The following is a 56,186-nucleotide window of genomic DNA, read 5'->3' on the forward strand; positions in this document are numbered from 1 at the left end:
GAGATGCTACCTCATCGCGCCAATCCTGAACCATGGATCACACAGCTCTTCTCGTCTCAATCCGCCCAGCGCGGAGCAGTGGTACGCCGCTCAATCACATGGGTCGAGCGAGAAGTAGGTCATGACCGTTTCAAGTACGAAGTCAGACGGCGCGGCTTTCATCTGATCCGCACCGCAAACCAATACATCATTATTTGCCATGGCGGCCCGATCGACATCCTGTTCTGAGAAAATTCGACGAATTTTCTCCATCAAGATTTTTCGCAGAAAAATCTCTCACTCCGCCGCTTTCGCCATCGGATTGTTCGGATGCGTTGTCCAGTTGGCATAGTCCGGCTGCACTTCCAAACCGGTGCGGGGGTCTATCGCGCCTGCCGCCATTGGCTCCATCGAAATACACCCATCCACCGGGCACACATCGACGCAGAGATTACAGGCAACACATTCATCGTCCATCACTTCGAACACGCGGTCGGCAGACATGGAGATGGCCTGATGGCTCGTATCCTCGCACGCGGCATAACAACGACCGCACTTGATGCACTGATCCTGATCGATCTTGGCCTTGGCCACATAGTTCAGGTTCAGATATTGCCAGTCCGTCACGTTGGGAACCGCCAAACCAACAATGTCTGACACGTTTTCATAGCCCTTCTCATCCATCCATTCTGACAAACCGGCAGTCAGTTCGTCGATGATCTTGAACCCATAGGTCATCGCAGCTGTACACACCTGCACCGTGCCGCAGCCCAGAGCCATGAATTCCGCCGCATCGCGCCACGTAGTTACCCCGCCAATGCCCGAAATCGGCAATCCATGCGTTGCCTGCGCCCGTGCAATCTCGGACACCATGGACAGCGCAATTGGCTTCACCGCCGGACCGCAATAGCCACCGTGGCTGCCCTTGCCGTCAATCGAAGGCTCGGGGCTGAAGGTGTCCAGGTTCACGCTGGTGATCGAATTGATGGTGTTGATCAAAGATACCGCATCCGCACCGCCATTCTTTGCGGCCTCGGCAGGCTTTCGGATATCGGTGATGTTGGGTGTCAGTTTCACGATGACCGGACGGTCATAATGAGTCTTGCACCAGCGCGTGACCATTTCAATATATTCGGGCACCTGACCCACGGCCGAGCCCATCCCCCGCTCGCTCATGCCATGCGGGCATCCGAAGTTCAGTTCGATCCCGTCAGCGCCGGTTTCCTTGACCCGGGACAGAATGGCCTTCCAGGCCTCCTCTTCACATGGCACCATGATAGAGGCGATCAGCGCGCGATCCGGGTAATCCGCCTTTACGCGGGCCATTTCCTCAAGGTTCACCTCCAACGGGCGGTCGGTGATCAGTTCAATGTTGTTCAGACCCAGCAGTCGGCGATCTGCGCCATAAATCGCACCATAACGCGGCCCGTTCACATTCACGACCGGAGGCCCTTCGGACCCCAGCGTTTTCCAAACCACACCGCCCCATCCCGCCTCGAACGCGCGACGTACGTTGTATTCCTTGTCCGTAGGTGGCGCCGACGCCAGCCAATAAGGGTTGGGGCTGGAAATTCCCAGAAAATCTGTGGTCAGGTTGGCCATGGGTACTCCTTCCCGGCGCGTCAGCCGGTTTTCTTGAAAATCATTTCCGTCGGACGGATGCGCCCGGCGTGCAGGTTTCGAACGTAGTTCTGGAATTTCTCGGGCGCGGTCTCACCCATCATCAGATGGATGCCCAAAGGCGCAGGGCCGGTTTCCGCAGTCTTGGCGAAAACTTCTTCAAAAAAAGCCACCGCGAACTCTGTCCGGTCAGTCTCGGCAACCAACTCCAGGCCCGCCGCCGCGGCTGCGCTTTTGTAGACATCCGGGTTGTGCACAAAGGACGTCTCAGACTGCGTCGACCATGGCAGAGGAAAGACCAGCGCCTCGTCAACATCGCCACCCATCACGTCGAACAGAGCAAAGGTGCCGCCCGTTGCCAGAATACGCGAAACCTCTGCAAACAAGCCGGGCTTGTCAGAGATATTCATTCCGACATGCAGCATCACCGCAAGATCAAACCCCGCATCCGCCACCGGCATGTCCAGCGCGCTGCCGACATGAAAGGTCAGCTGATCCGACAACCCCACAAGTTCGCTCAGCGCCGCTGCGGTTTCGACAAATTCCGGGGTCAGATCAACGCCGGTGACCGTCGCATCATAGCGATCGGCGATGTAGCGCGACGTCCCGCCAATACCACACCCGATATCAAGCACGCGGGTTGCATGGGTCGGCGACAATTGCGCAAACAGATGATCGGTTGCCGCAACGCCGCCAGTGTGAAATTCATCCCCGGCCTTGAGATCCGCGACAGTGGCGGCATCCGGATCGATGCCACTGGCTTGCAAGGCAAGGCGAACGCGCTCGGTCAGGGCGCCTGTTGTATAATGCTGGGCGACGGCTTCTTCGATCCGGGACATAACTAGACCTCAGCTGAGATATGTGGGGGTTTGAGACCTCATCCTATCACGAAACCAGTGTCGCGTGGATGTCCATCGCGGCATCTCTGCCCTCGGCCACTGCGGTCACGGTCAAATCCTCACCGCCGGACGCACAATCGCCTCCGGCCCAAACACCTTGCATCGATGTCCGACCAGCCCCGCTGACTGCGATCTTGCTGCCGTCCAGCGTCAACCCCTCGGGCGCGCCGTCCAGCGTTTGCCCAATCGCCTTGAGAACCTGATCTGCAGGCAGCCGGATGGTTTCGCCGGTTCCGCGCAACTGTCCGTCATGGCTGGAGGTGTATTCCAGTTCAATCTCGGCGGCAGCCCCGTTGCCATGCACGGCCACCGGCTGCACGTTAGTCAGGATCCGAACCCCATGCGAGGCCGCAAGATCCTGCTCATACCGGCTGGCCCCCATCGCGTCGCGATCTCGTCGATAGGCAATCGTGACATATTCGGCCCCAAGCAGTCTGGACTTTACCGCCGCATCAACAGCCGTCATACCACCGCCGATGACAACAACGTTGCGCCCGACCGGCAGATGCGCCAGGTCACCGGCCTGCCGGACATCCGAGATGAAATCGACCGCATTGCGCACGCCATCCTTGTCCGCGCCCTGTGCCCGCAGCGCATTGACCCCGGCCAAGCCGATCGACAGAAACACTGCTTCGTAAGACGCCAGCAACCCGTCCAGCGAGATCGTTTCCCCCAGAACCGAGCCCGTCTCAATCGTGATGCCACCGATCTTCAACAGCCAGTCCACCTCGGCCTGAGCAAAATCATTTGTCGATTTATAGGCGGCAATACCGTATTCGTTCAGACCGCCGGGTTTGGGTCTGCTTTCATGAATGACAACGTCATGGCCCAGCATGGCAAGCCGATGCGCGCAGGCCAGACCTGCAGGACCCGCCCCGACAACAGCAACCGTATTGCCCGTGGTCGAAGCGCGCGCGAAAGGATGCACCCCAGAGGTCATGACATCATCAGTGGCGAAACGCTGCAGACGACCGATCTCAACCGGTTTGCCCTCGGCCGCTTCACGCACGCAGGCCTCTTCGCACAAGGTTTCGGTCGGACAGACGCGGGCGCACATGCCGCCCAGAATGTTCTGTTCAAGGATGGTCTGGCCCGCCGCCTTGGGTTGACCGGCCTGTATCTGACGAATGAACAGCGGAATATCGATATCCGTCGGACAGGCCGTCACACATGGCGCGTCATAGCAGAAATAACAGCGGTCTGCGGCCACGGCGGCCTCATGCGGGGCCAAAGGCGGATGCAGATCGGTGAAATTCGAGGTCAGCTCATCGCTGGAAAGCCGCCCTGGGACAATCCCGGGTGCCATCTGGCCCTGTGCCATCACTCTACTCCCTGTAGATATGTTGTTATACGGCCCAGCTTGGCATATTCTGATTTTTTATCAATTGGTAAAATTTGCCAAATGGTCAAAAAATCTAAAATCCGGACAGCAAGGCCCGGATTTCAACACATATCGCCTAATTCTGACGCTATTTCGGTCTCAGATCATCCCGCCAAGATGCCCGGACTTGATCCAGACACGGGCACCGGCATCTCCGGCGGTTGCGGTCGAGCTTGTTCCGGGTGGCAACCGCAGCCAGTCCCATTCACCAAAATGCTCTTGCCCTTCGGTGAACGATCCGCTGATCACAAAGACCTCGATCCCTTTCGAGGCGTCCAGCTCGATACCTTCGCCTGCCGCCCAGTCCTGCACCTGCACGTCCTCATACGTGTCACGGTACAATTGCACATTGCCCGCACCATTTATTGACCGGCGCACCTCTGTCCGGTCATCCGGATCGAACTGGTGCAGTTTGACCAGGATGGTCGCACCTTGGCTGGCTGACGGTGTATGTGAAGACGTCGGAGGGTTTCGCACATAACTACCCACCGGGAAGTCACCGGTTTCATCCTGAAAAACCCCATCAAGAACCAGATATTCCTCGCCACCATCATGGGTGTGGGCCGCAAATGCGCTTCCGGGCGCAAATCGAACGATGGTTGTGGCCCGCGCCACCTCAGCTCCGATCCGGTCCAGCATCTTACGCTCGACCCCGGCTGACGGCGATGCCACCCAATCCGTCTCATTGAAATGAACCGCGACGCGCTGGCTGAAATCTGCATTGACCCGCATATGCACTCTCCTGACCGTTAGCTGAGATATTAGATGGGATGGTCCGTGCATTTTTCAAACCGCAGGTTGTATCCGGTTTTGACGACCATCCCCCGTTCCTGTAGTTCGATGGAAATCAAGCTTAAATCCGGCCCGTCCAGAAAGCACCCGAATGCAGGCACACCCGGCAAAATTCAATATCCTCATCATCGGGCAGAACAACCGGCTGCAGTACGAGGCTTTGCTGTTCGCCGCTTCTTTGCGTCATTCGTCGCCCAAATTCGCTGGTCGGGTCTTTGTCGGGGTCCCGCAGGCCGGTCCCTTGTGGTCGCAAAACCCGGCCATCCAAAACCCGGACGTGTTGACCGCGCTGCACCAGTTGGACGCCGAGATCCTTCCGTTCCAGTCCGAGGTGTTTGGCGAGAGCTACCCGTTCGGCAACAAGATCGAAGCGCTGCGCGCCTTGCCCGAAGGAGAGCCCTTTGTGTTCTTCGACAGCGACACGCTGATCACCGGAGAGCTGGCTGATGTGCCATTTGACTTTGACCGTCCCGGCGCGTCGCTGAAGGTTGAAGGAACATGGCCGCGCCCCACGCTGTATGGACCGGGGTATGACGGCATCTGGCGCGCGCTCTATGACAGGTTCGGGCTGAATTTCGAAAGCTCACTGGACCGCACACAGCCGGAGAACTACTGGCGCAGGTATCTGTATTTCAATGCAGGCTATTTCTTCTACCGCTGCCCGCACGCGTTCGGCGCACGGTTTCTGGACTATGCCCGCACCATCCGCGACGAGGATATTCCGGAACTGACCGGGCAGGTTCTGGACCCGTGGCTGGACCAGATCGCCCTGCCCCTTGCCGTTCACGCGCTTGGCGGCGGGCGCGATGCACTGCCGCCCGGCTTGCTGGACGGCTCGGTCAGTTGTCACTATCGCCTGTTTCCCCTTCTTTATGCGCGCGAAAGCGATCATGTGGTCGATGTGCTGCAAACGGTCACCACGCAAAACAAGGTCAAGAAAGTGCTGAAAGGCTATGACCCGATCAAAAAGCTGGTGATTCAGGGAAAGGGCGCGAAAATCCGGGCTCTGTTTGATCGCGAGAACCTGCCCGGACGCGAACAGGTCATTCGAAAACAGATCAAGGCAAAGGGCCTCTGGCTTCGTTGACGTCCCCGTTGTGCGCGGGCTTTCAATGCCCTAGACATTTTGCAAAACCCATACCAACAGGAGAATTCTTAGATGTCAGACGGCCCAACCTACGGTTTCGACACGCTGCAAATTCACGCAGGCGCCCGCCCCGACCCTGCTACAGGCGCGCGCCAGACGCCGATTTATCAGACCACCGCCTATGTCTTCCGCGATGCCGAACACGCCGCCGCCTTGTTCAACCTGCAGGAAGTGGGTTTCATCTATTCCCGCCTGACCAACCCGACCGTTGCCGTGCTGCAGGAACGTGTGGCGACGCTTGAGGGCGGCGTTGGCGCGGTCTGCTGTTCCTCGGGCCACGCGGCGCAGATCATGGCGCTGTTCCCGCTGATGGGACCGGGATGCAACGTGGTGGCCTCGACCCGTCTGTATGGCGGCACGGTCACGCAGTTCAGCCAGACCATCAAACGCTTTGGCTGGTCGGCCAAGTTTGTCGACACCGATGATCTGGACGCGGTCAAGGACGCCATCGACGAAAACACCCGCGCGGTGTTCTGCGAATCCATCGCCAACCCCGGCGGCTATGTCACCGACATCCGTTCGCTGGCGGATGTGGCCGACGCAGCAGGCATTCCGCTGATCGTCGACAACACCTCGGCCACGCCCTACCTGTGCCGCCCGATCGAACACGGTGCCACTCTTGTTGTGCACTCGACCACCAAATACCTGACCGGCAACGGCACCGTCACCGGCGGCTGCATTGTGGATTCGGGCAAGTTCGACTGGTCGGCGAACGACAAGTTCCCCTCGCTCAGTGAACCGGAACCAGCCTATCACGGCCTGAAATTCCACGAGACCTTCGGCCCGCTGGCTTTCACCTTCCACAGCATCGCCATCGGCCTGCGCGATCTGGGCATGACGATGAACCCGCAGGCCGCGCATTACACGCTGATGGGGATCGAAACCCTGTCGCTGCGGATGGAGCGCCATGTCGAGAACGCCCAGAAGATCGCGGCATGGCTCGAAGCGGATGACCGCGTGGACTACGTGACATATGCGGGCCTGCCCTCGTCGGCCTATCACGACCGTGTCAAGGCGCAGTACAAGAAGGGCGCAGGCGCGCTGTTCACCTTTGCGGTCAAAGGCGGCTATGACGCCTGCGTCAAGCTGGTGAATGCGCTGGAGATTTTCAGCCATGTAGCCAACCTTGGCGATGCGCGGTCGCTGATCATCCACTCGGCTTCGACCACCCACCGTCAGTTGACCCCCGAACAGCAAGAAGCGGCCGGTGCCGGTCCGGGTGTCGTGCGTGTGTCCATCGGGATCGAAGACGCGGACGATCTGATTGCTGATCTGGATCAGGCCCTGTCCAAGGCGACGGCCTGAGGCCATGGCCGGGCATGACACCAACGATCTGGGTCAACCCATCGGACGACCGGTGTCGGGCGAATTCCCACGCCCGACACCGCCCTACACACCGATGGAAGGCCGGTATTGCTCGGTTGTGCCTCTTGACGTGAACCGGCATGCGCCCGGATTGTACCGGGCGTTTGCCAAGGATGCCGAGGGGCGAAACTGGACGTACCTGCCTTACGGACCGTTCAGGCGCGAGCAGGAATTCTTTGACTGGGCGCAGTCCCACTGCATGGATGCGGACCCGATGTTCCACACGGTTCTGGATGCGCAGGACATTCCGGTCGGGATGGCCTCGTACCTTCGGATCGATGCTGCAGCGGGTGCCATCGAGGTCGGGCATATCCACTTTTCGCCCCTGCTGCAGCGCAAGCCGCCCTCGACCGAGACCATGTATCTGATGATGCGACGGGTATTCGACGAGTTGGGATATCGTCGCTATGAATGGAAATGCGACGCACTGAATGCCCCTTCCCGAAGTGCCGCAGAGCGGCTGGGCTTTACCTTCGAGGGCATCTTCCGGCAGGCCACTCATTACAAGGGCCGTAACCGGGACACGGCGTGGTTTTCGATCATCGATAGCGAATGGCCGCGTATCCGGGATGCGTTCGAAGCCTGGCTTGACCCCGCGAACTTCGATGACGCGGGCCAACAACGTCAGTCGTTGCAAGCCCGCGCCCACATCTGATCCTATTCGGCGATTTCGAACACCATCGAGATATTGACCGACACTGAAATTTCGCCCGCCGCGACGGGCACCGCCCCGGCGTCGGCCAGACTCATTTCGCGCATTTGCGCCACCGGGCGCACACCACCCCCCTGATCGTTGATCGACACGATCTGGCCCAAGGTTATCCCCGCGGCTTCTGCCAGTTGCTCGGCCTTGGCCTTGGCGTCTGCCACGGCTTGCGCGCGGGCCTCGGCCTCAAGCGGTTTGGGATCCTGCACGCCAAAGCTCAACCCGCCAAAGGCATTGGCCCCGTCCTGAATGACGGCATCCATGATGGCGCCCAGATCGTCCAGCGCGCGCACGCGCACAAAGACCCGGTTCGAGGCCGTGAACCCGGTGATCTCGGGGGGCTCGTTGTTTTGCCCTGTTCGTCCGGACCAGACCGGAGACAGGGACAGATCGCGGGTCTGAACGTCGCGCGCGTCCAAACCCATCTCATCCAGACGCTGCAGAATCTGCGTCACCGCATCAGACGTGGCCTGCATCGCGACCGAGGCCTGCGCATCCTGATTGGTGACGCCTAGGGTGATCGTTGCCATGTCGGGTGCGGACAGGGCCGTGCCCGCGCCGCTGACGGTAATGCGACGTTCTTCCGCAGCGGCAGGCATCGCTGCGACGGCGGCCGTCATGGCGGCCAGAAAAGCGAGTGTCTTCAAGGTGATCCCTCCTGTTGACTTGCACCATAGATGGGCGTTTGCCGCCCGACATAACAAGAGGGTCACACGGCTTTTTCTTTCCCTCGGCGGGATCCTGCTCTAATCTCGTTGGGCAGGCGCAAGAGCGTTTGCACTGAAGCTGACAATTATGGTTCATCCGGATTATGAAACCCGCCTTTGCGCTGTCATTTTCTGAAAACGGCATTTCCCTGCATCACTGGTCCGATGGTGACTGGTATTGCATCGGCACCGTTGCATTGACCGAAACGGACCTGGCCGCTGATATGCAAGCCCTGCGCGATCAGGGCTTCGCGCTGGAACATGACCTGAGCTGCCGGCTGATCATTCCGCCGGACCAGGTGCGAATTCTGACCGTCGATGTGGCTGAACTGACACCTGAGGCCAGAGAACAAGCCATTCGGGACATATTGGCCGGGGCCACTCCCTATGACTTGGATGATCTGGCTTATACCTTATCAGCGGACGATCAGGCTACGCAGGTTGCTGCGGTCGCCAAATCAACCCTGGTCGAGGCCAGCGAGTTCGCCCGGACATATGGGTTCGTGCCTGAACGGTTCTGCCTATGCGCCACCGAATTGGGGGCATTGACAGACCCGCAGTTTGAACTGACCGCCGAGATGACGCCCTTTGTCACAGAACCGTCGGACGAGCCCCAAGACGCTGTGAAAGACGACGCCGACCAGGATGCCCCTCTGGTGCATCAGATCGCGCAAGCCGCCGATCCTGAGGCGTTTCGCTCGGTCCAGCCGGAAAGCACGCCAACAGGCGTGTTTTCGGGCAAGCGAGGGCGCTTGCTGGTGCCGGTTGTGGCGGCCTCTGTCCTGTTCGGGATGGTGCTGGGGGTCTGGTCGCTGCGTCCGTCTCAGCCTCAGGACAGCGGTGTCCCTGCTGAAAGCACCAATGCGACCGTGACACCTCCTCAGCCACGGGTCGAAGTGGCAGACGCGCCGACGCTTCCCGAGGCCCCTTCCGCCAACCAGGCGAACACGGTGCCACAGACCGAGCCACCCGCGCCCGAAGTCGCGGCGCTGCCCGCCAAACCGCAAGAGCCGACGACCGAGGACTCGCCACCCCTTTCACCCACGGATGAGGCTATTCTGGAGGCGTTAACCAGTGACCCCATTTTCGAAGCGCTGAATGTTGCGCCCAAACCGGTCGAACTTATCTCGCCGGATGTCAGCAACGACCCTGTGTTTCGCGACTTTACCGGCACAGCACCACGTGCCCCGGCAGCGTTGTCCCCACCAGCGGTCAGGGGGTTGGGCGACATCTATCTCAGCTCGGTCGACCGATCGGATTTGTCGCAGGATGCGGTCGCTCTGCCCGGTTTTGACAGCCTGACCACGGATGCACCGGTCGAGGTCGTGGCCCTACCCGGTCAGGCCGGTCAGCGATTTGAACTGGATGAGCGGGGTCTTGTGTCTCCGAGCCGGGACGGAACGCTGAACCCCGACGGCATCATGGTCTACCTCGGACGCCCGTCATCGGTGCCACCAGAACCTCCGGTCCGGTTCGAGGCCGATCCGACCGAAGCCGAATCCGAGGCCGACACCCGATTGGCAGGCTTTCGCCCTCGGCCGCGCCCCGCCAATCTGGTCGATCAATTCGAACGTGACCAACTGGGGGGGCGGTCGCGCGAAGAACTGGCCGTCATCCGCCCCAAGCTGCGCCCCGAGGGTTTGGAAGTGCCGCCCGAAGTGGACCATACCCCAACGGCGCTGGCCGTCGTTCGGGTTCCGCGCCCCAAGCCCAGATCGCCCAACATCGCCGCGCTGGTCGCACAAAAACCGGGTGACGCCAAGGCGCCGCTGGGCTCGACGGCCAATGTCACGGCCAAAAGCGACGAGGCCGGTTCGTTCCAGCCCAAAACGGTCAAACCCAAAATCCCGACAACGGCCTCGGTTGCGCGACAGGCCACGATCGACAATGCGATCAATCTGCGCAAACTCAACCTGATCGGGGTTTATGGCACAACCGCCAATCGCCGGGCATTGGTGCGGTTGCCCAGCGGGCGTTACAGAAAACTGAAAATCGGGGATCGCATCGACGGCGGCAACGTTATCGCCATCGGCGACAGCGAGTTGCGGTACCAAAAAGGCGGCCGCAACGTGACGCTCAAAATACCCAGCGGATAACACCGGGCCACCCTTGGCCCAGTGTCATATTGCCTTGGCTCAGATTATGCGGCGGAGATTTCCCCAGCCTCGATCTGCTCGCGTTCGATGGATTCGAACAGCGCTTTGAAATTTCCTTCGCCGAACCCGTCATCGCCCTTGCGCTGAATGAACTCAAAGAAGATCGGGCCAATAACGGTTTTCGAGAAGATCTGCAGCAAAATCTTGGTTTCGCCGCCGTCCACGACGCCTTCGCCGTCAATCAGGATACCGTGTTTCATCATCCGGTCCTTGGGCTCATCATGGCCGGTCACACGATCATAGGAGAGATCATAATAGGTCTCGTTCGGGCCGGGCATGAACTTCAGACCCTTTTCCGCGATCGCATCTGTCGAAGCGTAGATGTCGTCGCTGCCCACCGCGATGTGCTGGATGCCTTCACCTTTATACTTTTTCAAGTAGGACACGATCTGCCCGGTCTCGCCCCGATCTTCGTTGATCGGAATGCGAATGCGACCACAGGGTGAGGTCAGCGCGCGGCTGTAAAGCCCGGTGAACTTGCCCTGGATATCGAAGAACCGGATTTCGCGGAAATTGAACAGATCACCGTAGAATTTGAACCACTTGTCCATGTTGCCCTTGAACACGTTATGGGTCAGGTGGTCGAGGTAATAGAACCCGTCACCGCCCGGCTTGGATTGTTTCAGCCACTCGAATTCTTCGTTGTAGGGCGATGTGTCGTAATACTGATCAATGAAATAGATCAGCGAACCGCCGATTCCTTTGATGGCAGGCACGCCCATGGTCTTGTCGGCTGCGTCATACGGCTCGGCCCCTTTGGCAATCGCGTGTTCATAGGCCTTTTGCGCATCCACAACGCGCCAGCCCATCGACGGGGCGCAAGGGCCGTGTTCGTCCACGAATTTCGCGGCATAGCTGTCAGGGTCCGCGTTCAGGATGTAGGTGACATCGCCTTGCTGCCACAGTTCGACCGACGGTGTGTTGCGGTGATATCCGACATATTCGAACCCCATGCGGGCAAACAGGTCGCGAAGCTCCTGCGGTTCGGGATGCGCGAATTCGACGAACTCGAATCCATCCGTACCAGCGGGGTTCTCTTCGGTGATGACAGATTTGGGGGCATTGTGCGGGAAAGGACCCATTGCGCGTCTCCGTGGTAAACAGGAAATTTATTGCTGATTCAAAAATAAGCCTTAATCCACGCTGTTTCTGCGCGTTGTTTTCGTGTAAACTAGCGTCAAGCGCGCAAAGACCGCGCAAAAAGGGCAGAATCCGAGGAATAGCCGCACATGCTGGATGCGACAGACACGCGACTGCTGTCAGCTTTGCAGAAAGATGCCCATCTGACAGCGCACCAATTGGGCGAGATGCTGAACCTGTCCGCCAGTCAGGCGGGTCGCCGCCGACAGCGGCTTGAGGCCGAGGGCTATATCACCGGATACACCGCCCGTCTGGACCCGCTGAAGCTAGGGCTGCAAGTGCAGGGGTTCATTCAGGTGCATCTGGGCACTCATGGCCCGGATCAATCCGCCAGCTTTGCCCGCATGGTCAACACCCGCCCCGAAATCAGCAGCGCCTGGACGATGACCGGCGAGGCAGATTATCTGCTTCACGTCTATTGTGACGACTTATCCGCACTCAACAGCTTGCTTCACGAAGTGATCCTGCCGCATCCTGCGGTTGCGCGGGTCCAAAGCCAGATTGTCATGGACCAGCTGAAACGCGATGCGCCATTGCCGACCTAGAGGCTCAGGGAAAAGACAATGAACGAATTCCTTTATCAGGCATCGATTTATCTGGCTGCGGCCGTGATCGCCGTGCCCCTGTCGGCGCGCCTTGGTCTGGGCTCGGTTCTGGGGTATCTGGCAGCCGGTCTTGTGATCGGCCCGATCCTCGGGTTGGTCGGCGCCGAGACCGAGAGCCTGCAGCATGTGGCCGAGTTCGGTGTGGTCATGATGCTGTTCCTGATCGGGCTGGAGCTGGAGCCCCGCGCCCTTTGGGACATGCGCGACAAGCTGCTGGGCTTGGGCGGGTTGCAGGTGGGTGTGTCGACGCTGGTGATTGCAGCGGTAACCTTCTACGCGGGCCATCAGTGGTCCATAGCGCTGGCGGTGGGACTGACACTGTCATTGTCCTCGACAGCGATTGTGCTGCAGACCCTGTCCGAGAAAGGGCTGATGCAGACCAACGGCGGTCGGGCCACGTTTTCCGTTCTGCTGACGCAGGATATCGCGGTCATCCCCATTCTGGCCTTGCTGCCATTGCTGGCTCTTCCGCCGATGGCAACACTTCAGAATGATGGCTCGATCTCCCGTGGCGGCGAGGCGGCGCATGGCGCAGATCATCACCACACCCTGTCCCTTGTCGAAGGGCTTCCCGGGTGGGCGGTGACACTGGTCACCATCGGTGTCATCGCCTTTGTGATACTGGCCGGTATCTACCTGACACGCCCGCTGTTCCGCTTCATCCACGCCACGCGCCTGCGCGAGATGTATACCGCGCTGGCCTTGATGATCGTGGTGGGCATTTCCTTCCTGATGACGCTGGTCGGACTGTCGCCCGCTCTGGGCGCGTTTCTGGCGGGCGTTGTTCTGGCCAGCTCGGAATTCCGGCATGAGATGGAAAGCGACCTTGAGCCGTTCAAGGGGCTGTTGCTGGGTCTGTTCTTCATCACGGTCGGAGCAGGCATCAACGTCGCTTATTTCTTCAACGATCCGTTTGACCTGATTGGGCTGGCGTTGCTGGTGATCCTTGTCAAAGGCATCATTCTGTTTGCGGTCGGGCGCGCCTTCAAACTGCACAAACGCGACCACTGGCTGTTCACGCTTGGCCTTGCGCAGGCCGGTGAATTCGGGTTTGTCCTGCTGGCCTTTTCGACGCAACAGAATGTCATCCCGCCGGACCTGTCGCAAAAGCTGCTGATGATCATCGCCTTGACGATGCTGATCACCCCGCTGTTGTTCATCATCTATGATCTGATCAACCGGTTTCTGGTCGACAGCAATCCGCAGGTCGAACCCGATACGATCGACGAGAAAGGGCCTGTCATCATCGCGGGAATTGGCAGGTTTGGTCAGATCGTCAACCGACTGGTGCGTGCAAGCGGTTTCAAAACCGTGGTTCTGGACCATGATATCGAAACGATCCAGCTGATGCGGCGATTTGGGGTCAAGGGCTTTCTGGGGGATCCCACCCGCCCCGAACTGCTGCGGGCGGCGGGGCTGGAAAAGGCGTCAGTTCTGGTTGCGGCGATGGACGATTATAAACAGGTCACCCGATTGGTCAGCTATGCGCGCCGCCAACGGCCCGACCTGCACATCATCGCCCGTGCGCGCGACCGCAACCACGTTTACGAGCTCTATCAGGCCGGTGCCAATGACATCGTGCGCGAGATGTTCGACGGTTCACTGCGGGCGGGGCGCTATGTGCTGGAGAACATAGGGCTCAGCGAGTACGAGGCGGCGCAGGCCGAGCAGACCTTTTACCACCACGATCGTATGTCTGTCCGGGAACTGGCCGAGCTGTGGATACCCGGCATGGCAACCGCCGAGAACAAGAAATACATCGAACGGTCGCGGCAACTGGACAAAGACCTTGAAACTGCGTTGCTAGAATTGGCCGAAGAACACGAGAAACAGCGGGCCTGACCAAAACCCCACCGTGGTGGTCAGGCCGCCGCGTTACCCGTCGGAAACGCCCGCTTCGGCAAAGGTCGCCATACCCGAATGGCAGGCCACCGCGCTTCTGAGGATATTGATCGCCAACGCGCCGCCTGACCCTTCCCCCAACCGCAGCCCAAGGTTCAGCAACGGCGCCTTTCCCAACCGGGACAGCATCGCACCATGCGCGCCTTCGGCACTTTGATGGCCCGCAACCGCGTGGTCCAGAGCCGTGTCCGATACCCGTGCCAGACAGGCCGCAGCGGCGGTGCAGATAAAGCCATCCAGAATGACCGGAATCCGCAGGACCCGAGCGGCGGCGATTGCACCCGCCATGGCCGCAATTTCGCGCCCGCCCAAGCAGCGCAAGATGTCCAGCCCGTCATCTGTCTGACCATGCAAAGCGACACCTTCGGCCACGACCCGCGTTTTGTTGGCCAACCCGGCATCATCGACACCGGTGCCCCTGCCCGTCCAATCCGACGCGTCGCCTCCGAACAGCGCGCAGGCGATGGCGGCGGCGGGGGTCGTGTTGCCGATGCCCATCTCACCGACCACCAGTACATCCGCGTGCGGGTCCACCGCCTGCCATCCGGTGCGCAGCGCACTCAGCACCTCGGCCTCACTCATTGCAGGGCCTTGAGTGAAATCTGCCGTGGGGTTGTCCAGCTCCAGGGCGTGAACATCCATTTTGGCCCCTGCGGCCTTGGCCAACTGGTTGATTGCCGCACCGCCATGTTCGAAATTCATGACCATCTGCACGGTGACTTCCGGCGGGAACGCCGATACGCCCTGCGCGGTCACCCCGTGATTGCCAGCAAACACAATGACCTGAGGCGCGGTGATCTGCGGTTGCGCGTCACCGCGCCAACCCGCGTACCAGATGGCCAGATCCTCGAGCCTGCCCAACGCGCCCGGCGGTTTGGTCAACTGACCGTTGCGCGCGCGCGCGCCTTGATCGGCGACTTGATCGGGGCCGGGCGCATCCGTCAGCGCCGTACGAAGACTGTTCAGGTCGGTGAGTTCGGGCAGCATTCAAAGCCTCGTTGCATCTGAGTGGTCCTGCGTGTTTAACCAATGCTGCCAAAGCAACAAGACCCGGAAAGGCCTGGGAGTGCACAAAAACGACACCACCCCGTTTTCCCTGTGGGATATCCCGCTTGCGCTGGTCTTGCTGACACGTCTGCCGCTGCCGCGCCTGCAAGAGGCCCTGTTTGCCCGCCAGGCCAAGGCTGCCTGGGCCTTTCCCATTGCAGGTCTGATCGTGGCGGCCCTTGCCTGCGGGATTGGCTGGATCGGGCTATGGCTAGGACTTCCCGTTATAGCTGTCGCCATTGGACTGGTGACCATTCTGATTGTCACCACCGGTGCGATGCACGAAGACGGGCTGGCCGATACGGTCGATGGGCTGTGGGGGGGATTTACACCCGAACGGCGGCTTGAGATCATGAAGGACAGCCATATCGGAACCTATGGGGTTCTGTCGCTGATGTTGTCTCAGGCCCTGAGGATCGCCGCCGTGGTCACTTTGCTGGATGCGCGTCTGCTGACGGGTGTCCTCGCGGCCTCCCTTTTCTCTCGCGCCCTTTTGCCGGGACTTATGCTTACGATGAGAAATGCACGGCAATCCGGGCTAAGCCAAAGCGTCGGCACGCCTCCGGCCCTGTCTGTTTTGACCGGTCTGGGGCTTGCCATCGCTCTGTCGGTTTTGCTGTTGGGGTCGGGTGCGATTTTGCCGATGGTTGTTGCCCTGATTGCCGCCGCACTGGTCGGCTCCATTGCCAAATCGAAAATCGGCGGCCAGACAGGAGATATTCTGGGCGCGGCGCAACAGATCTCCGAGATCGCATTCCTGTTGACCCTGATCGCGCTGATCTAGGACAAGCCGCCGGTTTCAATCCGCAGCGTGCCCCCGCAATGCTTGCAATGAACCGCATCCGGGTCATGCCGATACAGCCCGCAACTGGGGCATTTGTGCCGTACCTTCTGAGGCATGAAAATCGCCTGTGCCAAGCGCACGAACAGCGCCACCCCGACCACCATGATAAAGACCGAGAAAATCTTACCCGCAGGTGTCTGCAGCGTAATATCCCCGAACCCCGTCGTGGTCAGCGTCGCCATAGTGAAATAAAGCGCGTCGATATACGGGGTTTGACTGGTATCCGGGATGAAGAACACCAAGACGGCAGTCGATGTCGCGAAGACGAACACCAACAGGTTCACCGCCGCAATCACAGCGTCCTCGTGGGTTCGGAAAAACGGGCTGTCGCGCCGCAGGTCCCGCAGCAACTGGTAGGAGTGGATCAGACGCAAGGCCCGCAGGATTCGAAGAAACGCCAGATTACCGGTCAGAAACGGGTCGAGCAACAGCGTCACGATCACCACGATATCGGCCAGTGTGTAAATTTTACGTAGCAGTTTCCACCGATCTTTCGCGATCCACATGCGGGCAAGAAAATCCAGCAAGATCAACAGCCCGACACCAAGGCTGGCGGCCGTCAGGCCCGGCCCGTGCGGAATGTTTGCGGTGCCGACAAAAAACACGATCGATGCGGTATCAAACAGGATCAAACCATAGCGGAACCAAACAGATACCGGCCCTCTGCCGATATAGAGCGCTTTGACCGTTTTTTTCATGCCGCCCCCGCATGCCGCGTCACATGACGGAAAACTAACGGAAATTCACCGCCAGACCAAGCAAACCGGCACAAAAAAGGCCGCCCCGACAGGGACGGCCAGAAAACGATATCTCGGCGATCAGGCAGCGCGCGAAGTCAGAACCTCGTCCACCTGCTTTGCGGCAGAGATTTCATCTGCGCCCGAAACGGCGGCAACCTCGCGGGTCAGACGTTCCAGCGCGGCTTCGTACAGCTGGCGCTCGGAATAGCTTTGCTCGCGCTGATCGTCGGTGCGGTGCAGGTCGCGCACAACTTCGGCAATCGAAATCAGATCACCCGAGTTGATTTTCTGCTCATATTCCTGCGCCCGACGCGACCACATGGCCCGTTTGACCTTGGCCTTGCCCTTCAGCGTCTTCATCGCCTGGCTGATCACATCCGGCGAGCTGAGCGACCGCAGACCGGATTCAGTCACCTTATTGGTTGGCACACGCAGGGTCATCTTGTCTTTCTCAAACGAGATCACGAACAGCTCGAGTGAAAATCCGGCGACGTCCTGCTCTTCGATCGAGATGATCTGACCCACGCCGTGTGCGGGGTAGACAACATAATCGTTGGGGCGGAACTCGAGCTTTTTCGACTTGGACATTCAGGTTCTTCCTTGGTTTCAGACCGGGTCACACACAACAAAACACACTGGCCAGAGCAACAATGCGGCTCTGTCAGGTGGGGATTTTGTCAATAATTCAGTACTCCAAAGCGAGCATACTTGTGGAGTGCATCCCAATCACAGTCATCATTCAGGATATGAGTATATCACAAATTTGCGACACTCAAAAGGCCGACACACCCAAATGCAGGTATTCACATTTGATCCCAGCAACTTATACCTGGTCTCACCTGCATATTACCGGGATTTCAGGGGCGAATCGCTCAGCCGCCTTCGCCCGGCGCTTCGGAGAAATATTTCTCCATTTTGCCCTCTTCCCCGTCGCGTTCTTCGGCTTCGGGGAGCGGATCTTTCTTGGTGACGATCACTGGCCACATTTCCGAATATTTGCGATTGAATTCGACCCACGAATCCATGCCCGGCTCGGTATCCGGGCGGATCGCGTCGGCGGGGCACTCCGGTTCACACACACCGCAGTCAATGCATTCATCCGGATGAATGACCAGCGTGTTCTCACCTTCATAGAAACAGTCCACCGGACATACCTCGACACAGTCGGTGTATTTGCAGCCAATGCAGTTTTCAGTGACAACGTAGGTCATCGTGGGTTTCCTATTTGCGCTTTGAGCGACTAGCTAAATCAGTATCGCCCCTTCTTCAAGGGAAGATCAGCCATCTTGCGTACGAGAAAGATCAAGTGCGCGCCGATCTTTCTTGGTGGGACGACCTTTTCCTTCATAGCCCGGGTTTTTCGACGGCTTGTCCTGTTTTTCGGTCAAATCCGTATACAACGTTTGTGCCTCGGACGCAGGACCGCGCCGGTCACCCAGTGCTTCGATCCGGACAACACGGACGATGCGACCTTGTGGAAAGGTCAGAACGTCACCGGGAGCCACAACCTGCGCCGGCTTTAGCACCCGGTTTCCATTCAGCCGGACATGGCCGCCACTGACCTGTTTGGCGGACAGGCTGCGGGTCTTGAAGAACCGCGCCTGCCACAACCATTTGTCGATCCGCAGCTTGGCCTCGGCCATCGGCTTTTAGTTGCCGTCCTTCAGACCCATCAGCGCGGCGGCAAACGGGTTGTCGGGATCGATGGCCTTTTCCTTCTTCGGAGGCCGCGACGAGAAGGATTTGGCCCCCTGAGGCTTGCCACCCTTCTTACCCTGCGGCCTGCCCTGAGGTTTGCCGCGCGGCTTGCCCTTGCCCTGCCCTTGTTCGCGGCGCGGGCCGCGGTTCGGCTGGCGCTGTCGGCCCCATGTGAAGGTATAGAAGACCTCAACCTCGGGTTCGTCTGATGCAGGTTCCACCGGCTGTTCTGCCGCCGGGGCCTCGGCTTCCGCCTCGGTGCTGTTGGTGGCCTCGGCTGACGCCTCGGCGGGTGCACTCGCCTCCTCCGTCGCAACGGCTTCTGCCGGGTTTTCTTCGGGGACAGGTTGCTCAGGCGCTTCTGCGGCAGGCTGTTCGACCGGTGCGGCCTTGACCTTTTCACGCTCGCCACGCTCGGCCTTGTAGCCCAAGCCCTGCATCAGGTCGGCGAACTGTTCCAGCGTCATGCCGGTGATCGAGAGCATGTCGGCCTTGGCCTCGAACCCGCCCCGGCTGTCTTCGGCGCGCAGCATGTCGGCCAGACGTTCCAGCATGTCGATGCGGATCGAACGCTCACCGGCATCGCGGTAGCCACACATGGTGTCATAGCCCTGCGGCGCATCCTTGGCTACGGGCACGGTGACCAGACCCGGAGGCGGCGCTTCGGGGAATTCCTGCAGACCACCCGACAGCGCCCACAGAACCAGACGCAGACGCGTCGGCGCGGGTTTCAGCAGCAGAGGCATGAAGATGGTGAACTGACCAAAGCGGATGCCGTGCTTGCGCAGCGCGCCGCGGGCGTCCTGATCCAGATCCTTGACCTCTTGCGCAACCTGCGCGCGCGGTAGCACGCCCAGCGCCTCAACCATGCGGAAGGCGAAGCCCTTGGCGAGACCGGTCAGTTCCTCGTCGCGTGACAGGTTCAAAAGCGGCTCGAACAGAGCAGCCACTTTGCGGTCGATGAAATGCTGCAGGCGGCGCTGCACTTTCTGTTCGACGTCCGGGCCTGCGGCCTCGTCCACAAACACCTCGACAACCGGTTTCAAGGGCTCTGCCCCGGCAACCAGCTTGCCGACAGCGTATTCGCCCCACATCAGGCCGCCCTGATCGGTGAAATCAATTTCGGTATCGGGCGCGTTGTAGAAGCGGTCGGCACGCAGATGGAATTGCGGTGCGAGTGCTTGCAAAGACGCGGACTTCAAAGCTTTCGCCTCGGTTCCCTGCGCTGCTTTGTCCGGGCTAAACCGGAACCCTTCCAGACGACCGACGAATTCGCCTTCGACGGTCACTTCACCCTTGTCATTTACTTCGGCCAAAAGGGCCTCCTTCTGTTTGAGCCGGCGCAGCAACACGGATGTGCGCCGGTCCACAAATCGTTGGGTCAAACGGTCATGCAGAGCGTCCGACAGCCTGTCTTCTACAGTGCGCGTTTCCGCGCGCCAATGGGATTCGTCACGCACCCAGCCATTTCGCTGCGCAACATATGTCCAGGTGCGAATATATGCCAACCTTTTGGAGAGCGCATCAATATCTCCGTCCGTTCGGTCGATCCGGCGGATTTGCCGCGCCATGAAGTCGTCGGGAATGGACCCGCGTTCGTGCAGGTGGCCATAGATCACCTCAAGCAGGCTGGCATGTTCGGCATGGCTGATGCCGCGAAAATCGGGGATTCGGCAGACATCCCACAGCAACCGGACCGATTGCGGGTCACTGGCGCGGGCGATCACTTCGGTCACTTGCGACAGCGACTTCAGCGCATTCAGGTCATCGGCGGGCCGCGCCTTGACCAGATGTTCGTCGTTCGGGCTGATTTCCAACGAGTCGATCAGCGCCTCGATCGAGCCAAACCGCAAAGCGGCATTCCGCCAGTTCAGCTTTTTCATAGGCGTAAAGCGGCTGTCCATGATCGCCTGAGCCACGCCCTCGTCCAGCGGAGGGGCCTCGCCAGTCACACCAAATGTGCCATCGGACATACCACGCCCGGCGCGCCCCGCGATCTGAGCCAGCTCATTCGGGGCCAAAGCGCGCATCCGCCGCCCGTCGAACTTGGTCAGCGATGAAAACGCCACATGGTCCACATCAAGATTCAGGCCCATGCCGATGGCATCGGTGGCGACCAGATAGTCGACTTCGCCATTTTGGTACAAATCGACCTGTGCGTTCCGGGTACGCGGGCTGAGCGCACCCATGACCACCGCCGCCCCGCCCTTTTGGCGACGTAGAAGTTCGGCAATGGCATAAACGTTATCGACCGAGAAACCGACGATCGCACTGCGCGCGGGCATCCGGCTGATCTTCCTGGAGCCCGAATAGACAAGCTGCGACATACGCTCACGCCGGACGAACTGCGCCTCTGGCACCAGCGCCGCAATAGTACCGCGCATGGTGTCGGACCCCAGAAACAGAGTCTCGTGCGTGCCACGGGACCGCAGCAGACGATCGGTGAACACATGGCCCCGTTCCGGATCGGCGCAAAGCTGGATTTCGTCTATGGCCACGAAATCCGCGCCCATCCCTTCGGGCATCGCCTCGACCGTACAGACCCAGTACTGCGTGCGCGGCGGTACGATGCGCTCTTCGCCCGTCACCAGCGCCACGACCGACGGCCCGCGAATGGCGACGATCTTGTCATAGACCTCACGCGCCAGCAGTCGCAACGGCAGACCGATGACACCCGTCCGGTAGCCCAGCATACGTTCAATCGCGTAATGAGTTTTACCTGTGTTGGTCGGGCCAAGTACGGCCACGATTCGGGATGACCCGCTCACCTTTGCCCCCTGCCCCGGTTGTTAGAGGGACGATCCCTGGACCCGAGGCTTCAATCGATTCACGGCCTTGGTTACTTCTTCGTGATGAGGATGTATAGCCAGTGCCCGCTCATATGCATCCATGGCTTGTTGCGGCTTATCCAGAACCTCGAAGATCAGGCCCAGACCATAGATCGCTTCGTAATTGTTGGGGTTCAGCGTCAGCGCATGTTCCAGGTCCGCAGCCGCCATTCCATACCGGTCGATGCCAAAAAAGGCCGAGGCCCGTACGAACCAGCCTTCGGCAAAGTCCGGGGCGTGGTCCGTCAGCGCCGTCAGATGATCGATGGCCGCTGCCACATCACCATCGTCCAAAGCCTCACGCGCGCGTTCCAGCAGCAAGTCCGCCGAGGCCGATCCGGACTGCGACCACAACGCCTTGAGCTGACGGTCCAACCCGGCGGCCTGTTCGGGCGAGGCCTGCGCCAGCTTACCCAGCAGTTCGGATTCGTCACGGGAATCGGCCTGCTGCGCCAAAGAATTGGTGGAATACGTGACTAGCAACACTGTTGCCGCAACGATACCTTTGAGTTTGGTGCTTGCAATGCTCATAACATTGGTCACTGTAGCGCAGCGCCTCAGGATGTCCATTCTCGGCGCACAATTCAAAGTGAGGAAAAGTATGAGCGATACTCTGGAAAAGGCCGCAGCCGCACTGAATGAAAAACTGGCGGATGGCGGCTTCAGCGCGTCGGCAAAATTTGACATCGCAGACCTCGGCTCGATCGTACTGGATGCCAGTGGCGCGCGCGTCAGCGACGAAGATGCCGAAGTGACCATGAGCGCAGATGCCGAGACGTTCGAACAGATCCTTAGCGGCGAATTGAACCCCACGGGCGCGTTCATGTCGGGCAAGCTGACCGTGGATGGCGACATGGGTGTTGCGATGCAACTGGCATCGGCGTTAGCCTGATGACAGCAACGCCGGCCCCCTTTTTCGAAGACGTGGCCGGCCGTCCTGCCGGTGGCACCGCGCATTGGGTGACCACTGCCGACGGGAAACGCATTCGTGTCGGTCATTGGCTGCCCGAGGGTGCGGCAGTCGGCACCGTTATGCTGTTCCCGGGCCGCACCGAATATATCGAGAAATACGGCGATACCGCCCGTGAATTCGTGGATCGCGGCTTTGCTACGCTCGCGATTGACTGGCGCGGACAGGGGCTGGCTGACCGCCTGCTGGATGACCCTCGCGTCGGACATGTGGACGTGTTTACCGACTATCAGCATGACGTTGCCGCCACGCTGGAGTTGGCGGTCGAACTGAATCTTCCAAAACCGTGGTACGTGATCGGGCATTCCATGGGCGGCGCAATCGGCCTGCGAACCGTTCTTGAGAACGACCAATTCACCGCCTGCGCCTTTACCGGCCCGATGTGGGGGATCTTTTTCACTCCGCTGATGAAGCCGCTCAGCCGGTTGACGGCCTATTGGGGACCCAAGATAGGTCTGGGCGAGAAAACGCCGCCCACGACGTCGCTGGAAAGCTATGTGTCCTCGCAGCCATTCGACGGCAACGTTCTGACCCGCGATCCTGCGATGTACCAGATGATGAAAGACCAGCTGACGGCTCATCCCGAGCTTGCTCTGGGCGCGCCATCCACCATCTGGCTGCGCGAGGCACTGGATGAATGTGCATGGCTGATGGATCAGAACGCCCCGGAAATACCCGCACTGACTTTTCTGGGCAGCCACGAACAGATCGTCGATCGCAAGGCGATCCGCGCACGCATGGCAGACTGGCCCAGCGGCACTCTGGTCGAGATTCCGGACGGCGAACACGAAGTTCTGATGGAAGGCCCCGATGTGCGCGGGCCGGTGTTCGAACAATTGGCAACGCACTTTACCAGCGCCGGAGCAAACGCCTCGTCCTCAATGATCCTGTCCAAGTAAGTCACTCTGTGATCAAAGGCCGCTTGTGATCCCCGCCCCTCGGGCCTAGATGTTTGCCAAAGCAGATTTATCGAGGTGATCCATGCGCGACCTTCCCTTTCCAGTCCGTGACGCAAACGCAGTTGGAGGGGCCGACAACCTTGGCAACCTGCCGGAATGGAATCTCAGCGATCTATATACCTCGGAAGACGCGCCCGAACTGGCGCGCGATCTGGACTGGTTGGAAGGTGAATGTGCATCTTTTGCAGCGGATTATGAGGGCAAGCTGGCGGATCTGGATGCCGCAGGTCTTTTGCGCTGCGTTCATCGCAACGAGAAAATCAACGGCATCGCCGGGCGCATAATGTCTTTTGCCGGTCTGCGTTATTATCAGCTGACCACCGATGCAGATCGCGCCAAATTCCTGTCGGACATGCAGGAAAAGATCACGATCTTTACCACGCCTCTGGTGTTTTTCACGCTCGAGATCAACCGGATCGATGATGATGTGCTGAAGTCACATTTCTCGGCCAATGCCGATCTGGCACGCTATGAGCCTGTGTTCCGCCGTATTCGGGCGATGAAGCCCTATCAACTGTCGGATGAGCTTGAGAAATTCATGCATGATCTGGGCGTTGTCGGAGATGCCTGGGAACGCCTGTTCGACGAAACCATTGCTGGCCTGACCTTTACCGTCGATGGGGAAGAGCTGAACATCGAAGGCACGCTGAACCTGCTGACGGAACAGGACCGCGCCAAGCGCGAAGCTGCCGCACGTGAGCTGGCAAACGTGTTTCAGGCGAACCTCAAAACCTTTGCCCGCGTTCACAACACGCAGGCAAAGGAAAAGGAAATCGTTGATCGCTGGCGCAACATGCCGACCGCGCAGACCGGCCGCCACCTGTCTAATGACGTCGAACCCGAAGTGGTCGAGGCCCTGCGCGAGGCGGTCGTTGCCGCCTACCCCAAGCTGAGCCATCGCTACTATGAGTTGAAGCGCAAATGGTTGGGACTGGACGTGATGCAGGTCTGGGACCGCAACGCACCGCTGCCGATGGAAGACACCCGCATCGTCGGTTGGGACGAGGCCGAGAAAACCGTTATGGATGCCTATAACGCCTTTGATCCACGTATGGGTGAGATCGCGTCTCCCTTCTTCTCGAAGGGTTGGATCGATGCAGCAGTCAAACCCGGCAAGGCCCCCGGAGCGTTTGCGCATCCGACCGTCACGGACGTACACCCCTATGTGATGCTCAATTATCTGGGCAAACCGCGCGATGTGATGACGCTGGCGCACGAATTGGGCCACGGCGTGCATCAGGTGCTGGCCGCCGATCAGGGCGAGATGTTGTCGTCTACGCCTCTGACACTGGCCGAAACCGCCAGCGTATTTGGCGAAATGCTGACTTTCCGCAAAATGCTGGATCAGGCCGAAACCCCGGAACAGCGCAAGGTGCTGCTGGCAGGCAAGGTTGAGGATATGATCAACACGGTGGTCCGCCAGATCGCGTTTTATGATTTCGAATGCAAACTCCACGCCGCGCGCCGCGAGGGTGAGCTGACCCCGGATGACATTAACGCCCTTTGGATGAGCGTTCAGGCCGAAAGCCTTGGACCCGCATTCGAGTTCATGGAGGGCTATGAGACCTTCTGGGCCTACATCCCGCATTTCGTCCACTCGCCCTTCTACGTCTACGCCTATGCCTTCGGCGATGGTCTCGTGAATGCGCTCTATTCGGTTTACGAAAGCGGCGCGGACGGATTCGAAGACAAGTATTTCGAGATGCTGCGCGCCGGAGGTTCCAAGCATCACAAGGAACTGCTGGCCCCCTTTGGATTGGACGCCAGTGACCCCGCCTTTTGGAATAAAGGCCTGTCGATGATCTCGGGCTTTATCGATGAATTGGAAGCGATGGAGGGCTGATCCAGCCCCTATTCGTCGGTCTTCTTCAACGTGGTCAGGAAGATGGCTGCAACGATCAGTACTGCGCCAAAAACGGCAAGCGGCGTGATGGTCGCGCCCAGAAACAGAGCCGCGTTGAGGAAGGTGAACACAACCGAAGCCGCAAACATCAGGGTCGCCGTCAGGGTCGAAACCCGCGCGGCGGCCTCGTACCACAGGTAATAGGCCAGCGCGGTCGGCAAGACGCCCAGCAGGATCAGGAAAACAAGATCGTTAGCGGTGGGCATCTGCAGGGAGAAGGCTGCCAACGGCACCAACATCACGCCTGAGCACAGGAAGATGCCGAACAGGAAATTCAGCCGTTCGGCGGTGGTTTGCGACGCCTGCATCGCGCGACTGCTTGAGATCAGAAACACCGCCCAGCTCAGCCCTGCTCCGATCTCCATCAGGTCGCCCAGCAAAGGTTCTCCGCCGCCTTGAAAGTCGCGATAAACAGTCAGAAACACACCAAGGATCGCCAAGATCGTCGCCAGCACATCCCTGCGCGCAACGGTGGTATCCGCAAAGAAATACAGAAAAAGAAGTACGAAGAAAGGGGCGGTGTTCTCCAACACCATGGCGTTGGCTGCACCTGTATGCTCCAACCCTATGTGAAACAGGATGTAATTTATCACGGTCGACAAAACCGCCAGCCGAAAGTTCCAGTCTCCAAACCGGATCGAAACCTGGGCTTTCATCAACCGCAACATGCAATAGATCGCAAGCGCCGCAATGAACAGACGCGACACTGCGATCTGCAACCCGCCCAAATCGCTTGTTAGATAGCGCACGATGACGCTGTGCGTGCCCCACAGAAACGCCGCGAGAAAACCCAGAACCAGACCGCTCTGAAACCAAGACGATCTTTGCGATGTGTCTTGCACCGGCGCCTCGCGCTATTTGAGCTGACTGTCTTTAGACCCGCGCCGGTTGATCCCACCACGTGCCTTGAAGCTGCTGTCGCGGTCCTGCTGGCAATCCAGACACAGCTTGACCCCCGGCAGCGCGATGCGGCGTTTTTCGGGGATGGGTTCTTCGCATTCAGCACAATGGGTCAGGCTTTCACCCACAGGACGCTTTTGCGCCTGCATCCGTGCCAGTTCATCCGAAATCGACGCTTCGATCTGTTCACTCACCGCGCCGTCGCGCGCCCAGCCGCCCGCCATTGCATCCTCCTGATCTGGTCAAACCAGATTAATCAAGCTGCCCTGCCCGTGACAAGTTACAAGGGCGCAGCACCCTCGAACACGCGGTCAATCACCTCTTGGGTGCCACGTGCGAATTCAAGCGGACAGGGATACTCGGCCCCTTCGCGCACGGTACGTCCAAAGGCTTCGACCTGCAGCTTGTACTGATCGTCGCCAGGAAAGCGAGTGACCTGGAGTTCCAGACCCGGGCGGTGCAGCTCAACCCGTGCCTCACCAAAGAGGCGCGCGTTGAACGGTGCCGTCAGGCGGATAACACCGCCTTCGCCGTGAAACTCCATTTCCTGATGCGGGTGCATTCGGGTCGAGACGTATGCCGAATAGGTGAAATCGGGAAACCGCGCCCGAATCTCGGTGAAGACATCCACGTCATTCTCCCACCGGATTGCGCTGGTGACCGAAGCGGGCTCCTGCCCCGATGCGAACCGGGCGCTGCCGATCACATACACTCCGATATCGCGCAGTCCGCCGCCGCCGGTTTCCGGACGGTTGCGGATGTTGCCTGTATCCGCACGGTTGTCATAACTGAACACGCCGGTCACATGCACCAGTTTGCCGATCGCCCCGTCGGTAATCAGTTTGCGTGCCAGTTGCCATTGCGGGTGATGGACAATCATATAGGCCTCAGCTGCCAGCAGGCCGGTCTGATCCCGTTTCGCGATCAGCTGATCGAACTCTTCCGCCTTCATTGTCATCGGTTTTTCGCACAGCACATGCTTGCCCGCGTCCAACGCCTTCAGGCTCCATTCCACATGAAGATGGTTGGGCAGCGGGATATAGACCGCGTCGATTGCCGGGTCCGCCAACAACGCGTCATAGCTGCCATAAACATTCAAATCCGGGCAAAACTGCTGAAACGGTTCGGCCTTGACCGGGTCGGATGTGGCCAGCCCGGCCAAACGCGCGCCATGAGCCGCGTGAATAGCAGGCGCCATCTGTTCGCGCGCGAATTTCGAGGCCCCAAGAATACCCCATTGAACCGGTTTTTGCATGATCGTCCCTCTGTCGTGCGCGCGTCGCGCGTCGTTAGCGCTATCGAATTTCAGGTCTTTTACCAACAGCGGGCCCGTCTGTCATGCCTGTCACGCTCACCTATACGCGAGGAAACCGGCCTGACGGAAATCAGACCGGCTTGATGCTTGAGAAAACGGGTCAATCAGGCCGAGCCCAGCATCCCCTTTTCACGCGCCAGTTCGCGCATTTTCTTTTGCAGTTTTTCAAAGGCGCGCACTTCAATCTGACGAATCCGCTCGCGGCTGACATTGTACTGCGTGCTCAGGTCTTCCAGCGTGACGACCTGATCCATCAGACGGCGTTGGGTCAGAATGTCTTTTTCACGATCATTCAGAACATCCAACGCGGCAGCCAGCAACTCGCGACGGGCATCCAGTTCGTCCCGCGCCTCATAATCGCCGGCCTGGTCGGCATCTTCATCCTCAAGCCAATCCTGCCACTGCATGGTGCCTTCGCCCTCGGACCCGACGGTCGCGTTCAGCGAGGCATCGCCGCCGGACATGCGGCGGTTCATGCTAATGACTTCCTCTTCAGTGACGCCAAGATCATTGGCGATCCTGGCGACGTTATCGGGATGCAGATCGCCCTCTTCCAACGCGCCAATGCGCGCCTTGGCCTTGCGCAGGTTGAAAAACAGCTTTTTCTGCGCCGATGTCGTACCCAGTTTCACCAGCGACCAAGACCGCAGGATGTATTCCTGGATCGAGGCGCGAATCCACCACATCGCGTAGGTCGCAAGGCGGAAACCCTTTTCCGGATCGAACCGTTTGACCGCCTGCATCAGGCCCACATTGGCCTCCGAAATCACCTCGGCCTGCGGCAAGCCATAGCCGCGATAACCCATGGCGATCTTGGCTGCGAGACGCAGGTGCGATGTGACCATCTTGTGCGCGGCCTCGGTATCCTGTTCTTCGACCCAGCGTTTGGCCAGCATGTACTCTTCTTCCGGCTCCAGCAGAGGAAACTTGCGAATCTCCTGCATATAGCGGTTCAGTCCACCTTCGGGTGTCGGCGCGGGAAGATTTTTGTAATTTGCCATTTAAGTCTGCCCCTTGGACAAATGTTTAATCCCTTAACATGCGATATGGGTACATCACCCAGCACTTTCAAGTGGTACCGTTAACAGTTTGGAATTAACTGAATGTAAAGAAAAGCTGAAAATGACCTTTTGACAAGGCATTGCGAATTACGCCTCGGGCTGGCGCAAACCCGCCAACAGGGTCTCCATATCCTCAGGTAACGGGGCTTCAAAGCGATGGCTTTCGCCAGTTACGGGGTGCTTGAACCCCAAAACAGCAGCGTGCAGCGCCTGACGTGGGAAAAGACGCACCGCCTCGACCGCATCGGCACTGAAGGCGCGCGCGGCGAGCTTGCGCTTTCCGCCATAGACCGGATCACCGACAAGGCCATGACCCGCATGGGCCAAGTGCACACGTATCTGATGCGTGCGCCCGGTTTCCAGCCAGCATTCGATCAACGAGAGTGACTTTGGCGCCCCAAAACTCTCGACGATGCGCGCCCGGGTGACCGCGTGTCGTCCGCCATGAAAGACGACAGCCTGTTTCTGCCGGTCAGTCTTGTGTCGCGCTAGTTGGGTTGTCAGCCGCATGATGTTACCGGGCTCGAAACTGACCCCTTTGACGCCCCGAAGGCGCGGATCGTTGGCGTCCGGCACCCCGTAGCATATGGCGCGGTAATAACGCTCAACGCTGTGTGCTTCGAACTGCGCCGCCAGCCCGTGATGGGCGGCATCGGATTTCGCCACCACCAGAAGACCGCTGGTTTCCTTGTCGATCCGATGCACGATGCCGGGCCGTTTGACCCCGCCTACGCCTGAAAGGTCATCACCACAATGATGCAGCAGCGCATTGACCAATGTTCCGCTGGGAGAGCCCGGAGCCGGATGGACCACCATGCCTGCCGGTTTGTTGACCACAATCAAATCGTCGTCTTCGAAAACCACATCCAGAGGAATGTCCTCGGGTCCGATATGGCTATCCTCGGCCTCTGCAATCCGAACGCCGACCTGCGCACCTTCCGAAACCCTGGCCTTGGGGTCATACACAGCGACGCCATCGATTGACACGGCGCCCTCTTCGATCAGCCGGCCAAGGCGTGTGCGGGACAGGTTTTCTTGCTCTGGCACATCCCGCGCAAGCGCCTTATCAAGGCGGGGTGGCGGCGCGGCCGCGATGACGAACTCTATCAGGCGGGTGCCCATGACTGACCCTTCCGAACCTCAGGAACCGCAGGAAACGCCACAACTCAGGCTGTTGCGGCGCATGGTCATGCTGTTGACCGCGGTGATGATTGGCGGGGTTCTAGTGACATTCGCCCTGATTGTCATCCGTCTAACCGACAGAACACCCAAACTGCCCGATCAGATCGAATTACCGGACGGTGCGAGGGCGCAGGCGTTGACCATCGGAAACAACTGGTACGCCGTTGTCACCGATGACAACCGCATCCTGATTTTTGACAAAACAACCGGCAAGCTGCGGCAAGAGATTGCTGTTCCGGATAGCTGACAGCCACACCGCCAGCCACAGGTTCGCAGCTACGAAATCCGTTTCAACTGGTTATGGAACCTCTTGAATGGTGGATACAGGTCGCGAGCACGCTCCAGGTATTTGCGTGCTTTTTGCTTTTCCCCGCGCCGCAAGGAAACCTGCCCGGCTGCGCCCTGTATCGCGACGGTGACCTCATCCAGATCAGCCGCTTTTTGGATCAGTTTCTCTGCCTGTCCTACCTTGCCAAGCCGCTCCATCAAACGTCCCTTGGCAAAGATCAGGAACGGGCTTTCGGGATCACAGCTCAGCGCCGCGTCCATGGCCGTCCGCGCGGAATCCACATCCCCTTCAACTTCCAGAATATCGGATAACCGCTTGTGAAAAATGGCGTCTTCCGGGATATCTCTTGTGACTGATCGCGCGATATCAATCGCGTCCGCGCCGGAAATCTCACCCAGGCGATAGGCCAACTGAGACTGAACACTCACAAGGCGCGGGTCATCCGCAGGCACGACTGTGACATTCTCCAGCGCCTTTTGCAGAGCTTGCAATCGGGTGTGATTGTCAAACAACCGCCGGGCTTTCTGGTCGAGCGCCAGATCGGACCAATCCAACAGAACGAGGTCAAAGTTGCAGGGCTGCCGGGCAATCACCTTGTGCTGCACCAAATAGAGGTTGTTGAACGGCGGAAAGCGACGTTGGCGTATCTGCTTCTGCATCGCCCAATCGACCGGCGGCAACATCCGAAAAGCCAGTTGATCGCGGTACAGCATCCGCGACCCCAGAACAACAACATCAGGTCGTAACGGCTTGGCCCAAAACGCTTTCACGAAATGACGCGTCGCAGCCCAACGTTTCTTTTGGGCACCCAGAATGGCCCCGCGCAAGGCACTGAGGACGGCATAATCCTCGGGCCACAGATGCGCAGTTTCCAACCCATCCGCAGCCAGTTGATCGCTGTCTTTCCACTTTCCAAGGTAGAAACTGTTCAACGCCTGCAGCAACGGCAAAAAGGCATTGTCGGCCCCGGCGTCCAGAATGGGTTGCGCCAGATCATACGCTTCCTGACAGCGATCCTGCGCCACCAGATACTGGGCCGCCTTGGAATACACATGCGCCGCCTCGGACGGGTTCAGAAAAGCACCGGGTCCCTGAGCGACGCGATCAATCACCCTGTCATTGACCTGTTGAATCTCGGTCTCGGTCAGAACATCCCGGAACACTTTGCGTTGCTGGCCGGAAATCCGCGCTGCTGCCATGGAAAAGGCCGAGATAAAGGGGGCAATCACCTGCTCGGCCCGCGACATGGCATAAAGTTCCAGAAAGTCGCGCTTGGCCCGGGTCAAACCCGAAAGGTCTGCAATATCTGACATTTGCATCAAGTTTGGAAAGCGGCCCTGGAACCGGCTCAGCAACTCTGGCTGGTCGGAAAACATGATGGCGGTCGACCCTTTGGTCTTTTCCAGATGCGCCTCATAGAACTCTTCGGGTTCGATCTTGGCAGGCCAGGTCGAGTGCTTCCAAGGCAGTCCGTTCAGAATATCTCCACGCCGGATGTGATAGGCCGAGACCCCTTTGTCCGACAGCTGTTCGTCGATCCGGTTCATAATGGGCCGGATATCGTCGGCGAAACCGATCGAGTGGATAAAACCCCGGTAACGCGGACGGATCGCTTCGATGTCCTCCCAGGGGAACGCCAATACCTCGAACCCCTCTTCGACCAGCACTGAACGCCCCGATGCGAGATGCACGTTCAGTCGTTCAGACGTCGGATCGTTCTGGAAGCTCCAGACCGGCAGCGCATCACGCATCTTGGCGTCGACATCCTGCGCATTCAGAAAATGCGAGGTCATCCAGTCATGGGTGAACAGCTCTTGCGGGTGATCCAGTTCCGGCGCGTCAGCCCCTTGCGGAAACCAGTTGATCCGGTAATCGGTCTGGTAATCCTGAGCCAGACGGATGCAGGTCAGCATCATGAGCAGGCGCGCACCCATCCGGTCCTTGCGCTGACCAATGAAAACCCCGCGGTTGCTGCTCATACGGGGAACCCGGCAGTACGCGCAGGCGCGCCCTTGGGCCAGGCTCTCCCAAGGTGCTCAGCCACCTTGGCCGTCCACCCTTTGATCCGCGCATGTTCCCCCATGGATATCATTGCTAAACTATGCACTTGGCACCTGCTTCCGATAAGTCATGCGCCAAGTGATACACAACGTGGTTGCAGCCCGCGAGATTGGAAATGGCCCCGTGCGCAGAGTGATGCAAACTTTCCCCGGTTTGCTACCCCCCCGGAACCGGCGTTGCGTGCGACAGATCATCAGATATCCGAATGGCCGTGTTCAGGGACAGCCTGCCAGCCGATGCGCCGATAAGGTCCGCCGGGACACGGGTCGCGGCGGCCAAAGCCTGCTCCAGCGGGATACCGACCTGCTGGTTCAGAACACGCACGGCAGTGGTCAGGTCCAGATCAGCCCCGGCAAGAGTGCCGTCCTCTAGCGTTAATCTACCGTTTTCGCGGCGGATCAGGCGGCCCTCAAGGCGGAAATCCTGGTGCGAGGTCCCGGCAACAGCCATGGCATCGCTGACCAGAAAGATCTGCCCCGGTCCACGTTTCGCCGCAAAGGCCATCTGCATGGTTCGAGGATGAACATGCACCGTGTCCGCGATCAGTCCGGCCGACATGGTTTCACAATTCAGGGCCGCGCCTACAAGACCGGGTTCTCGGCTGCCAAGCTGGCTCATGGCGTTGAACAGATGTGTGGCGCAGCGCGCGCCAGCCTGTGCGTATGCCAGACAGGTGTCAAATGACGCGTCGGAATGGCCCAGCGAAACCAGAATACCGGCGCCGCTCAGCGCTTTGACCTGATCTATACTGACGTTCTCGGGGGCCAACGTCACGAGCAAGGCAGGCAAGTCGTGGCGCGCGGCGATCAGCTGGTCAAGATCGTCATCCGTCATTGGCCGGATCAACGCGCTGTCATGCGCGCCTTTGCGCCGCACCGACAAATGCGGCCCCTCAAGATGCAAGCCAGCAATCCCGGGTATCTGCTGCTGCACAGCCTGAACGGTCGCAGCAATGGCCGCCCGCGTCTTTGGCGGCGTATCGGTGATCAGCGTCGGTAAAATCGCTGTCGAGCCCAGCTGGTGATGCGCCGCCGCGATGCGCCCCAGTGTCTCCACCGACGGGTCATCATTGAACATGATCCCACCGCCACCATTGACCTGAAGATCCACATAACCGGGGCTGAGGATGTCGCCTGTCAAATCGATCACCGCTTCATCCCGGGTCAGCTCAGTTCGGGGAATGATCCCGACCAGCGCGCCATCCGCGAACCGGGCCGCATGATCGTCCCAAATCGTCTGGCCGTCAAAAATGCGACCGCCTGAGAACGTGATGGTCTGGCCGCTCATACGGTTTCCGTCACTTTTCTCAGATGACGGGGCGTGTCCGGGTTGATGCCGCGACGCTTGGCCACCGCTTCGACCATCCCGTAAAACGAGGCAATCGAGGCCACCGGGTCAGTCATCCAGTGTGATGTGCGCACATGCGGCAGCGCAACGGCCTGTTTTACCCGATCCGAAGTCGCAAAGACCTGTGCACCCTTGGCGACCAGCGCATCCGCAACCTCGGCTATATTGGACTCGGTCGCGTCACCGGACGCAAACGCCAGAACCGGGAATCCTTGATCCACGATTGAGACCGGTCCGTGCAAAACTTCGGCTGAGGAGTAACTTTCAGCGTGAATTTGGCAGGTTTCCTTGAACTTCAACGCGGCCTCATTCGAGACCGCCCAGGACATGCCGCGCCCCAGCGTGAACAGCGACTGCCCGTTGACGGCTTCGACAACTTGGCCCCAATCGCAGGCGATGGCTCTGCCCAAAACCTCCGGCAAGCTGCGGATCGACGTCAAAAGCGTGTCGTCACCTTTTATCTCGGCCAACAGCCAAAGACCCGCCACCAGAGACGTCACGAAAGTCTTGGTCGCGGCCACGCTCAATTCCGGGCCCGCATGGATGGGCAGGGTCGCAGACGCAACCCCGGCCAGTGCCGAGGCCGGGTTGTTGGTGATCGCCACCGAATACGCCCCGCCTGCAGTCAGTGAGCTTGTCAGTTGGACTATGTCGGGGCTTTGACCGGACTGGGAAATGGCAATGCAGGCCGCACCCGCGCAGCGCATGTCTACGCCGTATATGGACTTGACCGACGGGCCGACCGACGCCATGGGCAGGCCCAACAGCAGTTCGGCGGCATATTTCAGATAGCTGCACGCATGATCCGAAGACCCGCGCGCCACGGAAATCAGAAAATGCGGATCGTGGTCCCGGATCGCATTGGCGGCCATGGAAATCGCTCCGGCATCATCGGCCAGCAAGCGTTCAACTGCGGCAGGTATCTCATTGATTTCCAGCCTCATTTGGGTAGTGTCGGAGAGCATTTTCCGTGCCTTTCAGTTTGACAGGCGAAGCTCTGCCACAAAATCGTAAGCATCGCCGTGATAGATGGACCGGGTCAGTTCCGCGACGCGGCCGCTTTCCAGATACGAGGTACGCTGAATGCGCAACCCGGCCGTTCCTTCGGCAACATCCAGTAACCTTGCTTCAGGCGCTTCGAGGTTGATGGCCGAGATTTTCTGGATGGCCCGAACCGGGCGAAACCCCGACTGATCTAGAAACGCATAAAGAGAGCCGGTGACCTCAGTCGGGTTGGGCAGGATATCCAGCGGCAGCGACGCGCGCTCCAAAGCCATGGGCCGCCCGCCTGCCTCGCGCAGGCGGTGAATGCGTGCCACCTGATCGTTGGCCGACAGGCCCAGCGCCATCATCTCATCCGGCGAAGGCAGAAAGATTCCGCGCTCCAACCAGGTCGATGTCGTCTTCATTCCGCGCCGCTCCATGTCCTCGGTGAAGGATGTCAGATGCGACAGAGATTGTTCGACGCGCGCAACCGGCTCGCGCACGAAAGAGCCCGAGCCCTGTCGTTGTTCGACCGCGCCCTTGCGCACCAGCTCTTGAATGGCTTTGCGGACCGTGACCCGCGACAGATCGGTCAACTCGGCGATTTCGCGTTCCGGAGGAAGCGAGCTGTTGGGCGGCAGGATGCCTGCGGCGATCCCTTCCTCGAGCCGTTGGCGCAGCTGCACATAGCGCGGCCCCGCCGTATGCCCCAACCAGCCGTCCGGGCGCAGGAAATCAGCAATGCTCATCTTCGATCTCCTCGTGAAACGCATGTGCAAGCGCGATGGCTCCGGATAACGGATCGCCTTTGGGGCGGATCAGGGCAGTCCGCATGTCTTGCGGCAGATACTCGGCGTAATACGGGCCGATACCGCCCGTCAGACAGATCGGCAGACCCCTGGCCCACCCCATTTTCACCATCCGGTCCGCCAGATAGGTCGCACCGTCACCCAGAATGCTCAGCGCCAAAGGATCGCCCTGCCCGGCGGCATGGGTGACCATCGGTGCCAACGCCCCGAATTCGGTCGGCGACATACACCCGGCCGCCTGCACGATCCCCGCGGCCCCACCCAAGCGCGCCAACAGCTGATCAGCCAGCGTTGAGCGTTCCGTCACATCATCAACGCAATCCAAAGTCAGTGACAGAGCCTTGCGCCCAACCCATTGCGCTGATGCCTGATCGCCCAGCACCGGGCCCCATCCGCCCGCGAACCGGGTGTCGCCGTCCAACTGCCCAGCCAGAAACGATCCAGTTCCGCAATGTGCAATGAACCCGTCTTGCGGGCCCAATGCCCCACGCAGCGCGGCCGCGCGATCATCTGCGATTCGAACATGCCGGAACGGTAGAGCCGCCATTAATCGCCCAGCTATCTGTTCACCCGTTATGCCTGCCAATCCCAGATATGCAGAGACGCGCGCCAACTCGGCGTCCGTCAAATCACATGCATCGGCCAACTGCTTCAAACCGCGCTGAATTTCGGCGAGCGCAGCTTGAAAATCTGTCGACACATTGGCCGCCCCGACCTCGACCCGGCGTGTATCGACGCCATCAGACAGCGCGATTCTGCACCGCGTTCCACCGCCATCAATAGCCAAAACATAGGTGTCAGCAACTCGAGTCATACGGATACCTTTATAATACCTTTTAGCTATTTTGAAGACCAAACAGCATCCAGGGTTTGGATTTTGATAGAATTTCAAGCTAAGCTGTGGCGATAAACAAAAATGGTAGACTAATGGTATCTAAAAGGTATGATGCGTGAAAGCCATAGGGGGAATCACGTGACGACGCCAGTCACAGAACAGCTGCATCAGGATGCGATCGGACTGGACGCCAGACCATTGGCCGAGGTCGCGGCACTGTTGGCCGCCGGGCAATCTCAGGCAGCCACCGCACCCCAGACCGCGCTGGACCCGATTTGCGCCGGGGCCAGGGCTATGGCGGAAACCCTTCATTCCGGCGGTATCCTGCGGTATCTGGCGGCAGGATCATCCGGCCTGATGGCCGCCTCAGACGCGCTGGAGCTGGGGGGCACATTCTCGATCCCTTCGGACCAGATTCGCATCCACATGGCCGGTGGCCTGCCGAAACATGCCGAAATGCCCGGCGATGTAGAAGATGTTGCCGACGAGCTGGAGTTGGAGCTGGCCGATCTGTCCCAGTCGGACACGATGATCGCCGTCTCAGCCAGCGGCACAACCCCTTACACAGTTGCGGCCGCCCGTATGGCGAAAGCCAAGAGCGCGACGGTTGTTGGCATCGCAAACAATGCGAACTCCGAACTGCTGCAACTCGCCGACCACGCGGTTCTGCTGCAAACGCCGCCCGAGGTGATTTCGGGATCAACCCGCATGGGGGCCGGCACCGCGCAAAAGATCGCGTTGAATATGCTGTCGACGCTCATGGCGGTGGAACTGGGTCATATTCAGGACGGCATGATGATCAATCTGCGCGCAGACAATGACAAACTGCGCGCCCGCGCCAAAGGCATCGTCTGCCAACTCACCGGCGCAAGCCCCGAAAAGGCCGAGCAGGTCCTGACGCAGGCCGATGGCAACCTGAAATGCGCCGCTCTGCTGGCTACCGGCGCGCAAACGCTTGAAACCGCACATCAATTGTTGCGAGAGTTCAACGGGCATCTGCGCCCCGCGATGGAACGACTGAACCATAACAACGACACTATCAACCTGGGAGATACCAAATGACACGCAAAGTTCTGGGCCTTGCTTTGATGAGCACGGCGCTGGTCGCCACAAGCGCCTATGCCGAAGACGTCACGCTGACCATCGAAAGCTGGCGCAACGACGACCTGACTCTGTGGCAGGAAAAGATCATTCCGGCTTTTGAGGCCGCCAACCCCGGCATTAAACTGGTCTTTTCTCCTTACAGCCCGACTGAATACGACGCCGCCGTCAACGCCAAGCTCGAGGCCGGCTCGGCGGGCGACATCCTCACCTGCCGCCCATTCGACCGTTCGTTGGGGCTGTACAACAACGGGCATCTTGCGGATCTGACGGCGATGCCCGCCATGAGCAACTTTTCAGACGTGGCCAAATCGGCATGGCAGACCGATGACGGCTCGGCCACCTTCTGCGTCCCGATGGCCTCGGTCATTCATGGCTTCATCTATAACAAGGACGCCTTCAACGAACTGGGTATCGACGTCCCGACCACCGAAGCGGAGTTCTTTGCGGCACTGGACAAGTTCAAGGAAGACGGCACCTATATCCCGATGGCGATGGGCACCAATGACCAGTGGGAAGCGGCCACAATGGGATATCAGAACATCGGCCCCACCTATTGGAAAGGTGAAGAAGGGCGTTTGGCGCTGATTGCGGGCGAACAATCGTTGACAGACCCACAATGGGTCGAGCCCTATGAAACGATTGCACGCTGGAAGGATTATCTGGGCGACGGGTACGAAGCACAGACCTATCCGGACAGCCAGAACATCTTCACGCTGGGCCGCGCTGCAATCTATCCTGCGGGAAGCTGGGAAATCTCGGGTTTCAATGCGCAGGCCGACTTTGAGATGGGTGCCTTCAAGCCGCCGGTGCGTGCCGCGGGCGACACCTGCTACATCTCGGATCATACCGATATCGGTATCGGCATGAATACTGCGACCGAGCACCCCGAAGCTGCGCAGACTTTTCTGGCATGGGTGGCCTCGCCCGAATTCGCTGACATCTTCGGCAACGCCCTGCCCGGCTTCTTCCCGCTCTCAAGCGCTCCGGTCGAATTGCAGGACCCGCTGGCTAAGGAGTTCGTAAGCTGGCGCAACGATTGCGAGGCGACCATCCGCTCGACCTATCAGATCCTGTCGCGCGGTACACCGAACCTTGAGAACGAAACCTGGAATGCTGCGGCGCAAGTCGTCAAAGGTGCGGAAACTCCGGCAGAAGCCAGCGCACGCCTGCAGGAAGGTCTGGCCAGCTGGTATGCACCGCACCAGTAAAACCTGAACCACTCACACCGGACGCGGCGTGTGTCGCGTCCGGTTCCTTATCCCCCCGGAGAATCCCATGCAGACCCGCCGCATCCGCTGGCACATCGTCGTTTTCCTTGCCCCTGCGGTGCTGGTCTACACGGCGGTGATGATCTTCCCTTTGTTCAACACGCTGCGCCTTGCACTGTTTTCCGAGGTCGATCAGGCGCGCATCTACGTGGGCTTGCGGAATTTCCGCACGTTATTCTTCGACCCGATCTGGTCCGAGCAGTTCTGGAATGCCTTAGGCAACAACTTCTGGTTCTTTTTGATCCACATGTTGGTGCAGAACCCGATCGGTATCGCCCTGGCTGCACTGCTAAGCCATCCGCGCCTTCGGTTTTCGGCCCTGTATCGGTCCGCAATCTTCATCCCAACGGTCCTGAGCTTTGTCATCGTCGGCTTCGCATGGAAGCTGATCCTGTCGCCGCTTTGGGGCATCGCACCCTCAATGCTGGACGCCGTTGGTTTGAAATCGCTGTTCGCACCGTGGCTGGGCAAAGAAGAGTACGCCCTGACCACGCTGGCGCTGGTCTCGGTCTGGCAATTCGTCGGCATCCCCATGATGCTGATTTACGCCGCTCTGCTGTCGATCCCCGAAGAAATCCTTGAGGCCGGAGAGATTGACGGCATCACCGGAGCGTCAGCCTTCTGGAAGATCAAGCTGCCGCTGATCCTGCCGTCAATCGGGATCATCTCGATCCTGACATTCGTGGGCAATTTCAACGCGTTCGATTTGATATATGTGTCACAAGGCGCACTGGCGGGCCCCGACTTCTCGACCGATATCCTCGGCACCTTCATGTACCGCACCTTCTTTGGCTTCCAACTGCAACTGGGCGACCCGCATATGGGATCGGCCATCGCCGGAGCCATGTTCGCGATCATCCTTGTGGGCGTCTGCATCTACCTGTTCGGCATCCAGACCCGAATGCGCCGGTATCAGTTGTGAGGGCCAAGCGATGAACAAAGCACGTTCCAATCCGCTGAACACCGCCGCCATGCACGGGGCTCTGATCCTTTATACGCTGATCGCCCTGTTTCCGGTCTTTGTGATCATCATCAACAGCTTCAAAAGCCGCCGTTCGATCTTTCGCGAACCGCTGGCCCTGCCCGATGCCGAGAGCTTCTCGCTGATCGGCTACCAGACGGTGATGAAGCAAGGGGATTTCTTCCTCTACTTTCAGAACTCGATGATCGTGACCGTGGTGTCGCTGACCTTCATCCTGCTGTTCGGGGCCATGGCTGCGTTCGCGCTGAGCGAGTACAAGTTCAAGGGCAACACCCTCATGGGCCTCTATCTTGCGCTGGGGATCATGATCCCGATCCGCATCGGTACGGTTGCGATCCTTGAACTGATGGTGGCGACCGGGTTGGTGAATACCCTCTGGGCGCTGATCCTTGTCTATACGGCGCAAGGGTTGCCATTGGCCGTGTTCATCCTTTCCGAGTTCATGCGGCAAGTGTCCGACGATCTGAAAAACGCAGGCCGTGTTGATGGCCTGTCGGAATATACGATCTTTTTCCGACTGGTCCTGCCTTTGGTCCGCCCGGCCATGGCGACGGTGGCCGTGTTCAACATGATCCCGATCTGGAATGACCTCTGGTTCCCGCTGATCCTCGCCCCCGCTGAGGAGACCAAGACCCTGACGCTGGGCAGCCAGGTCTTCATCGGCCAGTTCGTCACGGACTGGAACGCGGTTCTGTCGGCGCTGTCGATGGCGATCCTGCCGGTGCTGGTGCTTTACGTCATCTTCTCGCGCCAACTGATCCGCGGCATCACTTCAGGAGCTGTCAAATGACCAAAGTTCTGATCGCAGGCCTCGGTAATATGGGCCTGAGCCACGCGCTGGCCCATCACAACCACCCGGACGCGCAGATCGTCGGTCTGGTCAATCGATCCGGTCGCGTAGATCATCCCGATCTGGCTGGCTACCCGGCCTATTCCGATTTTCACGCGGCTCTGGCCGAGACGAACCCCGATCTGGTGGTCGTCGCCACCTACTCCGACAGCCACGCCGATTTCGCCTGCGCGGCGATGGAGGCAGGCGCGCATGTCTTTGTCGAAAAGCCACTGGCGACCACAGTGGCGGACGCCAAGCGCGTCGTCGCAAAGGCCATTGAAACCAACCGCAAGCTGGTCATCGGCTACATCCTGCGCCACCATCCCTCATGGATGCGCCTGATCGCCGAGGCGCGCGACCTTGGCGGGCCTTACGTCTTCCGCCTGAACCTCAATCAGCAAAGCAGCGGGGCCGAGTGGGAGACACACAAGGCGCTGATGCAGACCACCTCGCCCATCGTCGATTGCGGCGTCCACTATGTCGATGTGATGTGCCAGATCACCGATTCCGACCCTGTACGCGTCCACGGCATGGGCCTGCGCCTGAGCGATGAGATCGCCGAGGACATGTACAATTACGGCCAGTTTCAGGTGATCTTCGAGGACGGCTCAGTCGGCTGGTACGAGGCCGGATGGGGTCCGATGATGTCCGAGACTGCGTTCTTCGTGAAAGACATCGTCTCACCCAACGGATCGGTCTCGATCACTGACGGCAACAAGGGCGCGTCGGCTGACATCGACGGCCACACCAAGGTCGGAGGTCTTCTGGTCCACCGCCCAGACGGCGACCAGATGATCGACATGCCCGATGAACCCGGCCATCAGGAGCTCTGCGATGCCGAGCAGGCCTATATGCTGCGCGCCATCGCTGAAGACACCGACCTGACCCGCCACATGAACGACGCAGTGCAATCGCTGGCCATATGTCTGGCCGCCGATGAAAGCATCCGCACCGGCCGACCAATTTCGCTGAAAGAGGCATCCAAATGACCGCCCTGACGCTTACAAACGTGAACAAATCCTTCGGCACTGTCAAAGTCCTGAAGGATATCAACATCGAAGTCGAAGACGGCGAGTTCGTCGTCTTCGTCGGCCCCTCGGGTTGCGGCAAGTCTACCCTTCTGCGCGTGATCGCAGGGCTTGAGGACGTGACCTCGGGCGAGGTCCGCATCGGCGGAGACCTTATGAACCTCACCCCGCCCTCGAAACGCGGCATTGCGATGGTGTTCCAAAGCTACGCGCTCTACCCCCACCTGAACGTCCGCAAGAACATGTCGCTGGCGCTGAAACAGGAAGGCCAGAGCAAGCAGGTCATCGAAGACCGCGTCGCCAAGGCCAGCAAGATGCTGAACCTCGAACCTTACATCGACCGCTACCCTTCCGAGCTGTCAGGCGGCCAGCGTCAGCGCGTCGCCATCGGCCGCGCCATCGTGCGCGAACCCAAGCTGTTCCTGTTCGACGAGCCTCTGTCCAATCTGGACGCCGCCCTGCGCATGAACACGCGGTTGGAGATCGCCAACCTGCACCAGCAGCTCGATGCCTCGATGATCTATGTCACCCACGACCAGACCGAGGCGATGACACTGGCCGACAAGATCGTCGTCCTGCGCGACGGCTGTGTGGAACAGGTCGGCAGCCCGATGGATCTGTATAACAACCCCATAAACCAGTTCGTCGCCGGTTTCCTCGGCGCGCCGTCAATGAACTTCTTTCCGGCCGGTCTGCTGGGCGACGGCGGAGATGCCACCATGGGCGTGCGGCCCGAAGATCTGTTTTTGTCCGATGACGGTCCGATCACGGCAAATGTCACCCATGTCGAACATCTGGGCGGAGACACCAACGTGATTGCCAGGGTACAGGATCACCAGATCACAGCCCGCCTGTTCGGCCAGATTCCGGTCGGAACAGGCCAAACTGTCCGCCTGGGCTACACCCCGGACCGCACCTACCGCTTCGATTCACAGGGCGCACGCTTAAGCTGAGACTGAACTGACATTGATATCGGTAAGCTGGTGCAACCGACGCATGTTGATGACTTGAATATGCGTGTTTCTTGTCATTGCAAGTGGTCTTGGGAGCTCGGCTAAACTCCTGCAAAACATCAAAACGATGTTTCCATTCATGTAAAATTGGCTCACTGCGCCTCAGAACATAAGGTGGACCACTGGGTAAGCCTCGAAGCCCTCAAGGTGCGGCCGATACCTCGCTTTGGTAGATTCTTTGATCCCGTCCGCTTCCCTGAGCCAGCGAAGCCCCGTGTCCCTAACAGTAGTCCCCTCTTGCGGGTTATGTCTGGCAACCTGTTTGACTTTTGGTTCAGGGGTTGAGCCCTCACCAGTCGAAGCCAGAATCTCCGGCGAGACCTCTTTTCGCCTGACCAGAGCCTCAGCTAAGTCCTGCGTTCCGAGACCCCGCACGATCTCTTTCTTACCGATGATAGCTTGGTATTCGTTAGGTACTGCGACTCTGACCGCGTATCCGTTGCCCCTCTTAAAGAGACCCTTTGGCACCCGCACATCCATCTCAAAAGGGTCCATTTACCGTTACATTCGGCGAAGAAAACTGTTGAAAATCTAGTACTTGGTGCGGTCGAGATGCATTGAAGACTTGAACACGCATATTTCTGACCGTTTCAGGTTGTCTCAAAAATTCGACTAAACCACTGCAAAACATAAATATGTGGTTTCCATTCGCTTCAGGATGGTTCACTGTGTCTCACAGTAAAAGGTGGACCAGAGGGTGGACCAATGCCAGCACTCAACAAGCTATCATCATTGCAGGTCAAGAATGCCCAACCCGGCAAATACTCGGACGGCGGGGGCCTCTGGTTGCACAAAAAAGATGGCGATGGCGGCAAGTGGTTCCTTCGAGTTCATGTCCACGGGCGTCGTAGAGAGATGGGTTTGGGGGCTTTGTCCGCCGTCACACTGAAAGAAGCCCGAGAAGAGGCTGAAAAATGGAGAGCCGTCGCCCGTCAGGGAAAAGACCCAATCAAAGAACGCGAACGGATACGCCGGGAAGCGGCCAAGGCCGATCACACTTTGAGCGTGGTGGCGAAAGAAGCATTCGCCGCTCGTCAGGCCGAATTAAAAGGTGACGGCAAGGCTGGGCGTTGGTTCTCGCCGCTGGAACTGCATGTCCTTCCCAGACTAGGGAATGTGCCGATTGAAGAGATTGACCAACAGGACATAAAGAACACCCTCGCCCCTATCTGGCATTCCAAAGGTGAGACCGCGAAGAAGGCGATGGACCGCTTGGGCATCGTATTCCGGCACGGGGCAGCGATGGGGCTGGATGTTGACCTGCAAGCCACGATGAAGGCGAAAGCCCTGCTCGGGAAATCCCGTCAGGTACGCAAGCATATTCCTGCTATGCCTTGGATTGACGTTCCCGCATTCTATGCAAGCCTTGATGATGGATCAGTCACACATCTCGCGTTTCGGTTACTAATTCTAACTGCGGTGCGGTCCAAGCCGCTTCGGTTCATTCATCTGGACGAACTGCACGGTGACACATGGGTTGTCCCAGCAGACAAGATGAAGACCGGCAAAGAATTCCATGTGCCGCTGTCGAGTGAAGCCCAGCGCATCATTGAACAGGCTTCGGCTTTCGAAAAAGACGGCTACCTATTTCCCAATGTCCGCAAAGGCGTCATCTCTGATGCTACGATGTCTCGCCTGATGGAGCGAAAGGAATTAGAGGCACGCCCCCACGGGTTCCGATCCAGCTTCCGCACATGGTGCGCGGAGGCAACCGACACACCGCGCGAGGTCGCAGAAATGGCCCTAGCCCACGAGACTGGTAGCAAGGTAGAACGCACCTATCGGAGAACAGACTTCCTTGAACAGCGTCGTGTTCTCATGGAGCGCTGGGCACAGCATTTGATCGGTCAAAATGCTGAATTGTTGAAGTTTGTTACGTCATGAACGAAGACGAACGAGCCGAAGCCGTCCAATTCTCAAAAGACCATTTTGAAAAGTTCATTGTTTGGCATGGTGCGGATTGGTACGGGCCCATCGCCCACGTCATAATTCACTCATTGAAAATTGAAGTTGGGCCGTACAAATTTGATCTTTCAAGAAGCAACGAAGCAGAAATTTTACGTGGGGAAGTATTTGCTATTTCAACAGCAAATATCTTGCCACTTGTGAATGGTGCCGCGCTCCACCCTGAAGCATATGAACTTACTTGCAGAATTGCCGCCGATTTGGTCGGTTCAAATCAGCCGTGCCCGGAACCCTTACGAGTGTTCATATCCAGTGTCCTTCTGGGGAAGTGGAAGTCAAAGAAGTCATGGAATTACACCGACCTAGGCCTCCCTTCGGCCAAAAACTTTCTTCGAGACATGGCTATTGTTTCACTGATCGCGCGCTTGGAACAAGAGTTCGGTATCAACGCCACCAGACAACTTGAGACAAAAAACGCGGTTAGTGGGGCTGACGTCGCTGTCCAAGCTCTGACCGAGCTAAGAAAAGAAAAAACTAAGTCGGGGCATTCCCACATCAGTTGGCTTCCACCTTCCGTTGGGGCAACAAACACTATGTGGTCCAACAGAAACCAGTTTCACCGAATGAGTGAGGTGCTGACTTTGGCGTTGCAAGAGAAACTCGTCGAATAAGCGTCGCATTTTGCCTAGGTCTTTCACTGTGTATGGCAGCCAAACCATAAGTAAACGGGCGAAAATCAAACTGAGGACCATTTCGTAAAGGGTCAAATTTGCTGAAACGGAGCAAGGCTGGGGAGAGAAACCCCAGCACGTTGCTAAATTGGCTGACATGTATTTAACATCGTAACCGTCTGTCGGTGAGAAGACGTGAATGACGGATGCCTTAGCATCAACGAGTATCAACTACATACAAGACTTCATTGTAAAGCTGATGCTCGTGCCGCCTTGAGGCGTGGCAAAGCAGCAGTTCTGTGCGGAGAGGCCTACGAGAGCAGCGTTGCAGTCAGGGAAGAAGCCGAAAACTTGGCATGAGTGCCCGATACTATCTGTCGACTGGCAAAGATGCATTCCACTTCCCATAACGCCGGGCCTTTTTTCAACGAACGCATTCGCATTTAAGCTACGCTTGATCAATGCTTCAGCCAAATCCCCGAACGAAAGCCCGTCCAAAACACCGGACGAAACAGGAAATTCCTCGTTTTCCTTAACAACAACTTGATCAGGCAATAGTCGCTCAATCACATCTACTGGGGAAGAGCCTCCGACATCGACTACAGACTGCCCAGCTTTTATCAAATTCACTTCGCCATCGCGACCCTCGCAAGACGCATTTCTTTCGTAGAGTTCAACAAATCCTTCGGTACCGACAACGGCATCAATATGACCTCCAACGAGATATCTACGTTCCTCTTCGCTCAAGACATCACTGACCATTGTTTTGTCGTCTAAATTTGCATTAAGAGGACCGTCGACAAGAACCGAAGCCTCGAATGGCTTTCTAAAGGTCCTAGAAACTGAATTGAGTTCCGCGGTAACCTCTTTTCCCGGCGCGGCAACGATAGGAACCGTCTGTGCAATTCCAATAGTTTGCGTTTCGTTTTCTGTTCTAGCATTCGTCATCGAAACTTGTTTTGCATATGAGTAGTTGGCGGTAACGCTTGATGACGCAAAGAAACTAAAGCCCGCTTGTAAAGCCAGCCCGAAAGAATTGGTACGAGAAACGGTATCGGAAACAGTGGTTGAGCTACCTGTCGTCATAGACAGCGCTAGGTTCGTCGTCGTCGTTTGCGGTTGACTTGAACAATTATTAAGCGACGTACTCGTACGATACCACTTGTCTATTCCGCCTAACCGCTGCGTTTTGCCATAGCCTTGCTCTTCTACAAACACATCTAAGAACTGGGGAGTGAGTTCTCCCCAGTTCTCGGAACACTGGTTTTCTGACCTAACGCACACAGTTTCCCAAGCAGTGCATTCTCTGTATTTTTCCGAACCATCCGCAGGACCGTCTGCATCGCTTTCTGCCTCGGAGAAGTCTGTGTCCGTCAAGCACATTTCTCCCCTACACGAAAACCAATTTGTACAGCGGCGCTCGCTTTCCAAGCACACGTTGCTGCACGATCTGGCCAGCAAGAAATCCCCTTTGGAAGCTAACTTGACTGATATATCTGCAATTGCATCGATCTCTTGCGCACCAGCAGGCTTCAATTCGAACAACACTATCGTCGACGCAACTAAAACAAAGAAAGTAGGCCTCAAATTCATGTGCTTCATTCAACCATCCCTATAAAATTCTTATTTAGACGAGTTCGTAGGACAAAGTACTTCAAAAAACTATTGATGAGTACAACGCTAGAGCACTAACTGCAGCCTGGCAACGATCGAGAAAAATTTCTTTGTCGGACACTTACATTCCATACGTCGATAAGACTGGGATCAAGGTCAAAGCAATTCAAATCTATCTAGGATCACTCAACGCTCTAATCTTTAGCATCGACGACAATCCAGCTGGGTTACGAGATATTGGTGTTCGCTGCAGAGCGCAGAATATTCGTGAACCAACTCTGCTTCGATCTTTTGCTCCAATTTATTTTTTCTAAGTGAGTAATTCTAAACGCCAAACACAATTCGACCTGCCATGTCTCGGTCAGTCAGACACGATTGGAGTTCGAGAGAAAAATGCAGACACAAAAACGCTATAACACTCTGAGCCAACTCACAGCGTCATACCCGTTTAGCAAGCCGACGATTTATAGGCTGATCAAAAAGGGAAAGTTCCCTAAGCCCATAAAGATCGGCAGCCGATCCTATTGGATAGAAGATGAAGTTGAAGCTGCGATGCAGGCGTTTGCCAACGCACGAGGCTGAGCAACCCCACCCTACAAACGAAGTCCTAGCTGCCTCTCACACCCGTCACAGGTCGTGGGGGAGTGCTTTGACACACCCAATCGAAAAAAAGGAATGCGAAATGAGCATCAAGAACACGTCGAAGACCAAAACTCCCACACCCGAATACATGGCCACGCTCTGCAATGGTAAGACGAAACGGTTCGTATTGATGCGTCCTAACCCAGAGAACCCTTCACAACCGGGAAAGATTGAGTTCGTAAAAGGTGTTCCGGTGCCCGTGGATCAAGCCACGAAAGAGCATCTGGAGAAACATGCAACTTATTCGAAAACCGCGCACTTTCCAGATGGAGAGGTGGAGTACACAGTGCACTGCTCTTTTGAATTCTCGGCCCTGACTGCAGATCAGATGGCCAATGATGCAGAGCCAGCCACCTAAGAAAACACCCCACCGTGAACAAACACAGGCGGGGCGTTTTACCGAGAAGTATTAGCGTGCTCGTAATATAGCATCCCCGCCGTTCTCAGACCATAGGAGAATTGAATGACCAACGGCAAAAACTGCCGGGGAATGCAGCGGTATTGCTCATTGCCCCCCCTCCAAGGAAGTCCAGCACCCACCTCAAACTCAACCCGGGAATGTTCCGACTACTACAATAGAATTCTGAAGGTATCCGGCTCTTATCGGGTGATTGTCTGCCGGGATGACCTTCAGTGGATTTTGCAGCGTCGTAGGGCCGGAAATCCGGGCGCTGGGCGGGCGTGGGAGGCCATTGGCTACATCACCCAGCCTGAGACACTAATCCGTCTGTGGCGCGAAAAAACTGGCCAGAGCCTCATGCCAACCGTTGCAACAGTTGCAACGCCCAGCGCGAAAGCGATTTGAGCCATGGGTCGCGACAAAAAGAATGAGAAACGAGTAGGCCAGTTCGCGAAGTGGATATTCTCCGAAACCAAAATCCCTGCGTGGAAAGCCCTCTCCGGGAATGCACAAGCGGCTTACATGCACTTTAGCGTGAGGTGTTGGACCGAGGGTAAGAAACTCCGCAACAACAACAACGGCAAAGTTGGTCTGTCGGCCCGAATGCTCGCAAAAGAAATGGGCGTTAACGACAAAACCGCCATGACCGCGATGGCCGACCTTCAAGCCAAAGGTTGGATCGTTTGCACGATGCAATACGGAAACGGGCTTAAGGGCAAAGCACTAGCCCCGGAATGGCGGCTTACCATGCTACCAACCACAAACCGCTCGGCCACACGCGAACCTCTGCATTGGAACGCAGGTCACGACTATGAGGTGAAGATATACGCAAAAAGCCGCAGGCCGGGTCACGCGCGAGGCGACGCGAGCAGATTTGGTTCTTCGAAGAGCGGGAACATTGTTCGCTTACAGGGGGCATCGAAATGAAAAACCCCGCTGCAAACTCTGATGCGGTCGTGCCGCAAACTCTGATGCAGGTGCGTTCAATAATACAGTCTTCTGCAACAAAGTCTGACGCAGAAAACGGGCTTTTTTTGGCTTTTCCTGCTGCAAACTCTGGCACCCTTATATTAGCCATATACCCCGGTCCGAAGCGGCACTCCGCCAAAGGCTTAGACATTCAAATCAAATCCCCAAAAGACCACCGGCAGGAGTGAATACGAACTGCCCCGACAGCCTTTGGCTGACGGTTCCAACTTTGACGAAAAGGAAAACACCATGACCGAAGAAACTCCCAACCAAGATCAAATGCAAACGCTGGCACAATCGCCCGCTGACACCCGGGAGGGCCAATATGCGCTACTGGCGGACATACTTTTCGAACAGTCCGCTGAAGGCATGGAAATCAGGCGGAAAAAAGTTGAGTTGAGCAACGGCATTGGAGAATTGGAACTACGTCAAATGGGCCTTAACGCCCTGATAGCGGACAGCCAGAACGTTGATGAAAAAATCCGGCTCTCGGCTAAACGCGCCGAAGTCAAAGGCCGAATTCGGGCATCAAGGGATGAAATTGATGAGTGGTCGCAGCGCGAGAAGCGAGTGCGCCAACGCCAGAAAGCCGAGTTCATCGCCCAGCGCGTACAGAAAGGCCAAGGGCATGACTGAAGTGATCGTCGCGCTAACCTACTTGTTTTTTGGTGCTCGCATTTGGCGGCGGGTCGTATTACCCAGCCGCATCCCGGAAGATCAAGCGGCACTGGAATGGCATATTGAGGCATCGGAGCAAGAGCGCTCCGGTGATCCCGCGTTGCTGTTGGCCAAGGCAACCGTCGTTCTGTTTTGGCCAGCCTTCATGTTGTTTGGGTTCGTGGCAGCGAAGTTGCAGGAGTGAGTTGCAACTGTTGCAATATTTCCGACGACGCGATTACGAAGAATTAGTAAATAAGAAATTGATGACACTTCGACTTTTTTCCAACCAGAGACACCAAGTTTTATACGATTTCCGCTACCTAGGAAGACAGAATTCGCCTGAGATTAGATTAGCGCCAAAAATTTGGAGTATAGTTAAGGATCATTCTAGCTTTTCTTCCAATTTCAAAACCCTAAAGAGCTTGGCTTCACCGCCGGAACCGGGGACGAAGTTTTCCGTGTTAAAATCATCGTCCTCAAGTGGCACATTCTCCAAGTAGTTCGTTACGTAGTCTTTCGGAACAACACCTCCGGGCAGCCCATGTGCGACATGCAGGTGACCGTACAGCCGCATCAGTGCTCGAAATCCGTTTGTCCGATTGAGCATCAAACCTTCGCGCGTAGTATCAGCCCATGCCTTAGGCCATCTTGACTGCACTGCTTCGAAAAACCCGTTTACAGCGCTGGCAATTTTCAAATCACTTTCTTCAATAAAGAGGTTTCTAAACGGCAGTTTCCAAACATCCGGAACACCAATCTTTTTCAACGACTGCCCCCGGAGAAGTATGTCTCTATCCCCTTTGGGGTCGTCAGAAACGTATTTCAAAAGCATCTCGACAAAGGTTGCTTGCGAGATAGGTTCAAAATCACGTCCAACCGTTGCGCCACCGAGCCGCTTAATTCGCTGTGAGAATGGACCTTCCTTGTCCTGATCGAGAGCTACGGCGATATTGTGACAGGTTTTTTGGGGGCTCCGAGATCTTGCAAGTGAATAAAGGTCGTAAACAAGGTTTTTGTGAACCTTTGTCTGCTCCAAATTCACGGTCGAGAAGATATGTGCCTGATCTGATATGTCCGCACCGACAAAAACAACTACGGGCAAATCAAAATTGTCACCTTCAAATGCCCTGAGCCCGGCAATACGGTGTTGACCATCGATTACCCTAGCAATGTTGCTTATGTTGATTGATTGTTCTGTCTCGTGGCGTCTGACATTCGAAACTATCAGTTTCTTCCGCTCTTCGTCATACTCAGCATAATCTTCATCGATGGCGATGATGATACCTGTTGGAAACGAAGCATCGTAAAAGTTCACATATTGCTTGATCTTGTCGACGCGGCGTTGATCCAACGGTCTCTGGATCCCAAGATAACGTTCGACATCGCGCTCTTCTTGAATTACCCGCCGCACATCGAAATGGGTAATCTTTCGGACAAGATTGTATGGCGCTGAGCAGATGAAGATGTCACCAATCGGCTGACGTGCGCGGATACAATCAAACTCATAGGATATGGGATCTTGGTCTTTGGGAACGTCAATCATTTCGAGAGTTCCATAGTTTGATAAAATCGTTTGTGTCCGAGTTCCCTTGGCCGGAGAAGCTCTCTAGTTCGTTTTTGTATACGGAAACCGCGTAAAGGCACACCAGTGCAAAACCGTAGAGCAGGCCAGAAGCCATTAGCATATTGTCGGCATGAATTTGCACTGAAACTAACCCCATACTGCTCAACCTCAACAACCCAAAACAGAACGCCGCTACTGCACAGATCGCGAGGGAAATCAGAAAAAACCACATACCCGATGGGAACTCGAAAGTGAGTTTTCCAAATCGCGACGCATTTGGGCTTGGATTTTCCTCTCCCCACACCGCATAGTTCTTTGTAATCGCGAAAATAAGTGGCCCTACCAGCGCAGACGAATAAATGAACAAATCCCCTTGGCTTACAGACGAAAGAACATTGTCTAAGAAGTTAGGGCTCGACTTAATGAACGTCGAAGCCAGCAACGGAAAAAACCATATAGGGAGCGTCGAAAACAAAGTTGAAATGGACAGTTCGAGCAAAGCAGCCCACCTCGATTGAGACTTAGCTTCGAATACCCCACCCACAAGTGGCAGAAATGACAAAAGTTTCACCACTAAAGATAAAAGCTTCCTCATTAGAGCGCCTCTCGCTCCATGTACACCAATAGCTCCTCAGTTTGTGACCTTCCCTTTGACTTTCCACTTATGACTGAAGCTCTCGGCACAGCTATCAGGCTTCCATGACCGCTGTAGAGTTCTGTTAGACTTTCGTGATTAGCGTTAGTTAGAATAATCTTTGCGCCACGTTCAGTTGCAGCAACTAGATCGTCTCTCAATCGAATTTGATCTTCCCATCTAAATATTTTCTGATTGTACTTAACAAACCCATTCATATTATGGGCAGTCGTGTACGGTGGATCTACAAATACAAAGTCACCATCTGTTGCTTCACTCAGCGCTTCAGAAAAATCACAGCAACGTAGGTCTGCGTTTGCCAACACTTCGGATGTCATCTGGAAGTCATCATCATCCATTAGGACCTTAGTCTTAGTTCCGATAGGTACATTGAACTGACCCGCCAGATTTTCTCGATACAAACCATTCCAACACGCTCTATTTAAATACAAAAATAGAGCCGCTCGATCTGACATTCTTTCATAATTAGTCGCCCTTACACGGTAGTAGTGCTCCTTACTGTGTAAGGACTGATGTCGCTTCAGAGCTTCCCAAACTTGCCCCCAATCATCGCGGATTGCCCGATAGGTTTCTATCAGCTTTGGATTCACGTCAGAGAGTATTGCTTTACTAGGTGCCAGATGGAAAAATACTGCGCCACCGCCTAGGAATGGTTCAATGTAGCGTCCAGAAAACTCAGGTATCTTGAAAGTCTCGTGACCTACCAGCCAACGTTTTCCTCCGGCCCACTTCAAAAACGGCTTCATACGCTCACTCAAGAATCTCATTGCTATAATTTCGGACAATGTTCACTGCACACCAAAAAAGTGCAACAACTTATGCGAGCAAGCGCGGCCCGGACACTAGGGTGGACTACAAGGTGGTCTATAAAAACCATTTACCAGACAAGCATCAGATAATAATTACTTTTTTGCAATTTTCTGGTGCGGTCGAGAAGACTCGAACTTCCACGGGTGTTACCCCACAGCGACCTCAACGCTGCGCGTCTACCAATTCCGCCACGACCGCACTGCCATTGACTTGGTAGAGGCGCGTATAGACGCTGAACCGCACGATGTGAAGAGGCAAAAACACGGCAGTTTGAATTCACCTCACGCATTCCTATTTGTACAACCTCAGGACATCACGACAAAAGTCAGGAACAGCAGATGGCACCCTCGGATCCCCGCCCCGTCGTACAGATCGACATTGTATCTGACGTAGTTTGTCCCTGGTGCATCGTTGGCTTTCGTCAGCTCGACGAGGCGTTGAAACAAGAGAGTGTTCTGGCCAGGCTGCGCTGGCATCCGTTTGAGTTGAATCCGATGATGGGCCCCGAAGGCCAGAACCTGCGGGAACATATAATGGAGAAATACGGCTCGACCGCGGAACAAAGCCAGCAGGCTCGGGAACGGCTGACCGCGTTAGGGGTCGAGCTGGGGTTTGCATTCAATTTCACCGAAAACAGTCGAATCTATAACACCTTCGCCGCGCACCAGTTGCTGGACTGGGCCGAAGGTCAAGGGCGCCAGCACCCGCTGAAGCTTGCGCTGTTCGATGCCTATTTCACTCAGATGCAGGATGTCTCGGACACCGAGGTCCTGATGGGTGCTGTCCGCGCTGCCGGTCTCGAGCCTGACGCGGCAAGGGCAGCGCTGGCATCGGGGGCCCACGAAGGGCCAGTGCGGGAAAAACAGCAATTCTGGAGCAGCCGGGGCATCTCGGGCGTTCCGTCCATGGTATTTGGCGGGAAATACCTGCTGACAGGCGCGCAAGGGATCGACACTTATTCTCAGGTCCTGCGACGCTGTCTTGCAGACGCGGCATAACCCCTTTTCCATAGCGCCCAGACAGTCTATGGACCTGACCATGGAATGGAAGACGACCGACGGGCTGACCGAGTATGAGGATGCCACCGCCTTTATGGAGGCGCGTGTGGCCGAGATCGAGTCCGGGGCGGCGGATGAATGTATCTGGCTGCTTGAACACCCTCCTTTGTATTCGGCGGGCACCTCGGCGCGCCGCAAGGATCTGATAGATCCCGATCGGTTTCCCGTCTACGAAAGCAAGCGTGGCGGTGAATACACTTATCACGGCCCGGGGCAACGCGTTGTCTATGTAATGCTTGATCTGCGAAAACGCGGGCGTGACGTTCGCAAATTCGTTCAGCAACTGGAAGACTGGGTCATCCGGGCCCTGGCCGAGTTCAATGTGACCGGCGAAATCCGAGACGGGCGCGTCGGCGTCTGGGTTCAGCGCAATGACAAACCGCTGACCCTGACCGGCCAACCCGCCGAAGACAAGATCGCTGCGATTGGTGTGCGGCTGCGTAAATGGATCAGCTTTCACGGCATTTCGATCAACGTTGAACCGGACTTGGAACATTTCAGCGGTATCGTGCCCTGTGGCATACAGGAACATGGTGTCACGTCGCTTGTCGATCTGGGTTTGCCGGTGGCGATGGCGGATGTGGATGTCGCGCTGCGCCGGACCTTCGACGATGTGTTCAACGCCGATACGGCCAACGCCGCCGAGTGATTCTGCACTCTCGCCTCGGTTTTGACACAAGACAAAACAACAATCTTGGGCTGCGTCAGGTTCTGTTTCTGGAACCGTGAACATCTCCGCTGAGATTTACCATTATTCGTATCAAATTCAGGTTTTTTTCACTTCCCCCCAATACAAACCCCGCACAACCACGTAGTGTGTAATGGCCGTTCAAGAGTGAGTGGTGTGTTAACCGGTGATCACGGTACTACCCCGTGAAATCCGATGAAGTGTTTGGTTACGAGTCTGCCGTTCCGACCCCATATCGGAACGGCAATTCTCGTTTCAAACCCCCAAAACCAGCGCAAGCGTCGCGCCGGACAGGTTCAACCCATCGACGCGCAATTTGCGCTTTGCCTTTAGGCGCGCGCTGGTCAAGTCAGCTCAAAGCCGCCCGAATCTTGTCCGCGTGTTCTGCGATCAGGTCAAAATCTCCCATCTTACCCGGGGCCCGGAGCGAAACTGCTTCATGCCGGGGCAAAACATGAAAGTGCAAATGGAACACCTCCTGCCCACCTGCGGCTTCATTAAACTGCTGGATCGTGACCCCATCCGCCGCAAACGCCTTCATCACCGCGTGTCCCAGCTTCTGCGTGGTCGCCATCACGGCTGCCAATTGCTGTGGCGAGGCATCCAGCAGGTTGCGACAGGGTGTTTTGGGAATAACCAACAAATGACCATCCGCGCGCGGCATAATATCCATGAAGGCGACCGTCTCGTCATCTTCGTACACGCGGTTCGAGGGGATTTCATCGCGCAGGATCTTGGCAAAGATGTTGTCGGGATCATAAGTGGGCATCTGAGGTCTCCGATAAGTAAGTCGCTACAAGTTCTGAGGCTCCGCGCCAGAGGGGTCAAGCGACGATTACCGGCTGTGGCACACACCCCTTGAATTCCGCCTTTGGATGACCAGATAGGCAGTGATCCCGGACAGAAACGCGCGAGGCATCCCGTACCCCGCGACAATTAATCTTGATCCAGATCAAACTCGACCATTGAAGGTCGCCCCCCCGCATTCTAAAACCAGCAGGAATCCCGCGCGTTGGAGAGGTCCGACTGCGCGGTGTAGTTGCAACAGGAGGCACCTAATGGCAGACGCAGCCATTCATGGTCACGACCATGAAGACCAGCGCGGATTCTTCACGCGCTGGTTCATGTCGACCAACCACAAGGACATCGGGATTCTCTACCTGATCTTCTCGGCGCTGGCCGGGTTTATCTCGGTAGCGATGACCGTCTATATGCGGCTTGAGCTGATGCACCCCGGTGTTCAGTACATGTGCCTCGAAGGGTTCATGGCCGACCCTTGTACACCAAACGGGCACCTGTGGAACGTGATGATCACCTATCACGGTGTTCTAATGATGTTCTTCGTTGTCATCCCCGCCCTGTTCGGCGGTTTTGGCAACTATTTCATGCCGTTGCAGATCGGCGCGCCGGATATGGCGTTCCCGCGGATGAACAACCTGTCCTTCTGGCTGTATGTGGCCGGTACCTCGCTGGGTGTGGCCTCGCTGCTGTCTCCGGGCGGGAATGACCAGCTCGGCTCGGGCGTAGGCTGGGTGCTTTACCCACCGCTATCCACGACCGAGGGCGGCATGTCCATGGACCTTGCGATCTTTGCCGTGCACGTTTCGGGCGCCTCCTCGATCCTCGGCGCGATCAATATGATCACCACCTTCCTGAACATGCGTGCCCCGGGCATGACCCTGTTCAAGGTGCCGCTGTTCAGCTGGTCGATCTTCGTCACCTCTTGGCTGATTCTGTTGTCCCTGCCGGTTCTGGCAGGCGCGATCACCATGCTGCTGATGGACCGCAACTTTGGCTTCACCTTCTTTGATCCCGCCGGCGGTGGCGATCCGATCCTGTATCAGCACATCCTGTGGTTCTTCGGCCACCCCGAAGTGTACATCGTGATCCTGCCCGGCTTCGGCATCATCAGCCACGTGATCGCGACCTTCGCGCGCAAGCCGATCTTTGGCTACCTGCCGATGGTCTGGGCGATCATCGCGATTGGTGTGCTGGGCTTCGTCGTGTGGGCGCACCACATGTACACCGTTGGCATGTCGCTGCGTCAGCAGGCCTATTTCATGCTGGCCACAATGGTCATTGCGGTGCCCACGGGCGTTAAGGTCTTCTCGTGGATCGCGACCATGTGGGGCGGCTCGATCGAGTTCAAAAC

57 protein-coding genes and 1 tRNA gene (1 of these 58 running past the window's edge) are annotated in these 56,186 nt (G+C 57.4%); 27 read left to right on the top strand and 31 right to left on the bottom strand.

The features are described 5' to 3' along the window. Window positions 1–90: 90 nt before the first annotated feature. The 5 genes from ACR0K4_RS05875 to ACR0K4_RS05895 all read right to left on the bottom strand — a co-directional run bounded on the left by ACR0K4_RS05875 (window position 91) and on the right by ACR0K4_RS05895 (window position 4,611). Window positions 91–252, bottom strand: coding sequence for a hypothetical protein (locus tag ACR0K4_RS05875; protein ID WP_480853218.1), 162 nt, complete (start codon window positions 250–252; stop codon window positions 91–93). Window positions 253–276: 24 nt separating this feature from the next. Then, complete coding sequence (preA, locus tag ACR0K4_RS05880) at window positions 277–1,581, bottom strand: NAD-dependent dihydropyrimidine dehydrogenase subunit PreA (RefSeq protein WP_480853219.1); 1,305 nt, start codon at window positions 1,579–1,581, stop codon at window positions 277–279. A 20-nt stretch (window positions 1,582–1,601) separates the two neighbouring features. Then, window positions 1,602–2,438 (bottom strand): class I SAM-dependent methyltransferase, encoded by an 837-nt coding sequence (locus ACR0K4_RS05885; protein ID WP_480853220.1) that lies wholly within the window; start codon window positions 2,436–2,438, stop codon window positions 1,602–1,604. Between the two features lie 46 nt (window positions 2,439–2,484). Next, window positions 2,485–3,819: an NAD(P)-dependent oxidoreductase gene (locus tag ACR0K4_RS05890; RefSeq protein WP_480853221.1), complete on the bottom strand. Its 1,335-nt coding sequence runs from the start codon at window positions 3,817–3,819 to the stop codon at window positions 2,485–2,487. Between the two features lie 159 nt (window positions 3,820–3,978). Further along, window positions 3,979–4,611 (bottom strand): cupin domain-containing protein, encoded by a 633-nt coding sequence (locus ACR0K4_RS05895; protein ID WP_480853222.1) that lies wholly within the window; start codon window positions 4,609–4,611, stop codon window positions 3,979–3,981. Between the two features lie 151 nt (window positions 4,612–4,762). Here ACR0K4_RS05895 and ACR0K4_RS05900 point away from each other — a divergent pair, with 151 nt between their 5' ends. The 3 genes from ACR0K4_RS05900 (at window position 4,763) to ACR0K4_RS05910 (ending at window position 7,838) form a co-directional block, all read left to right on the top strand. Further along, the gene (locus ACR0K4_RS05900; RefSeq protein WP_480853223.1) at window positions 4,763–5,758 is read left to right on the top strand and encodes a hypothetical protein; all 996 of its coding nucleotides are present in this window, start codon (window positions 4,763–4,765) and stop codon (window positions 5,756–5,758) included. Between the two features lie 72 nt (window positions 5,759–5,830). Beyond that, complete coding sequence (locus ACR0K4_RS05905; protein ID WP_480853224.1) at window positions 5,831–7,123, top strand: O-acetylhomoserine aminocarboxypropyltransferase/cysteine synthase family protein; 1,293 nt, start codon at window positions 5,831–5,833, stop codon at window positions 7,121–7,123. Window positions 7,124–7,127: 4 nt separating this feature from the next. Next, on the top strand, window positions 7,128–7,838 hold the full coding sequence (locus ACR0K4_RS05910) for a GNAT family N-acetyltransferase (protein ID WP_480853225.1): 711 nt from the start codon (window positions 7,128–7,130) through the stop codon (window positions 7,836–7,838). A gap of 2 nt (window positions 7,839–7,840) precedes the next feature. Here ACR0K4_RS05910 and ACR0K4_RS05915 read toward each other — a convergent pair whose 3' ends face one another. Then, the gene (locus tag ACR0K4_RS05915) at window positions 7,841–8,536 is read right to left on the bottom strand and encodes an SIMPL domain-containing protein (protein ID WP_480853226.1); all 696 of its coding nucleotides are present in this window, start codon (window positions 8,534–8,536) and stop codon (window positions 7,841–7,843) included. A 164-nt stretch (window positions 8,537–8,700) separates the two neighbouring features. On the opposite strand from ACR0K4_RS05915, the gene ACR0K4_RS05920 reads away from it, so the two are divergent. Next, the gene (locus tag ACR0K4_RS05920; RefSeq protein WP_480853227.1) at window positions 8,701–10,692 is read left to right on the top strand and encodes a hypothetical protein; all 1,992 of its coding nucleotides are present in this window, start codon (window positions 8,701–8,703) and stop codon (window positions 10,690–10,692) included. A 44-nt stretch (window positions 10,693–10,736) separates the two neighbouring features. Here the strand turns inward: ACR0K4_RS05920 and hppD are convergent, their stop codons facing one another. Then, a complete protein-coding gene (hppD, locus tag ACR0K4_RS05925; protein ID WP_480516252.1) occupies window positions 10,737–11,834 on the bottom strand; it encodes a 4-hydroxyphenylpyruvate dioxygenase in 1,098 nt (365 codons plus the stop codon). Window positions 11,835–11,981: 147 nt separating this feature from the next. Here hppD and ACR0K4_RS05930 point away from each other — a divergent pair, with 147 nt between their 5' ends. Together ACR0K4_RS05930 and ACR0K4_RS05935 are read left to right on the top strand one after the other, a co-directional pair. Beyond that, window positions 11,982–12,437: an Lrp/AsnC family transcriptional regulator gene (locus ACR0K4_RS05930; RefSeq protein ID WP_170669588.1), complete on the top strand. Its 456-nt coding sequence runs from the start codon at window positions 11,982–11,984 to the stop codon at window positions 12,435–12,437. Window positions 12,438–12,455: 18 nt separating this feature from the next. Beyond that, the gene (locus ACR0K4_RS05935; RefSeq protein ID WP_480853228.1) at window positions 12,456–14,339 is read left to right on the top strand and encodes a monovalent cation:proton antiporter-2 (CPA2) family protein; all 1,884 of its coding nucleotides are present in this window, start codon (window positions 12,456–12,458) and stop codon (window positions 14,337–14,339) included. Between the two features lie 33 nt (window positions 14,340–14,372). Here ACR0K4_RS05935 and cobT read toward each other — a convergent pair whose 3' ends face one another. Then, on the bottom strand, window positions 14,373–15,386 hold the full coding sequence (gene cobT / locus ACR0K4_RS05940) for a nicotinate-nucleotide--dimethylbenzimidazole phosphoribosyltransferase (protein WP_480853229.1): 1,014 nt from the start codon (window positions 15,384–15,386) through the stop codon (window positions 14,373–14,375). 79 nt (window positions 15,387–15,465) lie between these two features. On the opposite strand from cobT, the gene cobS reads away from it, so the two are divergent. Continuing rightward, window positions 15,466–16,230, top strand: coding sequence for an adenosylcobinamide-GDP ribazoletransferase (gene cobS, locus ACR0K4_RS05945; RefSeq protein ID WP_480516245.1), 765 nt, complete (start codon window positions 15,466–15,468; stop codon window positions 16,228–16,230). Here cobS and ACR0K4_RS05950 read toward each other — a convergent pair. The 6 genes from ACR0K4_RS05950 to ACR0K4_RS05975 form a co-directional block, all read right to left on the bottom strand. After that, window positions 16,227–16,988: an ion channel gene (locus tag ACR0K4_RS05950; RefSeq protein WP_480516243.1), complete on the bottom strand. Its 762-nt coding sequence runs from the start codon at window positions 16,986–16,988 to the stop codon at window positions 16,227–16,229. The genes cobS and ACR0K4_RS05950 overlap by 4 nt on opposite strands. A gap of 120 nt (window positions 16,989–17,108) precedes the next feature. Further along, the gene (locus tag ACR0K4_RS05955; RefSeq protein WP_170572040.1) at window positions 17,109–17,618 is read right to left on the bottom strand and encodes a CarD family transcriptional regulator; all 510 of its coding nucleotides are present in this window, start codon (window positions 17,616–17,618) and stop codon (window positions 17,109–17,111) included. 284 nt (window positions 17,619–17,902) lie between these two features. After that, window positions 17,903–18,241, bottom strand: coding sequence for a ferredoxin FdxA (gene fdxA, locus ACR0K4_RS05960; RefSeq protein WP_480516241.1), 339 nt, complete (start codon window positions 18,239–18,241; stop codon window positions 17,903–17,905). A gap of 66 nt (window positions 18,242–18,307) precedes the next feature. Next, on the bottom strand, window positions 18,308–18,673 hold the full coding sequence (locus ACR0K4_RS05965) for an RNA-binding S4 domain-containing protein (protein WP_480516239.1): 366 nt from the start codon (window positions 18,671–18,673) through the stop codon (window positions 18,308–18,310). Window positions 18,674–18,679: 6 nt separating this feature from the next. Next, window positions 18,680–21,496 carry a helicase-related protein gene (locus tag ACR0K4_RS05970; protein ID WP_480853230.1) on the bottom strand — a complete coding sequence of 939 codons (2,817 nt, stop codon included), beginning with the start codon at window positions 21,494–21,496 and terminating at the stop codon, window positions 18,680–18,682. 21 nt (window positions 21,497–21,517) lie between these two features. Further along, complete coding sequence (locus ACR0K4_RS05975) at window positions 21,518–22,087, bottom strand: tetratricopeptide repeat protein (protein WP_480516235.1); 570 nt, start codon at window positions 22,085–22,087, stop codon at window positions 21,518–21,520. A 70-nt stretch (window positions 22,088–22,157) separates the two neighbouring features. Here ACR0K4_RS05975 and ACR0K4_RS05980 point away from each other — a divergent pair, with 70 nt between their 5' ends. From ACR0K4_RS05980 to ACR0K4_RS05990, 3 genes are all read left to right on the top strand, one after another. Next, entirely contained in the window at window positions 22,158–22,448 is a 291-nt protein-coding gene (locus ACR0K4_RS05980) for an SCP2 sterol-binding domain-containing protein (RefSeq protein WP_480516233.1), read from the top strand. Next, a complete protein-coding gene (locus ACR0K4_RS05985; RefSeq protein ID WP_480853231.1) occupies window positions 22,448–23,425 on the top strand; it encodes an alpha/beta fold hydrolase in 978 nt (325 codons plus the stop codon). The genes ACR0K4_RS05980 and ACR0K4_RS05985 overlap by 1 nt, the downstream gene beginning before the upstream one ends. A gap of 82 nt (window positions 23,426–23,507) precedes the next feature. Next, the gene (locus ACR0K4_RS05990) at window positions 23,508–25,328 is read left to right on the top strand and encodes a M3 family oligoendopeptidase (protein WP_480853232.1); all 1,821 of its coding nucleotides are present in this window, start codon (window positions 23,508–23,510) and stop codon (window positions 25,326–25,328) included. Between the two features lie 8 nt (window positions 25,329–25,336). On the opposite strand, the gene ACR0K4_RS05995 is transcribed toward ACR0K4_RS05990, so the two are convergent. The 5 genes from ACR0K4_RS05995 to ACR0K4_RS06015 all read right to left on the bottom strand — a co-directional run bounded on the left by ACR0K4_RS05995 (window position 25,337) and on the right by ACR0K4_RS06015 (window position 29,786). After that, window positions 25,337–26,230 carry a DMT family transporter gene (locus ACR0K4_RS05995; protein WP_480516227.1) on the bottom strand — a complete coding sequence of 298 codons (894 nt, stop codon included), beginning with the start codon at window positions 26,228–26,230 and terminating at the stop codon, window positions 25,337–25,339. A gap of 12 nt (window positions 26,231–26,242) precedes the next feature. Continuing rightward, window positions 26,243–26,512: a DksA/TraR family C4-type zinc finger protein gene (locus tag ACR0K4_RS06000; protein ID WP_480516225.1), complete on the bottom strand. Its 270-nt coding sequence runs from the start codon at window positions 26,510–26,512 to the stop codon at window positions 26,243–26,245. Between the two features lie 56 nt (window positions 26,513–26,568). Continuing rightward, window positions 26,569–27,543: a Gfo/Idh/MocA family protein gene (locus tag ACR0K4_RS06005; RefSeq protein WP_480853233.1), complete on the bottom strand. Its 975-nt coding sequence runs from the start codon at window positions 27,541–27,543 to the stop codon at window positions 26,569–26,571. Between the two features lie 164 nt (window positions 27,544–27,707). Then, window positions 27,708–28,604, bottom strand: a complete 897-nt coding sequence (rpoH, locus tag ACR0K4_RS06010; RefSeq protein WP_480516221.1) for an RNA polymerase sigma factor RpoH — start codon at window positions 28,602–28,604, stop codon at window positions 27,708–27,710. Window positions 28,605–28,751: 147 nt separating this feature from the next. After that, entirely contained in the window at window positions 28,752–29,786 is a 1,035-nt protein-coding gene (locus ACR0K4_RS06015; protein ID WP_480853234.1) for an RluA family pseudouridine synthase, read from the bottom strand. On the opposite strand from ACR0K4_RS06015, the gene ACR0K4_RS06020 reads away from it, so the two are divergent. Next, the gene (locus ACR0K4_RS06020; protein WP_480516217.1) at window positions 29,785–30,093 is read left to right on the top strand and encodes a DUF6476 family protein; all 309 of its coding nucleotides are present in this window, start codon (window positions 29,785–29,787) and stop codon (window positions 30,091–30,093) included. The two genes, ACR0K4_RS06015 and ACR0K4_RS06020, sit on opposite strands and share 2 nt — an antisense overlap. Before the next feature lie 29 nt (window positions 30,094–30,122). On the opposite strand, the gene ACR0K4_RS06025 is transcribed toward ACR0K4_RS06020, so the two are convergent. The 5 genes from ACR0K4_RS06025 to ACR0K4_RS06045 form a co-directional block, all read right to left on the bottom strand. After that, on the bottom strand, window positions 30,123–32,114 hold the full coding sequence (locus tag ACR0K4_RS06025) for a tetratricopeptide repeat protein (RefSeq protein WP_480853235.1): 1,992 nt from the start codon (window positions 32,112–32,114) through the stop codon (window positions 30,123–30,125). A gap of 238 nt (window positions 32,115–32,352) precedes the next feature. Then, window positions 32,353–33,483: an N-acetylglucosamine-6-phosphate deacetylase gene (nagA, locus tag ACR0K4_RS06030; protein WP_480853236.1), complete on the bottom strand. Its 1,131-nt coding sequence runs from the start codon at window positions 33,481–33,483 to the stop codon at window positions 32,353–32,355. Beyond that, window positions 33,480–34,508, bottom strand: a complete 1,029-nt coding sequence (locus ACR0K4_RS06035) for an SIS domain-containing protein (RefSeq protein ID WP_480853237.1) — start codon at window positions 34,506–34,508, stop codon at window positions 33,480–33,482. The genes nagA and ACR0K4_RS06035 overlap by 4 nt, the downstream gene beginning before the upstream one ends. 12 nt (window positions 34,509–34,520) lie before the next feature. Further along, window positions 34,521–35,276 (bottom strand): GntR family transcriptional regulator, encoded by a 756-nt coding sequence (locus ACR0K4_RS06040; protein WP_480516209.1) that lies wholly within the window; start codon window positions 35,274–35,276, stop codon window positions 34,521–34,523. Continuing rightward, entirely contained in the window at window positions 35,263–36,150 is an 888-nt protein-coding gene (locus ACR0K4_RS06045) for a glucosamine kinase nucleotide-binding domain-containing protein (RefSeq protein ID WP_480853238.1), read from the bottom strand. The genes ACR0K4_RS06040 and ACR0K4_RS06045 overlap by 14 nt, the downstream gene beginning before the upstream one ends. 159 nt (window positions 36,151–36,309) lie before the next feature. Here ACR0K4_RS06045 and ACR0K4_RS06050 point away from each other — a divergent pair, with 159 nt between their 5' ends. From ACR0K4_RS06050 to ACR0K4_RS06075, 6 genes are all read left to right on the top strand, one after another. Next, complete coding sequence (locus ACR0K4_RS06050) at window positions 36,310–37,233, top strand: N-acetylmuramic acid 6-phosphate etherase (protein WP_480853239.1); 924 nt, start codon at window positions 36,310–36,312, stop codon at window positions 37,231–37,233. Continuing rightward, window positions 37,230–38,483 carry an ABC transporter substrate-binding protein gene (locus ACR0K4_RS06055; RefSeq protein WP_480516203.1) on the top strand — a complete coding sequence of 418 codons (1,254 nt, stop codon included), beginning with the start codon at window positions 37,230–37,232 and terminating at the stop codon, window positions 38,481–38,483. Before ACR0K4_RS06050 ends, ACR0K4_RS06055 begins: the two co-directional genes overlap by 4 nt. Window positions 38,484–38,550: 67 nt before the next feature. Beyond that, window positions 38,551–39,465 (top strand): carbohydrate ABC transporter permease, encoded by a 915-nt coding sequence (locus ACR0K4_RS06060; protein WP_480853240.1) that lies wholly within the window; start codon window positions 38,551–38,553, stop codon window positions 39,463–39,465. Window positions 39,466–39,475: 10 nt separating this feature from the next. After that, a complete protein-coding gene (locus ACR0K4_RS06065) occupies window positions 39,476–40,315 on the top strand; it encodes a carbohydrate ABC transporter permease (RefSeq protein WP_480853241.1) in 840 nt (279 codons plus the stop codon). Then, entirely contained in the window at window positions 40,312–41,346 is a 1,035-nt protein-coding gene (locus tag ACR0K4_RS06070; protein ID WP_480853242.1) for a Gfo/Idh/MocA family protein, read from the top strand. The genes ACR0K4_RS06065 and ACR0K4_RS06070 overlap by 4 nt, the downstream gene beginning before the upstream one ends. Then, entirely contained in the window at window positions 41,343–42,338 is a 996-nt protein-coding gene (locus ACR0K4_RS06075) for an ABC transporter ATP-binding protein (protein WP_480853243.1), read from the top strand. Before ACR0K4_RS06070 ends, ACR0K4_RS06075 begins: the two co-directional genes overlap by 4 nt. A gap of 162 nt (window positions 42,339–42,500) precedes the next feature. On the opposite strand, the gene ACR0K4_RS06080 is transcribed toward ACR0K4_RS06075, so the two are convergent. Continuing rightward, complete coding sequence (locus tag ACR0K4_RS06080) at window positions 42,501–42,893, bottom strand: DUF6538 domain-containing protein (protein ID WP_480853244.1); 393 nt, start codon at window positions 42,891–42,893, stop codon at window positions 42,501–42,503. Window positions 42,894–43,103: 210 nt separating this feature from the next. On the opposite strand from ACR0K4_RS06080, the gene ACR0K4_RS06085 reads away from it, so the two are divergent. After that, on the top strand, window positions 43,104–44,282 hold the full coding sequence (locus tag ACR0K4_RS06085; protein WP_480853245.1) for a tyrosine-type recombinase/integrase: 1,179 nt from the start codon (window positions 43,104–43,106) through the stop codon (window positions 44,280–44,282). Beyond that, window positions 44,279–44,974 carry a hypothetical protein gene (locus ACR0K4_RS06090; protein WP_480853246.1) on the top strand — a complete coding sequence of 232 codons (696 nt, stop codon included), beginning with the start codon at window positions 44,279–44,281 and terminating at the stop codon, window positions 44,972–44,974. Before ACR0K4_RS06085 ends, ACR0K4_RS06090 begins: the two co-directional genes overlap by 4 nt. A gap of 231 nt (window positions 44,975–45,205) precedes the next feature. Here the strand turns inward: ACR0K4_RS06090 and ACR0K4_RS06095 are convergent, their stop codons facing one another. Beyond that, entirely contained in the window at window positions 45,206–46,576 is a 1,371-nt protein-coding gene (locus tag ACR0K4_RS06095) for a hypothetical protein (RefSeq protein ID WP_480853247.1), read from the bottom strand. Window positions 46,577–46,981: 405 nt separating this feature from the next. Between ACR0K4_RS06095 and ACR0K4_RS06100 the strand changes: the two genes are divergently transcribed. The 5 genes from ACR0K4_RS06100 (at window position 46,982) to ACR0K4_RS06120 (ending at window position 49,461) form a co-directional block, all read left to right on the top strand. Continuing rightward, complete coding sequence (locus ACR0K4_RS06100; RefSeq protein ID WP_480853248.1) at window positions 46,982–47,170, top strand: helix-turn-helix transcriptional regulator; 189 nt, start codon at window positions 46,982–46,984, stop codon at window positions 47,168–47,170. Window positions 47,171–47,270: 100 nt separating this feature from the next. Further along, on the top strand, window positions 47,271–47,588 hold the full coding sequence (locus ACR0K4_RS06105; protein WP_480853249.1) for a hypothetical protein: 318 nt from the start codon (window positions 47,271–47,273) through the stop codon (window positions 47,586–47,588). 450 nt (window positions 47,589–48,038) lie between these two features. Further along, window positions 48,039–48,557 (top strand): hypothetical protein, encoded by a 519-nt coding sequence (locus tag ACR0K4_RS06110; protein ID WP_480853250.1) that lies wholly within the window; start codon window positions 48,039–48,041, stop codon window positions 48,555–48,557. A 291-nt stretch (window positions 48,558–48,848) separates the two neighbouring features. Next, the gene (locus tag ACR0K4_RS06115) at window positions 48,849–49,235 is read left to right on the top strand and encodes a hypothetical protein (protein WP_480853251.1); all 387 of its coding nucleotides are present in this window, start codon (window positions 48,849–48,851) and stop codon (window positions 49,233–49,235) included. After that, window positions 49,228–49,461, top strand: coding sequence for a hypothetical protein (locus ACR0K4_RS06120; RefSeq protein WP_480853252.1), 234 nt, complete (start codon window positions 49,228–49,230; stop codon window positions 49,459–49,461). Before ACR0K4_RS06115 ends, ACR0K4_RS06120 begins: the two co-directional genes overlap by 8 nt. 180 nt (window positions 49,462–49,641) lie before the next feature. Here ACR0K4_RS06120 and ACR0K4_RS06125 read toward each other — a convergent pair whose 3' ends face one another. The 4 genes from ACR0K4_RS06125 to ACR0K4_RS06140 form a co-directional block, all read right to left on the bottom strand. Then, complete coding sequence (locus ACR0K4_RS06125) at window positions 49,642–50,802, bottom strand: DGQHR domain-containing protein (RefSeq protein WP_480853253.1); 1,161 nt, start codon at window positions 50,800–50,802, stop codon at window positions 49,642–49,644. Further along, window positions 50,795–51,418, bottom strand: a complete 624-nt coding sequence (locus tag ACR0K4_RS06130; RefSeq protein WP_480853254.1) for a hypothetical protein — start codon at window positions 51,416–51,418, stop codon at window positions 50,795–50,797. The genes ACR0K4_RS06125 and ACR0K4_RS06130 overlap by 8 nt, the downstream gene beginning before the upstream one ends. Continuing rightward, window positions 51,418–52,236: a DNA adenine methylase gene (locus ACR0K4_RS06135; protein WP_480853255.1), complete on the bottom strand. Its 819-nt coding sequence runs from the start codon at window positions 52,234–52,236 to the stop codon at window positions 51,418–51,420. Before ACR0K4_RS06135 ends, ACR0K4_RS06130 begins: the two co-directional genes overlap by 1 nt. 163 nt (window positions 52,237–52,399) lie before the next feature. Further along, window positions 52,400–52,486: transfer RNA gene (locus ACR0K4_RS06140), tRNA-Leu, on the bottom strand. 140 nt (window positions 52,487–52,626) lie between these two features. Between ACR0K4_RS06140 and ACR0K4_RS06145 the strand changes: the two genes are divergently transcribed. Then, window positions 52,627–53,286 (top strand): DsbA family oxidoreductase, encoded by a 660-nt coding sequence (locus ACR0K4_RS06145; RefSeq protein ID WP_480853256.1) that lies wholly within the window; start codon window positions 52,627–52,629, stop codon window positions 53,284–53,286. A gap of 28 nt (window positions 53,287–53,314) precedes the next feature. Further along, window positions 53,315–53,995 carry a lipoyl(octanoyl) transferase LipB gene (gene lipB, locus ACR0K4_RS06150; RefSeq protein ID WP_480853257.1) on the top strand — a complete coding sequence of 227 codons (681 nt, stop codon included), beginning with the start codon at window positions 53,315–53,317 and terminating at the stop codon, window positions 53,993–53,995. Between the two features lie 388 nt (window positions 53,996–54,383). On the opposite strand, the gene ACR0K4_RS06155 is transcribed toward lipB, so the two are convergent. Then, window positions 54,384–54,803, bottom strand: coding sequence for an HIT family protein (locus ACR0K4_RS06155; protein WP_480853258.1), 420 nt, complete (start codon window positions 54,801–54,803; stop codon window positions 54,384–54,386). 289 nt (window positions 54,804–55,092) lie between these two features. On the opposite strand from ACR0K4_RS06155, the gene ctaD reads away from it, so the two are divergent. Next, window positions 55,093–56,186: the 5' portion of a cytochrome c oxidase subunit I gene (gene ctaD / locus ACR0K4_RS06160; RefSeq protein WP_480516145.1), read on the top strand. Its footprint extends 565 nt past the window's final position; the window shows 1,094 of its 1,659 coding nt (coding positions 1–1,094); the start codon lies at window positions 55,093–55,095; its stop codon lies off the right edge, out of view.

Source organism: Ruegeria sp. K11, assembly GCF_056531905.1.

Bases quoted from the DNA above. Each gene is read 5' to 3' on its own strand.
- ACR0K4_RS06075 (WP_480853243.1), top strand. From the start codon at position 41,343: ATGACCGCCCTGACGCTTACAAACGTGAACAAATCCTTCGGCACTGTC.
- ACR0K4_RS06000 (WP_480516225.1), bottom strand. From the start codon at position 26,512: ATGGCGGGCGGCTGGGCGCGCGACGGCGCGGTGAGTGAACAGATCGAA.
- ACR0K4_RS06070 (WP_480853242.1), top strand. From the start codon at position 40,312: ATGACCAAAGTTCTGATCGCAGGCCTCGGTAATATGGGCCTGAGCCAC.
- ACR0K4_RS05935 (WP_480853228.1), top strand. From the start codon at position 12,456: ATGAACGAATTCCTTTATCAGGCATCGATTTATCTGGCTGCGGCCGTG.
- ACR0K4_RS06005 (WP_480853233.1), bottom strand. From the start codon at position 27,543: ATGCAAAAACCGGTTCAATGGGGTATTCTTGGGGCCTCGAAATTCGCG.
- ACR0K4_RS06125 (WP_480853253.1), bottom strand. From the start codon at position 50,802: ATGATTGACGTTCCCAAAGACCAAGATCCCATATCCTATGAGTTTGAT.
- ACR0K4_RS05930 (WP_170669588.1), top strand. From the start codon at position 11,982: ATGCTGGATGCGACAGACACGCGACTGCTGTCAGCTTTGCAGAAAGAT.
- ACR0K4_RS06065 (WP_480853241.1), top strand. From the start codon at position 39,476: ATGAACAAAGCACGTTCCAATCCGCTGAACACCGCCGCCATGCACGGG.
- ACR0K4_RS05895 (WP_480853222.1), bottom strand. From the start codon at position 4,611: ATGCGGGTCAATGCAGATTTCAGCCAGCGCGTCGCGGTTCATTTCAAT.
- ACR0K4_RS05900 (WP_480853223.1), top strand. From the start codon at position 4,763: ATGCAGGCACACCCGGCAAAATTCAATATCCTCATCATCGGGCAGAAC.
- ACR0K4_RS06100 (WP_480853248.1), top strand. From the start codon at position 46,982: ATGCAGACACAAAAACGCTATAACACTCTGAGCCAACTCACAGCGTCA.
- ACR0K4_RS06060 (WP_480853240.1), top strand. From the start codon at position 38,551: ATGCAGACCCGCCGCATCCGCTGGCACATCGTCGTTTTCCTTGCCCCT.
- ACR0K4_RS05905 (WP_480853224.1), top strand. From the start codon at position 5,831: ATGTCAGACGGCCCAACCTACGGTTTCGACACGCTGCAAATTCACGCA.
- ACR0K4_RS06155 (WP_480853258.1), bottom strand. From the start codon at position 54,803: ATGCCCACTTATGATCCCGACAACATCTTTGCCAAGATCCTGCGCGAT.
- ACR0K4_RS06035 (WP_480853237.1), bottom strand. From the start codon at position 34,508: ATGCTCTCCGACACTACCCAAATGAGGCTGGAAATCAATGAGATACCT.
- ACR0K4_RS05875 (WP_480853218.1), bottom strand. From the start codon at position 252: ATGGAGAAAATTCGTCGAATTTTCTCAGAACAGGATGTCGATCGGGCC.
- hppD (WP_480516252.1), bottom strand. From the start codon at position 11,834: ATGGGTCCTTTCCCGCACAATGCCCCCAAATCTGTCATCACCGAAGAG.
- ACR0K4_RS06145 (WP_480853256.1), top strand. From the start codon at position 52,627: ATGGCACCCTCGGATCCCCGCCCCGTCGTACAGATCGACATTGTATCT.
- ACR0K4_RS05975 (WP_480516235.1), bottom strand. From the start codon at position 22,087: ATGAGCATTGCAAGCACCAAACTCAAAGGTATCGTTGCGGCAACAGTG.
- ACR0K4_RS05955 (WP_170572040.1), bottom strand. From the start codon at position 17,618: ATGTCCAAGTCGAAAAAGCTCGAGTTCCGCCCCAACGATTATGTTGTC.
- cobT (WP_480853229.1), bottom strand. From the start codon at position 15,386: ATGCTGCCCGAACTCACCGACCTGAACAGTCTTCGTACGGCGCTGACG.
- ACR0K4_RS06080 (WP_480853244.1), bottom strand. From the start codon at position 42,893: ATGGACCCTTTTGAGATGGATGTGCGGGTGCCAAAGGGTCTCTTTAAG.
- ACR0K4_RS06045 (WP_480853238.1), bottom strand. From the start codon at position 36,150: ATGACTCGAGTTGCTGACACCTATGTTTTGGCTATTGATGGCGGTGGA.
- ACR0K4_RS06090 (WP_480853246.1), top strand. From the start codon at position 44,279: ATGAACGAAGACGAACGAGCCGAAGCCGTCCAATTCTCAAAAGACCAT.
- ACR0K4_RS05910 (WP_480853225.1), top strand. From the start codon at position 7,128: ATGGCCGGGCATGACACCAACGATCTGGGTCAACCCATCGGACGACCG.
- ACR0K4_RS05885 (WP_480853220.1), bottom strand. From the start codon at position 2,438: ATGTCCCGGATCGAAGAAGCCGTCGCCCAGCATTATACAACAGGCGCC.
- ACR0K4_RS05950 (WP_480516243.1), bottom strand. From the start codon at position 16,988: ATGAAAAAAACGGTCAAAGCGCTCTATATCGGCAGAGGGCCGGTATCT.
- ACR0K4_RS06015 (WP_480853234.1), bottom strand. From the start codon at position 29,786: ATGGGCACCCGCCTGATAGAGTTCGTCATCGCGGCCGCGCCGCCACCC.
- ACR0K4_RS05890 (WP_480853221.1), bottom strand. From the start codon at position 3,819: ATGGCACAGGGCCAGATGGCACCCGGGATTGTCCCAGGGCGGCTTTCC.
- rpoH (WP_480516221.1), bottom strand. From the start codon at position 28,604: ATGGCAAATTACAAAAATCTTCCCGCGCCGACACCCGAAGGTGGACTG.
- ACR0K4_RS05965 (WP_480516239.1), bottom strand. From the start codon at position 18,673: ATGGCCGAGGCCAAGCTGCGGATCGACAAATGGTTGTGGCAGGCGCGG.
- ACR0K4_RS06120 (WP_480853252.1), top strand. From the start codon at position 49,228: ATGACTGAAGTGATCGTCGCGCTAACCTACTTGTTTTTTGGTGCTCGC.
- ACR0K4_RS05980 (WP_480516233.1), top strand. From the start codon at position 22,158: ATGAGCGATACTCTGGAAAAGGCCGCAGCCGCACTGAATGAAAAACTG.
- lipB (WP_480853257.1), top strand. From the start codon at position 53,315: ATGGACCTGACCATGGAATGGAAGACGACCGACGGGCTGACCGAGTAT.
- ACR0K4_RS06105 (WP_480853249.1), top strand. From the start codon at position 47,271: ATGAGCATCAAGAACACGTCGAAGACCAAAACTCCCACACCCGAATAC.
- ACR0K4_RS05990 (WP_480853232.1), top strand. From the start codon at position 23,508: ATGCGCGACCTTCCCTTTCCAGTCCGTGACGCAAACGCAGTTGGAGGG.
- ACR0K4_RS06110 (WP_480853250.1), top strand. From the start codon at position 48,039: ATGGGTCGCGACAAAAAGAATGAGAAACGAGTAGGCCAGTTCGCGAAG.
- ACR0K4_RS06085 (WP_480853245.1), top strand. From the start codon at position 43,104: ATGCCAGCACTCAACAAGCTATCATCATTGCAGGTCAAGAATGCCCAA.
- ACR0K4_RS06095 (WP_480853247.1), bottom strand. From the start codon at position 46,576: ATGAAGCACATGAATTTGAGGCCTACTTTCTTTGTTTTAGTTGCGTCG.
- nagA (WP_480853236.1), bottom strand. From the start codon at position 33,483: ATGAGCGGCCAGACCATCACGTTCTCAGGCGGTCGCATTTTTGACGGC.
- preA (WP_480853219.1), bottom strand. From the start codon at position 1,581: ATGGCCAACCTGACCACAGATTTTCTGGGAATTTCCAGCCCCAACCCT.
- ACR0K4_RS05920 (WP_480853227.1), top strand. From the start codon at position 8,701: ATGAAACCCGCCTTTGCGCTGTCATTTTCTGAAAACGGCATTTCCCTG.
- ACR0K4_RS06055 (WP_480516203.1), top strand. From the start codon at position 37,230: ATGACACGCAAAGTTCTGGGCCTTGCTTTGATGAGCACGGCGCTGGTC.
- ACR0K4_RS06115 (WP_480853251.1), top strand. From the start codon at position 48,849: ATGACCGAAGAAACTCCCAACCAAGATCAAATGCAAACGCTGGCACAA.
- ACR0K4_RS06130 (WP_480853254.1), bottom strand. From the start codon at position 51,418: ATGAGGAAGCTTTTATCTTTAGTGGTGAAACTTTTGTCATTTCTGCCA.
- ACR0K4_RS06025 (WP_480853235.1), bottom strand. From the start codon at position 32,114: ATGAGCAGCAACCGCGGGGTTTTCATTGGTCAGCGCAAGGACCGGATG.
- fdxA (WP_480516241.1), bottom strand. From the start codon at position 18,241: ATGACCTACGTTGTCACTGAAAACTGCATTGGCTGCAAATACACCGAC.
- ACR0K4_RS06040 (WP_480516209.1), bottom strand. From the start codon at position 35,276: ATGAGCATTGCTGATTTCCTGCGCCCGGACGGCTGGTTGGGGCATACG.
- ACR0K4_RS05985 (WP_480853231.1), top strand. From the start codon at position 22,448: ATGACAGCAACGCCGGCCCCCTTTTTCGAAGACGTGGCCGGCCGTCCT.
- ACR0K4_RS06020 (WP_480516217.1), top strand. From the start codon at position 29,785: ATGACTGACCCTTCCGAACCTCAGGAACCGCAGGAAACGCCACAACTC.